The following is a 57,671-nucleotide window of genomic DNA, read 5'->3' as shown; positions in this document are numbered from 1 at the left end:
CACATCTCTTGGCAGACTTCCTCAATATCCGACTGCAGCCACACTTTTCCGCCGACTACCATCAGATCGGCAATCACGTTTACCAGCTCTGGTTGGACTACTCTGCGTTTCTGATGCCGCTTTTTGAACCACGGATCGGGAAACTGGATGCTGACACAACGCAATGCTGATGGATAGCTTTCTAACAGGGACCTTAGTGAGTTATTAGCATTGCAAAAGACAAAATGGAGATTGCCCTGACGGTCAAGATCGCGTCTGGTCAGTGCCTTCTCGACTAAGGGCGCTCTAATTTCTAGCCCCAAAAAATTCCAATCTGGTACTTTGTGCGCCATTTCTCTGACAAAATCTCCCTTAGCACAGCCAATATCTAGATGCAAAGGCAGCTGAGGGTTAGTAAAGACCTTGCTCCAATCTGGCGCAAGCGCAGGGGTAGCATATTTGTGGCTGAGCGGATTGACGTGCTGACGAACGCGGCGAATAGGAGGCATAGCCAAGCAAGAATTACGCTTAAGTTATTCTGTATTGTCTTCTAGAGCGGCTAATTTTCGGGCATTTAGCAAGTAGGGAATGTTATCTCCAGCTTTTGGCCAGCTGCGTTTGATAAATTGCCATAGTAAGGGCGTTGAGATAGCAATCAAAATAAGTCCTGTCCACCAGCTCTCTTGCAAGCTAGTGACAGTCACAGCTTCAGAGCGATCGCCACTTATCCACTTAGAAAGGCCATCGATGCCAACGGCAGCCAGATTGTTGAGGCTGTGACAGGCAATCGGGATCCACAGACTACGCGATCGCACATACAACAAGCCCATCAATAGGCCAAATAGCGTTAGCCCTACTGGATTATTCAAATGCAGAATCCCGAAGAGCAAAGAAGACACAATTAGACCGCTTCTTAGTCCCCACTTTGATGCCCAGCGCTGTAGCAAAAACCCACGAAATACTAACTCTTCTACTAGCGGCGCATACACCAATAATAGAAACAGCATCAGTACGTTATATAGCTGAGGGTACTGGCTGTTGAGCCCACCGCCTAATAGATCAGACTCTAGGATCTGTGTTGCATAGTTAGGAAAGCTTAGCGACAAGAAATAGAAGACAACTGAAAAGCTGCCAAGAGAAAAAATGAGCGCGCTGATCACCAGTACCGCCGCATACGTTAGAGAAAACTGTGGCATCTCCTCCCCGAATAGCGATCGCACTTGTAGTCCGTGGCGACGACTTTCTCGCCATACTACCGCTAGTAGTACCGTCCAAATCGCAATCGATAGCACCGGTACTGAGAGCGGATCGTCACGATCCCACGGCAATAGCTGCAACATCCCTAGATAGCTATATCCAAATCCAATGCCTAAACTCGCCACTACGTACGCACCTAGTACCAAATAGCGACTTCTCAAGGTCAAAAATGGATTAGTCAAGGGTTCAAACCTAGCCGTCGGCACATGCTCAATCCAACCATTATAGAAACCTTTGAGCACTGTTATCTGCTCTATTCCGTGCGGTTTTGGGCGCAGACAATGATCGCCGATAACCAAACTGCCACATCCTCATAAAAGGGCTGGCCAAAGTTGCTAAAGTAACTGAGTAGTCAGGTTTTGAGCGACTTTTGTGCCTCAAATCGATCCTCCAGATTCTCATTTAGAGCAACCCGAGAACCCAAGTGATGGCCGCTTACCGCGTCGATTCTCTTGGTTCTGGCTGGGTGCTTTCACAGGGTCGGTAATCGGCGCAGTTGGCCTAAGTCTAGCCATTTGGGGCTGGCTGTATATTCATAAAGACCTCTCTCCTTTGATTTCAAGGATCTTGACTAACTACCTAGAGCGTCCAGTCGCGCTAGGCGAAGTTGAACAAGTAGGCATTGGCAGCATTCGCGTGGGGCCTTCTACAGTCAGCGCTTCAGCCTTAGACCCTACGACACTAGATGCCGAGAGCGTCATTGTCGAATTCGACCTGCTCAAAACGCTGCTTACTTTTGAGCTGAGCCTAGATCTGATAGTGGTTGATGCAGAGGGCTACCTAGCTCAAGATCTCGAAAGAGGTTGGCTTAACTATGTTTTTCCTCAAAAAGAAGAGAGGCCAGAAAGTCGATTTAAAATTCGCCTCGATGAAGTCTATCTTGAAGAGTCTCAGCTGACCTTAGTACCGTTGCCTGTTCCGAATGAAGAACCTGAACCCATCTTTCTAGAAAACGTATCAGGGCAGCTAGCACTCGATGAAGTAGAGATTGCTGGCAAAGACGTTTTTGCCGTTCGATTTGAGGCAGACGGCGATCCTATTAAGGGTGGCAGCATCGGGCTTAAAGGGGAGGTCCAACCCATGATTGCTCCGGTGGTCATTGAAAGCCTCACGGACGAGGACGATCAGCTAGATGATAGCGATGATGAACCCAACGAGGAAGTGGTTGATGAGCTGCTCAGTGAGGATGCAACCGACCAGGCGGACGTTGTCGATTCAGCCGAGGACACAGCGCTCGCTTTTGCGACCAATTTAGTGGTGCAAGCGGACGAGGCTCCGCTCTCAGACATACTTAGCTTTACGCTCTCTACCTTAAAGCTGCAAACCAACACCGTGGGAATTAACGCGGGTGATGTGAGTGGCACTCTAGATCTAAACTTTCGACCGCAGGCGGACGTTGAGTATTCCGGTACAGTCAGTGTCAAAGAGGGCGAGCTGGCAACTAGCATTTTGCCGCTGCCAGTAGAGAACATCAACGGACAGACCCAGTTCAAAGACAATGTGTGGGTAATTGATCGAGTCTCGGCTGACTATGGCCTGATTGATGCGATCGCCGAAGGACAGATTAATTTCAATGAGGGCTATTACGACCTAGCAGCTCAGACAAAAGATGTGACGGTCGCAGAGTTTGTCGAGACTGTTGATTTAGATTTGCCCGTCCCTGCTGCGGGTGTGTTTGAGGCAGTTGCCAGAGTCGATGGCTCATTAGACAAGCCTGTATTTACAGGGCTAGCAACCTCAACTAGCCAAGTTATGGTCGATGAAGTTGTCTTTGACACGGCCTCTACTGGATTTCAGCTACAGGGTCAAGATCTTTATCTCAATGATATTTTCGCCACGCCGAGCGTCGGCGGCTCGTTACAAGGTACGGGTGAGGTCTTCTTAGGAAAAGGCTCACCCTTCTCCTTTCAATTTGCCGGGCGCAATTTACCCGCCAATGCGATCGCTTCTCTTTACGGTGTAGAGACCAATTTTCAGATCGGGCGAGTGTCAACTGATACCACCGTGGTAGGCCGCGATGGGGCAGTGGATACCACGGTAGAATGGGACGCACCGAATGCTGAATATGCTGGATCAGGCACGATCGACATTCGAGGGACAGATCTAGTTTTTCGCAATACGGTTTTTGCGGTAGGCGGCGGTACGCTCAGCGGCGCTGGCACCCTTACCAATGGTTTTTTTGAAAGTGATGTGGCCCTATCAGGTGTGCAGCTAGGATCGTTTTCACCCGATCTGCGTGGAGATGTCAGCGGACAGTTCACGCTCAGTGGATCAACAGACAACTTAGGATTAGATACCCTTACCGCTGAAGGGGACATTGCCTTTTCTCAAGGACTCGCTAGCTTCAGCCGTCAACTCAACGGCTTTAGTGAGCCGCTCACGGCCCAGGTCGCTTGGAACGGTGAGGAGATTCAGGTGATCGAAGCAAACTCGGATCGCGCTAGGGCTAGCGGCACCCTTACTCCCAACTTTGAGAATGGGTTTAGCATCGAGCGACTAGATCTGCAGGTGAACGCTAGAGACTATGCGATCGCCGAGCTGCCTTTCGAGCTACCCTCTATCCTCGCCGTCAAAGGTCGCACCGACTTCGACGGCACCATCACAGGCAGCCCTACCGATCCCACCGTTGAGGGCCGTGTGAGCCTTACCAACCTCGTCGTCAACAGTTTGCCCTTCGAATCTCCCCTTACAGGCCGAGTTGCTTATGCCTCCAGGACCGGCGTAGCCTTAGATGTCGTGGGTGGCGGCGAAAGCATCCTAGTCAATACAGGCCCACTGCTAGGCCAAGATAGTCCACCTAGCTTTGACTTTGCCGTTGCCTGGAAAGGGGCAACCGCTAGCGGCCAAACCCAAGGTGATGTGCTCACCCTAACAGCAAAAGATTTTCCATTGGCAACCCTCAACTTTCCCACTGATGGCATTGCTGAGATTGGTCAGCTCCGGGGGACGCTTTCAACTAACCAGCTAGCTTTCAATCTAGTCACTCAGTCGCTTGAAGGCGATATCAGAATCGATCAGCTAGGTCTTGGCTACATCTCCGGCGGCCAGCTAGTCGGACAAGTCAGCCATGCCAATAGCATAGCGACGATCACTAATGGCCAGCTCATCTTAAACAAAGGTGATAATAACCCGGAAAATAATACGACTTACCAGCTAGCTGGAGAGCTGAACTTAAATGGACCAGAGCCGGTCTACAGCGCTACGCTTACCACCCAAGCAGGCAGCATCAATAGTCTCTTGAGCGCCGCTTCGATTTATCGCTTAGAGGATTTTAATCGCGGTTTGACTTCACCTGATTGGCTCAGCGATCCGATTTCTGAGGCTGATTTGGGTCGCTTACTCAATACTGTCAGCGTTAATGATTCCGACGCTGCTCAACCGTTTGAACTCAACGATCAGCTCAATCGGCTAGCCGAAATTCAAGAGCTCCAGGCAGAAAGTGCGATCGCCAATGAAAGTAACCTACTGCCACCGCTAAGCGAACTAGAAGGTCCTTTTGCCGGAACTTTTCAGCTAGAGGGCATCGGTCGTGAATTTGATCTAGGGTTTGACCTAGTGGGTACAAACTGGCGGTGGGGAGATGACTACAGCGCTGATAATGTCGTTGCCGTAGGCAGCCTGACGCCAAATCTCTTAGTGCTACAGCCGGTTCGATTTACCTCGGTCGTTTCTGCTGAGAATCTAGCTGAGAGTCCGGATATCCTAAGTCCAGGTGACGAAGCCATTGTCAACCTAGTGGGACAAATTGTGTTCGGTCAGGACACCGAACTCAAATCCGATCTCCAAGCTACCGCCAACAACATCGATGCTGGCATATTGGATAGTCTTTTTGAGCTACCTTTTGATATCGAAGGGCTAGCGAGTGCTACTGCTACGCTTGGAGGTGATCTTTCAAACCCACAGCTTAGAGGTAGAGCAACTCTCTCATCTGCGCAGATCAATGGCACCCCTTTAGAGACCGCCTCAGCCGCTTTTGTTTACCAAAATGCCATCCTCAGTCTGCAAAGCACTTTGACCGCTTCTACACCAGAGCGGCCACTGCTACTAACGGGTCGAATTCCCTATGCATTCGACTTTATGAGTGTCGAGCCTTCAACTGATCAACTAGATATTGATATTAGTGTCGAAAACGAAGGGCTGGCGCTACTGAATATCTTCAATGATCAAGTCGCATTTGAATCAGGCAGTGGTGAGGTGAATCTGACGGTAGATGGCACCTTAGCCAAACCGGTGATTGCTGGGTCTGCCTCACTTTCAGAAGCGGTACTTAGCGCTCAGATCCTACCAGAACCGCTGATAGAGGTCACTGGCGAGGCTCGATTCTTAGGCGATCTGATCGTTGTAGATGCCCTGAAAGGTCAAATTGGACAAGGACAGGTGACAGCTGCCGGAACGCTGCCTTTGCGGAAGAACGGTGGATCGATCGCACCGCTACTAGAAGACTCGGCAGCTAGTAGTCGTCCGCTACGTGTGAACCTAGACGATATCCGCCTTTCTCTAGCAAACACTTATAACGGGGGCGTCGACGGCCAGCTTGTGATCGGAGGTAGCCTAGCGGGTGGTACAGAAATTGGTGGTCAAGTCTTGCTTAGCGATGGCCGGATTTTGCTTCCTAATGGTGACGAACCTGAAACAGTGGCAGAAGCAGATGCTGAAGCCGAGCTAGCCGAAGACCGCAGCGACTCTGAGTTTGAGCTGCCTACGCAAAGGCCGATTCCACGCACTCCGGGCACGGTCAGTTTAGCAAATAATCGCCGCTCACCGACTTTCCGCAATCTCCAGCTCACCCTTGGTGACTCTATTCAGATTACTCAGGGTACGCTGCTGAACTTTATTGCCGATGGCACCATAGTGCTAGACGGTGCGCTTACCGCACTGAGTCCTCAAGGGACAATCAGTCTTCGCTCAGGTCGAGTCAATTTATTTACTACACTGTTCCGGCTAAATGGAGACGATAATACCGCGACTTTTACGCCGGAAACAGGGCTGCAAAATCCAGATCTAGATGTTTCCTTACGAGCTTCTGTGTCTGAGGTAAACAGAACAGCCCCTATTGCCAGTTCACCGTTTGCCCGTTCCGAGATTGTAGATGATACCAATCCAGGTTTTGAAAGTACGGGTTCTTTACGAACGATTCGCGTGCGGGCAGACGTTGAGGGACCAGCAAATAGGATCTTTGAGAACCTAGAGCTAAGCAGTACGCCACCGCGATCGCAAACCGAACTTTTAGGACTCATTGGTAGTGGTGTAGTCACCGCTCTAGAGTCAACCGTCGGCTCGCTCTCGGGCGGTGGCGATAGCTTCAGTGGTCTGATCAATCTGGTTGGGGGTGCCTTGCTTAATAACGTGCAAGATTTCGTTGTTGGTCCCCTCAATCTCAGTGAGTTTCGGCTGTTTCCGGTCACCGCTGCTAGCCGTACCCTTTCTGAAGAAGACAACGACACCGGAATAGATCTAGCGGCTGAAGTTGGTTTTGATGTAACAGATGATTTCTCGCTAAGCATTGCAAAAATCTTGACCGATAGCACCAACCCTGAGTTTGGTCTCAACTATCGCCTTAGCGACTCATTTACAGTACGTTCAAACACGAACCTTGACGATATCAACCAAGTTTTCTTGGAATATCGGATAAGGTTTTAATGGTTTTTAACTTGGCTTCGCTATCAATTCTGACCGCAATCAACTGAACTCTATTGAACTCTATACTGAAGACACCTTATTCATTCTAGACTGGCTGTCGGTAGCAAAGTCTACACTAGGCCAAGACCCTTAGAGATTATGTATTGGCTAAACTAACTGGCCAGATACAATATAGTCACCTACCCTTAGCTTGCCACGCTATCAAAAGCTACAATCTCTATTTGATGAGGTTCTTTTAGAGCCAGCTAAATGGCTAGATCTAAACTAAGTGCTTAGCAATCTCTTGAAGTTAGTCCTCCAAAAGTTCTCTACTGAAGCAACCTGTGTTCAAACGATCTACTCTCTCGCTACTCCTGTTTCTAAGCGCTTTGACGAGTGTCTTAGGAAGTAGTTTAGGCGGCGCTAGACCAGCAAAGGCTCAGGCGCTGCTGCCCTATACGCTACCCCTAGACGAAGAACGTCTGCGTGCAGATGGTGAACTGTTGGCACAAGATGCCGTTCAGCTTGCCCAGTTTCAGCAATTCGATGAAGCACTTGCTAGAGCGCAGCTTGCTGCTCAGCTTCTGCCAAACGAACCAACCATATTAGCGCTGCTTGGCAACCTATACCTGCGCGCTAGTGAGCCAGAGCCTAGGAAGGCAATCGATAGTCTAGAGCGAGCGAAAGATCTCGAACCAAACGATCCTCTAATTCTGTTTAATCTGGGTACAGCTTACTTTAGTGAAGCTTACTATTGGCAGGCTGCCCGTTCAATCGAGGATGGACTGAAGCTATCGCCGGACAATCCTAGTGCGCTATTCGATCTAGGTAACGTTTATTACAAGCTCAATCGCTTTGACCAGGCGATCGCTCAATATGAAAAAGCGATTAGCAGTGATGCTGCTATGTGGCCAGCTGTGAACAACATTGGCCTGGTGATGTATGAGCGGGGTGATACCGACGGAGCGATTGCGAAGTGGCAAGAAGCATTGAGCTTGACAGGCAACGAGGAGACCGAACCAATACTCGCGATCGCCGTTGCTAAATACAGTCAGGGGAATCGAAGCTCAACTAATATAGAAAGTGCGATCGCTAGCCTAGAGCGCGATCCTCGCTACGCACAAATCGAATTTCTCGAAGAAAATCTTTGGGGTGATCAGCTGATTGCCGCGACTCAAGAGTTCTTCAGCACTCCACAACTACAAGCACTGCTAGAACAGCTCTAGATCTCTCAGCAAAAGCCTCATATCCAAGCTATGGCCTACTTATCTTTTCCGACAAGGCCCGGTAGCCAGGTTGTGCATAATATGCGAGATAAGAAGCAAGAAGCACCGATTCTAGCTGACCTGGCAAAGGTAATAGGGTATGAACAGACTCTACAGATGAAGCGATCGTATGTGAATGCGATATAATACAAACGAACTACATCTAAGGATGACTATATCCAGTATTTAGTGCTTATCACTCAGCAGGAATCCTAGCCGCAATCTCATCTATAAACTGCTGATGATCTACTACTGGTTTAGAGATGTAGCCATCTGCTCCGCTCTGGCTTAGAAAGGTCTCTCTATCTCCATCCATGGCATGGGCTGTTACTAAGATCACAGGGACATCTGAAGTTTGTGGATCACCCTTTAGTAATTGAGTAATCTCGATGCCATCGACTGGCTTACCTTGATACATGCTATGAGAGAGCGAAACATCCATCAAGATAACATCTGCCTCTTTGTTTTGAGCAGTGCTGATAACTTCATCCACATTCTCTGTGTGTTTTACGTTCAGCCCTCCTCGTTTTGTCAGAATCTTCGAGAAGACACGGGCGTTCACCATATCGTCTTCCACAATCAAAACGGTTCTCATAGCGTTATCTACCCCAGTGATGACGTCTCGCTAGACAACTTACAACCTTTCGGGTGGCGATGCTCTCTATCGAAACTATCAAGATAAGTTTTCATAAGACCACCATTTTCGCGCGACCAGTACTCTTTAGACATAGAACTATCTTCCAAAAACTAAATCTTCCAAAAACTAAGCCATGCTCTGTCTAAAATCATTCAGTGCCTGAGCGATTTGTTCACATATGGTAGCCATGATTACCCTTACCTTTAGCCTACCCTTTATCGAAAGACACAACCTGCGCTAAATTGCAGTACTAAATAGGGTTAACTGCTTAGAAGTCCGGCGGATGTATTCAGTAGATCCTCTTAGAGCTGGTATATTTCCTTATCTCCAAATCCTAAATGTGAAAGTTTCACTAAATGACTCAAAATAAGTGACTCAAACTAAGTAAGAAGCCTGAGTGCCTAGATCTAAAGTTGACTCCTAGATCTGGAGGCCCTAAGAAGTTCAGCTTTAGGTGTTGCGACTTTTCAACACTTCCGTGTAACGTACAGCATTGTTACACCTATTTCTCACTTGAACTATCGCTTGAACTACTCTGCTTCAAACCGGCCAACGTCGAGGAGCTAATTATCCCTCACATCGCCAGTTTTAGTCTCACATCGCTAGAGTTCGTATCTAGCTACGTGGTTAGCCTTCACCGCTAGCGATACTCACGTCCACCTAATGCTTGCTTAAGCACCTATTCATTCACAGGCCCCATTCATGGCGAAACAGTTAAAATCTTCCGAAGAGCAGATCGTGCCAATTTCCTTGCATACCGAGGTACAGCGATCATATTTGGAATACGCCATGAGTGTAATCGTTGGGCGAGCGCTGCCTGATGTTCGCGATGGCCTCAAGCCAGTGCATCGACGCATCATGTATGCTATGCACGAGCTAGGGTTGGTTCCCGATCGACCTTTTCGTAAGTGCGCCCGCGTTGTGGGAGACGTGCTAGGAAAATATCATCCCCATGGCGATCAGGCGGTATATGACGCGCTAGTGCGGATGGTTCAAGATTTTTCTAGTCGCTATCCGTTGTTAGCCGGCCACGGCAACTTTGGTTCAGTTGATAATGATCCGCCTGCGGCCATGCGCTATACCGAAACGCGCTTAGCAGAGATTGGTCATGCTGCACTACTCGGCGAAGTTAGCGAAGCAACTGTTGATTTTATTGATAACTTTGACAGCTCTCAGCAGGAGCCAATTGTGCTCCCTGCTCAGCTACCTAATCTGATTTTGAATGGCAGCTCAGGCATTGCAGTGGGTATGGCGACTAATATTCCACCGCACAACTTGGGCGAGGTAGTCGATGGGTTGATTGCACTAGTTGATCGTCCCAATCTTTCAAATGAATCGCTATTTAAGCTGATTCCGGGACCAGACTTTCCCACAGGCGCAGAGATTATTGATACGAAGGGCATTCATGATGCCTATCGGACCGGACGAGGCAGTATTCCAATTCGAGGAATTGCTAATTTTGAAGAGATCCGGCCAGGAAAGGGAAAGCGATCGCGTCAGGCGATTGTTGTCACAGAGCTACCCTATCAGGTTAATAAAGCAAGTTGGATCACCAAAATTGCTAGCCTAGTCAATCAAGGACGGATTGACGGTATTTCTGATATTCGCGACGAAAGTGATCGCGAGGGCATGCGAGTCGTCATTGAGCTAAAGCGAGAAGCTCAACCCCAGCTGATCTTAAACGATCTTTACAAGATGACGGCTTTGCAGACCAACTTCGGTGCGCTCATGCTAGCCATTGAAGACGGTCAGCCCAGGCAGCTTTCGCTTAAAGAGATCTTAGAAGCGTTTCTTAACTTCAGAGAGAGTACGCTGATTCGTCAGTACAGCCATGAGCTAGAACAAAAGCGTAACCGCTTTCACATCGTCGAAGGGCTTTTGATCGCCCTAGATAGCCTAGATGACATCATCGACATCTTACGTAACGCGCCCGATGGCACGACCGCAAAAGTAGAGATGATCGAAGCGTTTGACCTTAGCGATCGCCAAGCCGACAGCATCCTCGCCATGCCGCTACGGCGTTTGACTGGCCTTGAGCAGCAGAAGCTACGAGACGAGAGTGATGAACTTGACGAACGCATCAATCAGCTAGAGACATTGGTGAGCGATCGCAATGTGTTGATGAAATCGCTCAAAAAAGAGCTGCGCGCGCTCAAAAAGAAATTTGGCGATCGCCGCCGTACTCGCATCCAGACCGAAGCTGAACGGGTCAAAGAAGAACAAGTACTTGCCGAGATTGCCGCCGAAGAAAGCGAAGAAGAATTCATTTTAGAATTTACTCGAAAGGGCTACGTTCGCCGTGCCTCTCCTAAAACCCGCACTCGGCGTAAAGACGCTAGCGGGCCCACTAAAGCCCTAGAAGAGTTTGATGATGTTACTATCCAAACAGAGATAACGAATCCAACTGAGGAAGTACTTGTTCTGACCCAAGAGGGCAAAGCCTTTACGCTTAGCGTCAGCGATGTTCCGATTGCCCAAAGGCAAAGCAAAGGTGTTCCGCTCATTGGCCTATTGCCTGACGCGGTTGGAAGTACGCCTGATAGCGTCGTCACCCAGATTGTCCTGAGTGAAGCAAGGCTAGCTCAACAGCTTATTTTGGTGACTGCTAAAGGCCGAGTGAAACGCTTACCTGCTAGCGAAATGTCAAACCTAACCGGTCGTGGACTAACCGCCGTCAAACTTAAAGACGACGATCTGCTAAAGCATGCGTTCATTGCGCCTATGGGAAGCGATTTGGTACTCGCCTCATCTGGCGGCAGAGTGTTGCGCTTTAGAATCGATGCGGATCAGCTGCCGGAGATGAGCCGAACGGCTCAGGGTCCACAGGGTATTCGGCTACCCAAAAGCGAGCGCCTAGTCGGTTGCATTCCTGTCAGTCCAAAGGATACGTTGATTCTAGTTTCTAATAAGGGCTACGGAAAACGCATTCTAGTCAGCACCTTCAAGACTTCTAACCGCGGCGGTATTGGCTCTCAATCCTTTAAATTCAATCTCAAAAGCGATGCTCTAGTCTCCCTTAATGTTGCAGTACCAGAAGCGAATCTCACTGTGCTAACCGATCAGGGTCGCGCGGCTAAAATTGCGATAGATAGTGTTCCGCTTCAAGGGCGATCTCAACCCTGTGCTCGACTGGTGACGCCTGAACGCACTGAAACGATTGTCGAAACGCTAGTCACTGATATGCCTGAGAGTGAGAAGTGACTAGCAAAGGGTGCTAAAGGCACGATGGATGAAGTGATAAATAATGAAGTAGGGCTGCGCTGCTATGCATCGGCTTGATATCATCAATTTGCTTTGTGCTAATTTTCGTCCATAGTTTGTCTTTTAGCTTTCGATTTTCATCGCTCACCTTTCACCGTTTACCCTTTGGCTTCTGTTCTTCTTAAAAACATCACCAAGATCTTTCCACCAGAGGCTGCTACTAAGGCTGAAGCTCGCCCAAGAGATATTGATCGTCCTGTTCTAGAAAATATCAACTTAACGATTGCCGACGGTGAGTTCATGGTTCTAGTGGGACCCTCTGGCTGTGGAAAGAGTACGCTACTGCGGCTGATCTCAGGGCTTGAAACACTGACAGGCGGCGAGATTTGGGTAGGCGATCGCAACGTCGATGCGCTTCCCCCCAAGCAACGAGACATTGCCATGGTGTTTCAAAGCTACGCGCTCTATCCGCATCTCAGCGTTTACGACAATCTCGCCTTCGGGCTAAGACGGGCTCGGCCTACGACGACAGCTCAGCGCCCTAGCCTACTTTCTAGTGCCCTAGTTAGCCTCACTCGCAGACTTCCTAGCGCTCTACGCTATCAGTCCGCTGCCGAACAACAGATCTCAAAGAGAGTACACAGCGTCGCTAAAATGCTACAGATTGAAGCGTTACTCACTCGTCTCCCCAAACAGCTTTCTGGTGGACAAAAGCAAAGAGTTGCCCTGGGTAGAGCCATGGCCCGCGACCCACAAGTCTTTTTGATGGATGAGCCACTATCCAATCTAGATGCCAAGCTTCGCACAGAAACTAGAGCGCAGATTGTCAGTCTGCAAAAAGAGCTGGGAACGACCACTATCTACGTGACGCACGATCAAACTGAAGCAATGACAATGGGCGATCGCATTGCTGTGATGAACGCAGGCAAAATCCAGCAGGTCGATCCGCCACTAGCACTCTATCGTCAGCCAGCCAATCGTTTCGTTGCTGCCTTTATTGGTTCGCCGCCGATGAACTTTTTGCCAGTGACTGTCAAAGCGGGGCAGCTCGTTCACCCTAGTTTCACAGTCGCTGTCCCTGACGACTGGCCGCTACACACCTACAACAATCAGCAAATCACACTAGGCATTCGCCCGGAGCATATCGCAGTTGGTCAAACTCCCGGCGCGTTTCCAGCAACCGTCATACAGTTCGAAGCCTTGGGCAGTGAAACCTTCGCGGTAGTAACGCTAGCGCAGAGTGCAGGTAGTCGTAATGTGGACAGAGCCGCTAGTCAATCGCTGCAGGTAAGAATATCTGCCGATCTGCCAATTGAGCAGGGCAGCGTGCTACAGCTTAGCTTTCCGACTGAAAAAATTCATCTATTTGATGATGAGTCAGGTAGAGCTATCTTTTCAGAAACGAGGTCAGCATAAGAAGGCTCTATTTGCTTTTCAGTAAACAAGTATTAAACACTATTATGTAACCAACCTTCAAGCTGTCGGTGGAGATAATGCTTTGAAGTTCTCTCTATAGAGCGTCGTCAGAATTATGGATGTATACAGTCAAGGTCTGACTCTATCGGTGGAGAACAGGTTGCAGACTCTTTGGGCTAAAATCCGCCAAGGCAGATTTGAACTTTTGGAGTCAATGAAGTTCTCGAAGGAACGAGAGTACTAGTCACGCTGCTACCTGATGATGAAACTGAGTCTTAGCTGTATGAAGGTCAAATGTTGTTAGATGTTGTGTGAAACAACACTGAGGATATCTGTATGCCCAGCTACTCTAAGCATGATATTGTGCTGGTTCGCTAGCCATTTTCGGATCTGTTGAATTCCAAAGTAAGACCTGCGGTTATGGTGAGTTCTCCCCATCTTTACAAAGATATTCTGGTTACACCTTACCTATGAATCGTTATAACTTTCATCACTTGTCTTGCAAAAGGTCGTTATGAGACAGTAGTACACTGCGCAGTTACGAACTTATCTTGATAATGAGATAATGAGCAGTTGTTGCTGAGCATGCTCTATGGTTTGACTTTGAAGAACAGTCAGCCGCGATTGTGATTTGAATAGCTATAGTGTTTATGCAAACTCTTTGTCCAGGGGACTCTGTACACCATGTCCACCTTTGTTCAAGACATGAGTGTAAATCATCGTTGTTTTCACATCCTTGTGTCCAAGTAGTTCTTGTACCGTACGGATATCGTAGCCATCTTCGAGCAAGTGAGTTGCAAAGCTGTGCCGCAATGTATGACAGCCTCCGTTTTTAGTGATTTCAGCTTTCTGTATTGCTTTCTTTACAGCGCGTTGGACAGATTGCTCATACAAATGGTGCCTGCGAACGACTTTGGATCTTGGATCGAGTGACCGCTTCCCGGAAGGAAACACAAATTGCCATTTCCACTCCTTGTGCGCACTAGGATATTTTCGTGCCAACGCATAGGGCAGCTCTACAGTGCCGTATCCCACTGCCAAATCTTGTTCATGCAGATGCTTGGCTTTCTTGAGCTGGTGCTGAAGTGGCTGTATTACAGATTCTGGCAGCAGCGTATGGCGATCTTTTTTGCCCTTGCCATCTCGCACCGTAATGTGGCGGTACTCAAAGTCAATGTCCTTTACCCGCAATCGTAAGCCCTCCATCAGTCGCATGCCCGTACCGTATAGAAGACTAACAACCAGGTGATTGATTCCATCTAGATTGGCTAGGATTCGCATCACCTCAGAGCGAGTAAAGACAACTGGCAGACGCTGAGGCCGCTTCGCTCGTTCGATGTTGTCTATGTATGGCAGCTCTATCCCTAAAACCTGGCGATAGAGAAACAGTAAAGCGCTGAGAGCGACGGTTTGGGTCGAGGCTGCAACATGGCGGACGGTCGCTAAATGCGATAGATATGCTCTGATCTCAGAGGCTCCCATCTTCTTTGGATGCTGCTTGTTATGAAAAAGAATGTAGTCGCGGATGTAGTAGACGTACGACTTTTCCGTTGACAAGCTAAAGTGCTTCAGCCTGATTGCCTCCCTAACCTAGTCGAGTAGGCGCGGTGGTTGCTGGCATGGCATACTTTTTAGTGTGGTAATAAGCAAATATCTGGGCACTTGCACAGCAAACTTGCTGTATAAGCACCGCATACTCTACTTAAACCTTCAGATGTGATAAATAACACCCTACTTCTGTGATAAATAACACCCTACTTCTACGGACTTATCCAGCAGAATTGACAGATAACTTCTGTGGACAGGGTAGTTATCTGTCAACCTTGACATTTAAGATCCTAGATAAGGAGGTTATACAGCAAATCTGACACTGAATATATAGTTATGCGGCTTGAGGCTACCTGTCGGGGACACATGTTGGAATTTGTTGGCGAGGTGAACTTGCTGGAATTTGGTAATTTTTTATGCAGTTGCTTAGCCAAAAGTTTATAATAGTACAAGTAAACTATGAGGCTGGGGAATTCCTCATAGCTTCTGCTGCAAGAACTGTATAAACTGGGTATGTAAGCCTATGAGTCTTTCCAGGGCTTTGTAATTAAGGGGGTGAGCTTAGTGATGTCCTGCTTTGACATAGCAGACTATTTTATTTGGCTAGCGAACGAAACTGGCTCCTTCATTAGTAACTTAAAGCTTCAAAAGCTTGTTTACTATGCTCAGGCTTGGCATATCGCACTCTATGACGATCCTCTCTTTGCAGAAGATTTTCAGGCTTGGGTGCATGGACCGGTCATCCCATCTTTATATCAAAAGTATAAGACCTTTGGATGGCAACCAATTCTGGAAGACGCTGATCCTAAGCTTCCTGAAGATGTTTTTCAATTCCTTGACGAAGTTGCGGAAGAGTACTTTGCTTGTGATGCCTATGAGCTAGAGCAAATGACTCATGCTGAAGCTCCCTGGGACTGGGCTAGAGGAGATTTACCCTCAGATGCGTCTTCCAATGAAGTCATCAAGAAAGAGTGGATGAAGGAGTACTACGGGGCACGTGTCGAAGAAGATTAAGAAGACTAAAATCCCGAAGAATAGTACATCTGGGATTGAATCAACAAAGCTGAAGCCGCAAGGCATCAGCTTTTCGTTTAAGTATTATCAAGACGGACACGATAAGTTTTATTGTAATGACAGAATAACTATATACTGGCTAACGCTAATTGATCGCCTAAAGGCTTTATCAGGTTTGTCTAATCGAGAACTATTAGTGAATCGTAGCAGTTCTCTTCGATGCCATCCAATCAAATGGGAAGATACAAGCGAAAATGGGTTTGGATTACCGAACGAGGAACAGTTGGTAGACACTCCTTACCAGTTTTCCCTCTCTTCAAACGAGCACGGTAGAGTTCATGGATTTCTTATTGATGAAGTCTTTTATATTGTTTGGTTAGATCCCGAACATTTACTTTATCCAGCAAAAGGTTAGTAGAGATCGCCGCATAACAACCCCAATGCACCCGACCGTTGATAGGTTATCTGTTCGAATTCAAGATTATCTGCGGCGGGTGATTGGGAACGTTAGCCGAGTTAAGTTCTTCGATTCTGAAATGACAAAATGACAGAGAAGCATAGTCCTGCTATTCAAGCCAACACTATTGGGCAGCGGATCTTAATTACTGGCAATAGCTGCTCTGGTAAGAGCACTTTAGGTAGTCAGCTGGCTGCTTCATTGAATGTGTCTTTTGTTGAATTAGATGCATTAAATTGGGAGCCGAATTGGGTTAGCTTAAACGACACTAATCCCGACAAGTTTATTCGACGCATACAAAAAGCTACAGTGGGTGATAGTTGGGTAGTCGCAGGTTCTTATACCAAGTTTTCTCAACAAGTCTTTTGGCCTCGACTTGAAACAATCGTATGGCTTGACCTACCTCTTTATCAGTTAGTTTGGCGTGTGCTCAAGCGCTCATGGCATCGCTGGCGAACAAATGAATTGCTGTGGGGAACTAACTATGAAAAGTTCTGGCCGCAGTTGATGGTTTGGCGTAAAGAAGATTCCTTGTTGTGGTGGATTCTCACTCAATACCAGCCCAAACGCCAAAGAATGCTTGCATACCACTTAGATCCACGATGGGACCATATCCGGTTTATTCGCCTGTGCTCAAGCGCTGAAATCAAAGAGTTTGCCCACTTGGTAGCGCAAACCGTACCCATGAAATCAGTAGAAACCATCGTCTAACAAAAGCATTCAGCGAAAATCAAGAAGCCCCGTTACTCTCGCTACTGATTTTTGCTTTCGCTGATACAGGGCGTTAGCTTTCATATACGGTTTAGGGAGTAGTTCGAGGATCTGTACTTCCCAGTAAAGTCTACGAGTTTGAGCGCTATTATTGAGGTGCAAGGCTTCGTAAGTAGGTGCTGCAACTGCGAAAGGTCAGGTTGAACATGAGCAAGACATATTTAACGGATTTTAGTTCGTGGATTAACCAAACAGCTCAACTGTTACGTGAGCGTCGTTGGCATGAAATCGATGTACCAAATTTGATTGAAGAGGTTGAAGATTTGGGAAAAAGTGAACGGCGAGGGATTGCTAGCCAGCTAACTCGTCTTTTACTGCATCTGCTCAAGTGGCAATATCAACCTCAGCGCCGCTCAGATAGTTGGCTTGACTCTATCACTGATGCGCGTACTCAGATCGAATTGACGATTGAAGATAGTCCTAGCCTAAGGAGCTATACGGTAGAGCAACTTGAAGGGAGTTATCAACGTGCCCGTCGTCAAGCTGCCAAGCAAACGGGAATGGAAATTTCGACATTTCCAGAAGTGTGCCCATACTCTCTAGAAGTCGTCTTGGCAGAAAACTGGCTACCAGAGAGCTAACAATTCAAATGCAGCGGATGGATGAAATCTACTGATGCCGTTTCGGGATTGTCTGCCGCCGCTGATTTGAGCCGTTAGCCTGCAATTCTAGGCACTCTTTCGATTAGGAGCATTGATTCGTTCCTATTGAGACTAAAACTTTGAGCTTGTCTATGGAGGATGGAGTATGAGCGGTTGGTAATCTGCTGGTAACAAACTAGAAGCGAAGGTCACAAAGCGTGGACAACTCATGATCTGTGGAGCTGGTAAATATCCATCGAATGATGACTATCCTCACTTCATTGTGAGCTTCGATAGTCAATGCAATATCGTCGATTATCATTCATCCGATTCTCGTCATGGAAGTCGATTTGGATAGAATGAAGTTGTAGCGACTGCTCTGGCATTTCTACGTGGAAAGGGAATGCTGTAGTAAATGATGATGTAGATATAGGCAGGGGCTTTGCCCCCTTCCCTTTAGGTTTCAGGTGGGCAAACTTCATTCATACTAGAGGAAAAGCAACTACTGAGATACACTCTATGCCATCCTTACTTGAAAGAATTACTATTAACCCCAAGCAATGCGGTGGTCGCCCCTGTATTCGAGGGATGAGGATCCGAGTGTCAGATGTGTTGGATCTGTTCGCAGCAGGTCTTAGTGCAGGAGAGATTTTAGAGGAAATGCCCGATCTTGAAGCAGATGATTTGAAGGCGTCACTTTCGTATGCTTCGCGGAAACTTAACCATCCAGTTTTAGTGGCATGACTATTTGGGTGGATGCACACCTGTCTCCAGCAATAGCGACTTGGATCACCGGCACGTTTGGGTTTAAAGCAATAGCCTTGCGCGATCTTGAGCTAAGAGATGCTGAAGACCCTGAAATCTTTGAGGCTGCAAAAGACCAAAAAGCTATTGTGATGACAAAAGACAGCGACTTTGTGGATCTGGTCGAGCGGTTGGGTTCGCCGCCACAAATTATTTGGTTGACTTGTGGCAATACCTCCAATGCGAAGTTACGCGAAATTCTGAGCGAGACGTTACCTAAAGCTTTGAAAATTTTAGCTACTGGCGAGACATTAGTAGAAATCAGTGGAGACTAGCCATGCAGGCTAACAACCCTGGTGCAGCGGATCGACCCAAGCCTCTTGTGGCGTTGCAAAAATCTTGGCAACCGTTGACCAGGAACGTTAAGTAGGAACGTGTCTTACAATCTCTTAGGCTTTTCGAGAAATCGATTCTGAGACATATTTTGAGACATACTTTCAACAGAGTATCGAAGGGCATGAATTTTGAGAGTGTGTGGAAAGCGTTCGCTAATGATGTCCAGACTATTCTGAAATCAGAATATGAGAGCCATCGTTGTCTTTGTACACGTCTATACGGGTCTGGAAGGCCTCGCGAAAGTGCGGCATGTGGGTGATGGTAAGAATGCAGGCAAAGTCAGGTGCGATCGCCTCTATCGCGGCAATTAGTCGCTCACATCCGGCTTTATCTTGAGTGCCAAAACCTTCATCGACAATCAACATCTGTAGGGCTGTGCCAGACCGCAGGGCCAGTAGTCTAGCGATCGCTAAACGAATCGCAAAGTTTACCCTAAACGCCTCACCGCCTGAGTAAGTTTCATAGGGCCGGGTGCCTTTGGCATCAGCAATTAAAATGTCTAGCGTGTCGATCAGTTTTTTCTTGTCCCGCCCGGTCCGCTGCGTCACAAACCGCACATGTAGCTGGTAGTGGCTCAACCTACCCAGAATCTGATTGGTTGTAGCTTCTAACTGGGGTAGTAGATTCTCGATCATCAGCGCTTGAATACCATTGCGGCCAAAGGCATCCGCTAGCGATTTATAGACCAGATACCGGTGCTGAAAATCAGCTAGTTTCTTCTGTTGTGCTTGATGCTGTTCTTGGACAACGTCTAGCTGAGAAAGCTTTTGATCAAGCCGACCTAGCGTAGAAAGTTGCTGATCGCGGCTTTCTCGGTAGCTATCTAGCCATGCCTGTAGTGCCTCAATATCTCCTGTGACATCTCGTAGCTCAAAGACCTGCTGAGTACAAGTAGTCACTTTTTCTATAACCGCCTTCAGCTTTGTGGTTTGGGTAGCGTAGTCTGTGCTTAGCAGGTTAACTTTGCGCGCAGCTTCGATATGTTGCATCTGTGCCTGCTGCAATCGCTGATATTTACTTTCCCACTGTCTAGCTTGCTTCAGTTCATCTCTAATCTGGTTGTGTTTGCTCAGACTATAGCGAGTGGCTGCTAGCTGCTGGTCTAATTCTTTTAGCTCCTTTGCAGTAGGGTGATGGTCCGCTGCTTCTATAGCAGCGTGGACTGATTGAGCTTCTACCTCTAGCTGCGATCGCTGGGCTTGAATCTGTATCAACCGACGCTCGGCTTGCTTGAGCTCACTATGCTTGAGTTCACTCCAGCGAAGTCTTTCGACTTGTGATCGCACTAAAGCATGATCGCGATCATCGTAGCTAATCTCCGCTAGCTGCTTTTCGATCCGTTGAAGCTCACCCTGCAGTTCTTCAGCGTAGTCGTTTTCCTGTAGGCACCGCTCTAGCTGAGCCCGCTCTGCGCCCATCTCTTGTAGCTGCCCTTGCCAAGTATCTACAGAAGCAAGCTTTTCCTTTAGCTGTCCTTTTTCTTCTAGAAAAGAAGAGTAGCTCGCTAATTCTGCTTCCAAAGCACGATATTCCTGACGCAGCACTTGAATTTCGCTCTCTGAAACCGCTAGCTGTTCACGAATAGCCCAGATTTGGTTCTGGACGTCCTCTCTTTGTTCTCGGACGCGATCGCCTAGCTTTTGCCAGTTTGCGCCTTCCAAGGCCTGGGCACACAGTGGACAGTGGGACTCGTCTGGATCTTCTAGTAACGCTAGGGTCTGATCGAGTTTGCCAAGTTCTACCTCACAGTTTCGCTGGCTCTCGCGTAGCCTTTCCATAAAACTGCGCCGCTCTACTCCCTTCTCTCGTACCGCCTCCTGATATTTCTTTCTTTGTTCTAGATACGCTAGTCGATGAGAAATTTCCGTCGCGCTTTCTGCCAGCTGGGGCGCTTGCACCTGCTGAGTCAAGATTTGTTCCCGGCGACTTCCTAACTCTTCTATGCGAGTAGCCAAACGAGTTCTAGCCTGAGCAATTTGACCTTGAAGTTGTTGGAAGCGCTGTCGCAGCGGCGCGCTTTTAGCCTGTGTTATATCAAACTGTCTGAGCTGCGCTTTAGCTACTTTGAGTGCTTCTAAGCGACGCGATATTTCTGCTTTTTGCTCTAACGATTGTTGGAGCGAATTTTCTTGCTGCGTCAGTTCGCTGAACTGAGTCTCTATCTGAGCTAGGCGGAGTTGACGCGTTTGCACCCTCTGAGTGTGCTGCTGCTGATAGCGTAGTCGCTTAGATTGAATACGCTGATAGCGTTGAAACTGCTTTGACTGTTCTTCCTCTAGCCTACGTAGTTCCTCAAGCTGCTCATATTGCTGCTGAATGGTGGGCGCATTCTTCAGTATCTGCTCAATGCTAGATAGCTGAGTCTGCGCTTGTTCGAGGGCGTTGCCTACCGTACTTAGAACATCCTGTTGATGGCGTTGTTCTTGGTCTAGTAGCGCTAGCTGCTGCTGAAGGTGAAGCCGCTTTTCTTGATGCTTTCTCAGCTGATTAAGCGCTTTTATTTTGAGACTTTGTGCTGCCTTTCCTGCGTCGATCTGAGCTTGTAGCTGACGATAGTCTTGCTCGATCGCAGCACGGGTCTCTAGCTGGCTCGAGAGCTGATCTACCAAAAGTGCTATCGGCTGAATTTGGGCCTTATAGTCTTTGGCCTGGGCTTTAGCCTGTTCAGAAAGCTGATCGTAACGGCCTAGCCCTAATAAATCAGCTAGTACCTGCTTTCTCTCAGCAGGGCGCTTCAGCATAAATTCGTCAGCGCGACCCTGACGTAGATAGGCAGCGTTGACAAAGGTTTCGTAGTCTATCTTTAGCTGCTGAGAAATGTATTGTTGAGTAGCACGGACGCCTTTTTGAGTCAGGCTTCGAAAGCCTGCTGCCGTTTCTATCTGAAACTCTAAGGTGCTATTTTGACAACGGCGGCGAGTCCGAATAATTCGATAGCTTTGTCCGCCTTGCTCGAAGCAAAAGCTGACCTGAGCTTCTAGACTACCCTGACGGACAATATCGTCCTCGGCGCTAACGCGGCTCTGTCCCCAGATACACCAGGCGATCGCCTCTAACAGCGATGATTTTCCCGCTCCGTTTGGCCCACACACACAAGCCACATGCAGTCCGGCAAAATCTAGCACTACCTCCTGGTAGCTCAAGAAATTTTGGAGCTTTAGCTGTTTTGGAACCATGCGGTGCGATCGCACATAATCAGGTTCCTATCATACCAATACAAACGATCTGGCGTACGCCTGCACTTGTTTGATCGTGTATTTAAATAAGTGCGATCGCAATCGATCCGGCTAACTTATAGGCCGGATCGCGATCTACTTAAGAAAGTCGGCTAGCCCGCTGGCTACTCTGGCCATGGATGCTCACCATGAACGGTACACAATACGTCAGTAGGGCGGCAAACCAGCGGCTAGGGCTCATTTCATCTTGCACTAAAGCCTGACCGTGATTGATGGTAAAGAGAACTGTCCCTACAATTAACGCAACCCGCATGGCGACGGTACGACACCGCTGCTGAGCCAGCGTCAATTGCATACGTTTGACAGTTCTTTTTGGCCTCACCATGTCTTCTAGGAAATCAAATGTGTGTTTTTATTAAAAAAGGCAGAGCCTAAGACTCTACCTTTAAAAATTGTAACAAATGATAATCGCTTCTGGGATTGACTAAAGCCGTGTGACAAAAAGCTCTATCTATCCCTATTCATCATCCTCTTCATCGTCTTTGGAAGGATACTCAAAGCTGTTAGATTGATCGGTCAGTACAGACTTACCTAGAGAGAGCGCTCGCTGCGCTTGGATAGCTGCTTTGCGGTTCCAGGTAGCTCTACGACTGTCCCGCTTGGATTTGGAAGTTTTCTTCTTTGGAACCGCCATAAGCGTAATAATTTGTGGAATTGAACAACTTTGCTAGTGTAGTACACTATTGCACTTAAGTTCAAAGAGGCAGTTCAAAGAGGCCAAATGAGGCTAAGAGGCCAAATCGAGCAAACCACATTGAGAGAGACCTAACTAAGGATCAAGTTTAGAAGTGCTCAAAGCCTTGATGAGAAAGGGGGGTGCGCTTCTCTTGACCATATGATGCAGAACATAGGTAGACGGTGCCGGTATCTGTTGTAGTACCAATGGCGATGCCAAGAGAGGTCTGGGTGAATACCTTGGCTAGAGACGGTGGCAAGCATAGCACGAGCTCAAAGTCTTCTCCTCCATAGAGAGCCCAGTCTAAGGCAGTTTTAGCGCCGACGATAGCAGTCAGCCCAGCTGCAAGCGGGATTTGTGATTGCCCAATATTCATCCCAATTCCGCTGCTGCTACTCAGCTGCAATAGCGCATTGGCCAAGCCATCACTGCTGTCCATCCCCGCAACTACTGGATAAGTATCAGAGGTAGCTAGCATTTGATCTTTAATAATTTGGTGAAGAGTAGCGATCGCATCAAATCGAGGCACTGGCTCCTGGTGCGCCTTGATCCAGGTGGCTACGAACGCGGCTATCTCTCCGTTAGGTGCTATTGGTTCATCTAAGGTCAGCTCACCTAGCAAAACCGCTAGTCCAGCCCGAGAGGCTCCATGGGCACCTGTAACTACGACTGTCATTCCTGGTATTGCCGTATTTCGACAAATCACCTGTGATGGCTGGACTTCTCCTAACGCTGTAACCGATACTGTCTGGCAGCTTGCGCGACAAAGATCGCCGCCCACAATCTCACCACCATACGTGCTTAAGCAGTCCGACATGCCCTGGTAAAGTGCTTCCACCCAGCTCAGCGGTGTATCACTAGGCAAACCTAGTCCAACCGTCACTGCTAGTGGCTCTGCGCCCATAGCGGCTAAATCAGATAGGTTAGCCGCTACCGCTCGCCACCCAACTGAATAAGGCGGGGTTGTGCGATCGCTAAAGTGAACGGCCTCGACTAACATATCAGTCGTAGTCACTAGCTTGTGGTTTGGCCGAATGTTTAAAGTCGCAGCATCGTCACCGATGGCCCCAGTTGCACAATATGGCTTTAGCCGTTCGATGAGAGCTAGCTCACCAATATCTGCGACCGTAGGGGCAAGTGCTTCAGCTTGAGATTCGATGTCAGAAGAATCGCAACTTTGGTCTGTAGCTGCCAATTGAACTAACCTGGCTGTTCAAGGTTTTCAAGTCCGTCAATCACGCTAGCAGAGATAATTTTGTCGTCTTGGCTGAGCGATCGCAAGACCTCTTTGCCATCGATTGTATAGCCAAAGACTGCATAGCGTCCGTCTAGCATATTGCGACCTGCAGGGGTTAGCTCCGCTTCAAACAAGAAGAAGAAAAACTGCGAAGACCCACCGTTGTTGTCGTTGCTAGGTCTAGCAAGAGCCAAGCTGCCATAGGAGTTGAACGGTAGAACCGGCTCGTCCATATACTGACCAATTTCCTCTAGCGTGAAGCCATAGATCGGTTCATCATCGCCTTTAACCAGAATTTCCATGGGGATCGCCCGATACTCGCCCGTTTCTGGATCGATATAGCCCGCATCTGGTCCTTCTGGATCGCCTGTTTGCAAGACATAAAAGTCTTCAGCGCGGATAAATGGCATGTCGTCATAGAATTTCTTATTGACTAGATCAACAAAGTTACCAGCAGTAACCGGGGCGCTGTAGCCATCTGCAACAACAGTCACATCGCCTTTAGTCGTCTCGAACTTAACCGTCGCTCTACCTTTAAGCTGGGGCAAATTATCATATTCAGCCGGCACTTCAAACGGAAAGCCGTCTACCATCAGCTCTTCTAGCTCGCCGACTTGATCTAGCAGCTGCTTACGCTCAGTCCAAACGCCTTCTTTGTCTTCGGCCTCGATTGCTTCACGAATAGGCTCTAGTCCGCCTGCTAAACTATCGAGAATCTGATTGGCCTGCGCTTGGCGATCTTCTGGCACGCTAGCTAGAATCGCGTCTCGCTTTCTATTGAGTACTCGTTCTACTTTATTAACGTCTTTCTTCATGGGTCCCCAGCGCTTACTGCGCAGCCATTCAGAAATCTCTTCTAAGTCGCCTTGAATCGACCGGATCTCCTTATTGTCAATCGGTAAAGCGTAGCGTAGTAGAGCCGCACCGTCTGTGATTGCATTTCCTGGCGGCAGCCCAGCTAGGACAGGCGCTAGAACCGGATTAAGCGCGATCGCCTGTGCAGGCATCACGGATGTCAATAGACACATCGCGGATAGCAACAGACTAAAACAAGCGGCTTTGATCAGACTTTTAAGCTTTCGCAAATTCATGGCTTGATTGGGAGACTTTTGGCGTTCAGCTTTGATCTTGCCATAGTCTGGGTCCCTCACCCCCAGTCACCCGCCGATGCTGTAACCCTTGTTATCAATTAGTACGCTCACACTATCTGCCATCAGCTAGCTAACTTTATCAGCAGGTCTAGCCCGTAGTGAGGCTGTTAATTTATGGAGCATAATTAGCAGGCAACTAACCGCCGAGCTGTACAATGATTGCCGATTGCCTTAGCACCTTTTAGCTATCATCATGATCTCTAGCAATGATTTCCGCACCGGTACCAGTATCGAAATCGATGGCTCCGTGTGGCGCGTCGTTGAGTTTTTGCACGTCAAACCTGGCAAAGGCTCTGCTTTTGTGCGTACTAAGCTGAAAAATGCGCAGACAGGCAACACGCTCGAACGGACTTTTAGGGCGGGCGAGATGGTGCCTCAGGCAATACTTGAAAAGAGAAACAAGCAATACACCTATAGAGACGGCGATCAATACGTCTTTATGGATATGGAAACTTACGAGGAAAGTCGGCTCAACGCTGATCAAATTGGTGATGCTGTGAAGTATCTCAAAGAAGAAATGGAAGTAACCGTTTTGACTTGGGATGAGCGAGTTCTAGAAGTAGAACTGCCCAACACTGTCGTTTTAGAGATCACTCAGACTGATCCAGGAGTCAAGGGTGATACGGCTACTGGAGGAACCAAACCTGCCACCGTTGAAACGGGCGCTCAGGTGATGGTACCGCTGTTCATTTCTCAGGGTGAAAGAATCAAAATCGACACTCGTAACGATACCTATCTAGGTCGTGAAACCTAAGGTTGTATGATTTGCGCACTAGCTATGAACATTTTTAATATGGGATTTTACAGGTGAACTTTAAAGAACTCTGCGAGTTGGTAACGGCTATAGACCAGACTGACATCGCTGAGCTAACCCTAAAAAACGATGAATTTGAACTGACGCTTCGTAAACCTTCTGCGCTCCAGCCAGAAGTTGTTCTTAGCGCAGCTCCAAGTACTACGCCCGCCGCGCCCATTGAGCCAGCAGCACCAATCTCGCCGCCGGCTCCTATTAGTACGCCAGCAGAGCCTACTACTCCGTCTACACCAGCGATTGATGCGTCTTTAGTCGAGATCACCTCGCCAATGGTCGGTACGTTCTATCGATCGCCCGCGCCGGATGAGTCTGCCTTCGTAGAAGTAGGCGATCGCATCCAGTCGGGTCAAACAGTATGCATCATCGAGGCAATGAAGCTAATGAACGAGCTAGAAGCCGAAGTGTCTGGCGAAATTGTAGCCATTCTGGTAGAAAATGCTGAACCGATCGAATTTGGACAGCCACTGATGCGAGTAAAACTTGCTAAGTAAGTTTTTCCAGCCTATTCTTTCAACCCACTTAAGCCCACTTAGTAGTAGGCTGCTCAAATTCACTTTTGTCAAAAACTGTAGAAAAGCTATATCTAACCAAAGCTAATACTCACTAAACTAAAGCGATCAATTAAAGCGACCAATTAAGTAGGGATTTGCTATGTTGTAGTGATATTGCATGCCACTTGCCTACAGAAGGCATCTACTAGGCGCAATCAGTTAGGGGTGATCAGTCGTAGATGCGCGGTTCTCTACAGTCGGATAATCCTTGTGAATTAAGATGACTCATCTTTAGTTGGCACGGTATGCTGTGCCAAAGCATCACCTGAACTGACGGAACAAACATCTTTGTATCCTAATAACTAGCAGAACTAACGAAATCTAAACACTAAGCTAGTAAGTCGAATGAAGTAGGACACAGAAGCAAGCAGCATATTAAGAGGAGGAAGATTATGACAGAAGGCATGATGAAGAACACCGCCCGTCAGGAGCAGTCTACTAGCACTCGACCTGCCGCCGCCGCCACTTCAAATTCTTCGAGCCGACTGTACCGCCGATTAGAAGAAGCCCTCCACGCCGGTAGCGAAGTTTGGTTTCGTATGCCAGGGACACGCTTAGTGGGCATACCTATCTATCTAGACGCAGAATATGTCGAGGTGGTCGATGTTGATGTGGCTGAGGGATTCGAGGACGAGGAATTACCTGACGACCCCTACCAGCGCACTGTTTGGCTAATTCGTTTAGAGGAAATTAGCGCTATTTCCTATGCTACCGATCGCTGGAGTAAAGAGCGTTTTGAACGCCTGCTAGAGCAATCTCAAAAAGATGATGGTCCTGCGGATAAACCTCGCTAGATGCTTACCTTACGCGCTCAGCGATCACGTCGTAGATATACATAGTATCCACCCAATCTAGGAATAGCCCAGTAGTCAGAACAGATACTACTGGGCTTTCACTTGTAGACCGCACGGTAGCTGAAAGTTTTGCTTTCCTATTCTTTTTTCTTTAGTTCTATGAGCCCGCAAACGCAAACGACACGCTAGGAAAGAGTTAATAGCGATCGCCAGTGGGCATAATTACCTAGCTTTAGTAGTTAGCTTTACCGTTTGTCGCTGCATCTTATGACTTTATGTAGGTTAAACCCTAGGAGGCAAATGTCCATATAACCTTGAGTGATTGAAATTTGACTTAAATTAAGTCTTTTAGCTATTAACTCAAGCAAAAATTCAAGGGAACAGCGTCGATAAACAGACCTCAGCCAACCTGCTTATATTGCCCCCCATCCATCTATCTGGTGACTTATGCAATCCAAAGAGATCAACACACCACAAGTACGTTCCACTATCCGAGTGGAAGATGATCGTACTGGTCTAACGCCAGAAACACTAAAACGGGCGTTTCTAGACAACTTGTTCTATGTACAGGGGAAATCGCCGGAGATTGCCTCTATACAGGACTACTATATGGCATTGGCCTATACGGTGCGCGATCGCATGCTGCACCACTGGCTCAGCTCGGCAAGCACCTACCGGGCTCAAAAGTCGCGGACAGCGGTCTATTTATCAGCAGAGTTTTTGATGGGGCCGTATCTAGGAAACAACCTGATCAACCTAGGTCTATACGATGTAGTAGACGAAGCCATGGCTGATCTGGGCCTAAGTTTGCCCGAAATTATGGCGCAAGAGCAAGAGCCTGGTCTAGGCAACGGTGGTTTGGGTCGACTAGCGGCCTGCTATCTAGATTCGATGGCAACGCTACAAATTCCCTCTCTAGGCTATGGTATTCGCTACGAGTTCGGCATCTTTAAGCAAGAACTTCAAGATGGCTGGCAGATTGAGCGCACCGACAAGTGGCTAGCTAATGGTAATCCTTGGGAAATTGTTCGGCCGCTGTGGGCTCAAGAAGTTAAGCTAGGTGGCTATACCAAAGCATATACCGATAACAAAGGCAGCTACCGGGTAGAATGGGTGTGCGATCGCGTCGTTAAGGGCGTCCCTTACGACACAGCTATTCTTGGCTATAAAGTCAACACAGCCACTACGCTCCGTCTGTGGAAAGCTGAATCGCCTGATGCTTTCGACTTTGAAGCTTTTAACCACGGCGACTACTCCGGTGCGGTCAATTCCAAGGTAGTCTCTGAAAACATCTCCAAAGTGCTCTATCCCAATGATGAGCACCTAGAAGGTAAGCAGCTACGCCTAGAGCAGCAGTACTTCTTTGTCTCTTGCTCTTTGCAAGACATGATTCGAATCATGCTGCGCGATGGCATTCCCCTAGAACAATTCCCAGAAAAATATACGCTGCAAATGAACGATACGCACCCTGCGATCGCCGTCGCAGAACTCATGCGTCTACTCATCGACGTTCACGAATTTGAATGGGATAAAGCCTGGGAAATCACCCAAAAATCCCTTGCCTATACCAACCACACCCTTCTGCCCGAAGCCTTAGAACGCTGGCCTATTGGCTTGTTTGGCAACTTACTTCCCCGCCATCTTGAGATTATTTTCGAAATCAACCGTCACTTCCTAGAAGATGTCAGACTCAAATTTGGCCAGGACAACGAGCGCATATCCCGCATGTCTTTGATTGACGAGAGCGGTGGTCGCTATGTTCGCATGGCTAATCTTGCTTGTGTGGGTAGTCATGCCATTAACGGTGTTGCGGCCCTTCACACAGAGCTACTCAAAGAAACTGTACTTAATGACTTCTATCAGCTCTTCCCAGAGAAATTTATCAACGAAACCAACGGTGTCACGCCTCGTCGCTGGATGGTACTCAGCAATCCTAAACTTACTCGGTTGATCAATCAGCGCATTGGCGACGAGTGGCCCACCGACCTGTTTCAACTCAAGCAGTTAGAATCGTTTGCCGATGATCCGGGCTTTCGCACTGAATGGCGACAGATCAAGCAAGCAAACAAAGAAGCCTTAGCCGTACGCATTGAAAGGGCAACTGGCGTCAAAGTTAGCCCTACCTCGATGTTTGACGTACAGATCAAGCGTATTCATGAGTACAAGCGTCAGCAGCTCAACGCACTGCACATCATTTCGCTCTACCACCAGCTCAAGAGCAATCCGGATCTAAACATTACGCCACGCACCTTTATCTTTGCGGGTAAGGCAGCGCCGGGCTACTTTATGGCTAAGCTCATCATCAAGCTCATCACCTCTGTGGGCCGTGTAGTCAACCGCGACCCAGACATTCGCGATCAGCTTAAAGTCGTTTTCTATCCGAACTACAACGTTACGAACGCACAACCTATTTACCCTGCCTCTGATCTTTCAGAGCAAATTTCGACCGCAGGTTTTGAAGCATCCGGTACAGGCAATATGAAATTTGCTATGAACGGCGCACTGACTATTGGAACTTTAGACGGTGCCAACGTTGAGATTCGCGAAGAAGTTGGCGATGATAATTTCTTCTTGTTCGGACTTCAGGCACACGAAGTTGCTGAGCTCAAAGCCACGGGCTACAGTCCCCGTAAGTATTATGAGGAAAATGAAGGGCTCCGTACCGTCATCGACCTGATTGGCTCTGGTGTCTTCTCCAGCGGAGATACAAAGATGTTCAAACCGTTAATTGATAATCTCTTGAATCAAGATAGATTTATGGTCCTAGCTGATTATCAAGCCTATGTCGATTGTCAAAAACAGGTAGACGCCGCTTATAAAGACCAAGATAACTGGGTTCGCATGTCAATTTTGAACGCGGCTCGTATGGGTAAGTTCTCTTCTGATCGAGCTATTCAAGAATACTGCGATCAGATCTGGAACATTAAGCCTGTTCCTGTGGAGCTACAGGAGTACACCAAAACTCTATCGATGATGACAGATAACAGCACTCGCCTACCCGTATAGCAGAGTCTCTCAGCTTAGAAGAGACTGCCTTAAGCGAAAGTTGATATTTCAGGAGATGTGAACAAAGGCCTTCGGTTTCTCGATCGAAGGCCTTTGGGTTAAATAAAGAAATGAAGCCGGAAGAGTTTAAACCGCTCATTGAAAACGTCTACAGCATTATTTCTCCCTACGTTCGAGAAACTCCAGTTATTAGGTCAAAAACAGGTAGCTTTGGTCTAGATGCTGATCTTGTTCTAAAGTTAGAGCTGTTTCAGCACGCGGGCTCTTTCAAAACAAGAGGTGCCTTCTCCAAACTTTTGAATAGCGCTGTGCCATTAGCTGGGGTGATTGCGGCATCAGGAGGCAACCATGGTGCGGCAGTTGCCTACGCAGCAAAAAAACTGGGCTATCCAGCTGAAATCTTTGTGCCAACCGTTTCTTCTACAACTAAGGTAGATCGGATTAGGAACTACGGTGCGTTCCTTTCTATAGGTGGCTGTGACTACTTCGAAGCCTTGGACAAAAGCTATGTTCGAGCCGCACAAACGAATGCCTTAGTCATCCATGCTTTTGATCAGTGGGAAGTCATTGCTGGGCAGGGGACAGTAGGGCTGGAGTTCGAGAAACAGTCTCCTGATCTCGATACTATTTTGGTATCGGTAGGCGGGGGTGGTTTGATTGGAGGGATCGCCGCCTGGTATCAAGGTCACTGTAAGGTCGTAAGCATAGAGCCAGAAAGAGCGCCAACTCTACATGATTCTATGGCAATAGGTGAGCGAGCGATTGTAGAAGTCGGCGGTATTGCAGCAGACGCTTTAGGCGCTAGGCAAGTTGGTCAGATGATGTTTCCAATCGCCCAGCAATACGTAGGTGAATGTGTCCTAGTTGATGAAGATTCGATAGTAAAGGCTCAACAGCTACTATGGGATCAGTGGCGGATCGTAGCAGAGCCTGCGGGAGTTGTACCGATTGCTGCTTTGATCTCAAAGCGGTACGTGCCGCAACCAGGAGAAAAGATTGGCGTGCTGATTTGTGGAGGGAATGTAAATCTATCTAGCTTTCTAGAAGCACTGGGTGCCAACGTCAGCCGCAATAGCTATTAATTGGTTGTTTATTGTAGTGATGACCCATCTAAAAGTTCGGCTAAAGGGTGTCTAAGCGAGCTTTTAGATGGATCGAGTAGCAAAGTTTAGCCTTGGTTAATAGGCAGAGTAGTCAGTAAGCAGAATAGTAAGCCATTGCAACAATTTGATTACCCGCGCTGGCTACTAATCCAGAAAGTATCTGTAGCGCAAAGATAGCGATGATGGCAGAAAGATCCAGGCCACCGATTGGCGGTATGATGCCGCGAAATATGTTCAAATATGGGTCCGTAAGCTGCGAAAGCGTAGAAAATACAGAATTAGACCAGTCAATATTGGGAAACCAACTGAGTAAGATACGAATAAAGATTAGTACAAGGTAGATACTAAGGAATGTAGACACTCCTTGAATGATAGGAGCGATAATCTGTGCGGGCATAGGTCTATAGGATAAGCGTCAAAGTGTGTAAGTAGTCTTAGCGTCTAAAAGAAGCGTAAGGTCCAAATAATGACTTGTATTTTAACTGATCGGCTCGCAATCGGGGGGTAACCCCTAATTCACTACAGAATTGAATCATTTCGCGCTTGGACAGATTGATCTTGTAGGCTGGTCCTAAGTCCAGAAGATGCTTGAGCGTTGGGAGCATCATCGTTGACTCTTCCCATTTGCAAGCGAGCATCTTCAATAGCCATGTTTAGCTGGGAGATTTTATCTTCTAGGCCGCGTCTGGCAATTTCCATTTTTTCTTCAGCGCTAGCTCCTTCAAAGTGGCGCCGGTTCTCATCCGAGATTTGGGCAAAAGTATCGGTTTCGTCAAGGCGTAGGCGATTGCTAGCGAGCACACCAACAATGCCGCCAATGATTCCTCCTACAAAAGCTCCGGCGACAAATCCACCCGCAAAGTTATTCTGACTCATGACTCTCCTTAATTCTGACTTCCTCTCTTTATGTCTGTAGATATCAATAGCGTTTTTGAGACGGGCTTCATAAATTTATAAATGGACTCTTAACAAGCTGGCAATGACATAGCTGAGAGATGACGCTTGTATTTAAGGCATCAAACCAAAAAACGATGTGTCGAGAGATTATGTGCCAAAAGTGCGATCGCCTGCGTCGCCCAACCCTGGCACAATAAATCCATTCTCATCTAATCCCTCATCGATAATCGCTGTATACACCCCCACCGTTGGATACGACTCAGCAATCTTTTGCAAGGCAGGTGGGGCAACGACTACCGAAATGATTCTCACCAGTGCTGGGTCTGCGCCCCGCTGGGTCAATTCAGCCATTGTCGCCATCATCGTGCCGCCTGTTGCCATCATGGGCTCACTGATCACCACTCTAGTGTTTGGCTCGAACCTTTCTGGCAGCCTGTTGAGATACCAGAAAGGTTCGAGTGTTTCCTCATTCCTAGCCAACCCAATATGATAAGTATAGCTATTCGGTAACGCGCTCTGAATGCCCTCTACTAGCGCTAAACCCGCACGCAAAATAGGAATTACAACGACTGGTACATCTGGGTCAACAAAAGTCGCCGGACATGTTGTCAGAGGTGTTTCTATTGTCATATCCGTAGTTGGTAGCCAGTCGCGCACTGCTTCGTAGGCTAGCCAGCGTCCTAACTCTGTCATTCCGCTGCGAAAGACGCCTGTTGGTGTAGTGGCGCTACGGACAACGCCTAACCAATGCTTGATCAAGGGATGAGGTGGAACGTGAATACGCAGTTGCGGAGCCATAAAGCTAGGACGAGAAAGGGTTCCAAACCATCATACTGCTGGGAAGAGAAGTATAGCGATTTGCTGTAGGCTTAGCCCTTTCGCAGCTGTATAGATCTAGCCGTATAGATTGAGTAGACCGATAAGCGATCATTTCACTTTGATAAGGAAATAAGGATTGCAGATTCCGTGCTGTAGTCTCTGATGAGAGTGCGGGTCTAGATGACTGATGAGTTGGAGAGCCCATGGCCCTAGCCTACGTTTTGGGGTGGTTTTTGGACCTTAGTTCTTTTGTGGTTTCACTTTAGAAGTACTCACTGTTCTGTATCTTAACCACGATTTTACTTCTCAATAATCTTTAGACTACTAAAGCTTAAATCATCGTATAAGTCTCTGTGATTGAGTGTTGAGGACGTTGCGATGCAAATGTTTTGGTTTCTGTCAAAAACGAAAGTGTAGATACTTCTAAGTCTGACTTTGCACCACCGACCCTGTCAGCGGTAGCAGTGTCTCGCCTTAGTAAAAGCTTCCGTAATATTCCAGCGTTGTGCGGTGTTGATTTGACTATTAAAGTCGGAGAGATGGTGGCGCTAGTGGGCGCATCTGGCTCCGGGAAGTCTACGCTGCTTAGAACGATGAACGGTTTGCAGCTTGCAGATAGTGGTGAGATAAAGATATTTGATACGCCGTTGCAGGCAGATGGAAAACTCCATTCAAAAGCGCGACGATTGCGTAGTCAAGTTGGCTTTATTTTTCAGCAGTTTAATCTCGTCAATCGTCTCAGCGTTTTAGAGAATGTACTGATTGGCAACTTGTCTCAGGTTTCACCTTTACGCTCAGCTTTTCGTCTTTTCAGCAAGACGGAAAAAATAAGGGCTTTATCAGCGTTAGATAGAGTTGGAATTTTGAACCAAGCCTATAAAAGAGCTGCGCTGCTTTCAGGCGGACAGCAGCAGCGGGTGGCGATCGCCCGCTGCTTGATGCAAGGGGCAAAGATAATCTTAGCCGACGAACCTATCGCTTCGCTCGATCCAGAATCGGCAAGACGGGTGATGGAGCTGCTAGTCGAACTCAACCGGACAGGCGGGTTGACAGTGATTACCTCTTTGCACCAGGTGCAGATGGTTCGATTCTATTGTGATCGCGCGATCGCCCTACGAGACGGAACCGTTCAATACGACGGACCTATTGTTGATCTTCTAGACGATCGCCTCAGCAATATATATGGCGCTGCTGCTGAAGAGCTCGTTCACCGTGGTCACGCCGAAATTCTAACCAGATAGCCTTTGCTTAGCGTTTTACTAGTATTTTTCCTACTGCCTAAATTTTTTATTTGAACCTACAGGAATCCTCGATAACTCCCATGCGAAACCCTATCAAAAACACCACGTTCACGAAATGTGCAACGTTCTGCTCTGCTGTGCTCTTTAGCACTACCGTACTGGCTAGCTGTAGCGGTAGTGCCACTGTAGATGAACAAACCTCTGCGGATCCTGTCGCCACCGGTGGCGCTTGCGCACCTGAACTAACCGAACTCGAGTTCGGAATCATCTCTACTGAGTCTCAAGCAAACCAAAAGCCAAAGTGGGAACCCTTCGTCGCTGCACTTTCTGATGCACTTGGTCGTGACGTAAATGCGTCTTATGCGACGGACTACGCAGGCGTCATCGAAGCGATGGGCGCAGGCAAAGTTCAGATGGCTTGGTTCGGCGGTAAATCTTACATTGAAGCCGCTGAGCGCTCTGATGCAGAAGCGTTTGCTCAGACCGTTGGCTCTGACGGCAGTAAAGGCTACTACGCTTATCTAATCACGAACAAAGAGAATCCTATCCTGGCTGATATCGATGTAGAAGCTGGCAACGGCGACGAGTACGTTGTTGAAAACGCAGGAAATCTAACCTTCGCTTTTAACGACCCTAACTCTACCTCCGGTTTCTTGGTGCCTAGCTACTATGTATTCGCTCAGAACGATGTGAATCCTGAAGAAGCGTTTAGCGAGTTGGTGTTCGCAGGTAGCCACGAAGCGACTGCCCTAGCAGTTGCCAACGATCAAGTAGACGTTGCTACCAACAACAGTGAATCGCTCGTAGAAGTTGAAAAGAACGATCCCGAAGCGTTCGAAAATATTCAAGTCGTTTGGACTTCTCCTGAGATTCCTAGCGATCCTATCGCGTACCGTAGTGATTTACCAGATTGCTTGAAAGGAGAGATTCAAGACTTCTTCTATAGCTACAACGACGAGACAGTCCTTGGCCCCTTGGAATGGAGTGGCTTTGACGAAGCTGACGACACGACTTGGAACACCGTACGCGAACTAGAGATCGGAAAGACTATTCTAGAAGTTCAAAACGACGACAGTTTGGATACAGCTGCTAAAGAAGCTCGTTTAGAAGCGCTAAATCAAGCGTTAGAAGCAGTCAAATAAGCGCTAGCTACCTACAAACAAACCGACTTAGACCTCTTGTGAAAAGAAAAGCTAGGTCGGTTTATGTCATTAAAGAACGTTTTGTTATATGTCTCTTTTTACTGATAAGAAATCTTCTCTGAATGACTCAGACAAAAACTTTACTGAACAGTATGAGCTATCAGTATCGCCTGCTGTTTTGGAGATGCAAAAGCGTGATCGCCTAACCTCAGCTCAAGTTGTTAGACGGCTAGCAGGCATCACCACAACTATCGCCATGCTCTGGTACGCCGGTGTCGTTAGTGAGATTGACCTCGCGGAGCTACTCGAGGGTGGCGGTACGATGGGAGAGTATGTCGGCCGCTACTTTCCACCAGATTTTTCCGACTGGTCATCCTATCTTGCTGACATCATCGAAACTATCGGTATGGGTATATGGGGAACGCTACTTGCCGTATTTGTGGCCGCGCCGCTCTCTATCCTAGCCTCTAGTAATCTCTGTCCCTTTTGGATTGTGCAGCCCACAAGAAGACTATTGGACGCGATGAGAGCCATCAATGAGATTGTGTTTGCGTTGGTATTCGTTGTAGCTGTTGGCTTAGGCCCTTTTGCAGGCGTACTTGCTATCTTCGTTCATACTGCTGGTATTTTAGGAAAGCTCTTTTCTGAAGCGATTGAGAATATAGATGTTGGACAAATCGAAGGCGTACGCGCTACAGGTGCTAGCAAACTTCAAGAGATTCTCTTTGGTGTGGTTCCTCAGGTAATTCCACTCTGGATTTCCTTTGTGCTCTATCGGTTTGAGTCTAATGTACGCTCGGCTACCGTGCTTGGCATTGTCGGTGCAGGGGGTATTGGCGTCTCTCTCTATCAAAGCTTTCGCTCTTTTGACTACACGAAAGTGTGTGCAATTTTACTGATTCTTATTGTGGCAGTCGGTTTGATTGATGCAGCGTCTGCGTGGCTGCGACGACAGTTTATCTAGTGCAGAGAGTTTTTGCTAGCAGAGTCGCGAGCATAGGACTTCGATCAAAACGTGCCAGCCTCTGTGCCATCGGTCTAACCATTGTAGATATTGGTCAATTTTTTCCTAGCATCCTCCATTTCGATTATTATGAAAATATGGAAGTAAGTGCTATGGACGAGTCATCGCTTGAGGATCTAGCAGATGCATTTGCCGCTTTAGGTCAGCCGTCACGGCTGAGAATTGTGCGTCTGCTGCTGTCTGCTTATCCTGAAGGCTTGCCTGTTGGGGAAATTCAGAAGGAGCTAGGGATTGCAGGCGCAACGCTATCCCACCATCTTGATAAGCTGCGTCAGGTAGGCATTGTGACCTCTAAAAAGGATCGGCAGTGGATTTGGTACCGCGCTGAAGAAAAGTCGCTAACTCGCTTAATTGACTTTTTGTTTGAGGAGTGCTGCACGCGCAACCACGTCGTGAGCATCGAGCATGTTGGTCAGACCATTGCTAACAGCGCATCGAATCCTGGCTGCTGTGACTGACTTCTATTTAGCGAGATGGCGTTAGCAAGATAGCACCTTCTTATTCTTATTTCGATATTTCTAGAAATGTCTAAGGAGAAATAATGGCAACCTACAAAACCCATATTGCATTGAAAGTTTTTGATGTAGAGCGTTCTGTTGCGTTCTATCAAGCTCTATTTGAGACTCCACCTACTAAGCACAAGGTAGGCTATGCCAAGCTTGATATTGAGAATCCATCTTTAAATTTAACGCTGAACGCTACTGGTACGCCTCTGCAGACCGGGAAGCTATCCCATTTTGGGATTCAGGTGGATAGTGCAGACTCAGTGGTTAGCGCGATCGCCCGACTAAAAGCCGCCGGACTCAACCCCTCAGAAGAGTTCAACACAGACTGCTGCTATGCCCTACAAGACAAAGCCTGGATTAGTGATCCGGATGGTAATTTCTGGGAAATTTTCGTAGTCCACGTTGCAGATACTGCACCTGAACTGAATATCGATACGGCTTTTAGCCAACCTGAAACCGCTGAGAAAGATTACTGCGCTCCCACTTGCTGCAGGTAAACCGTCGATTTTTCCAAGGTCGTCTTTCAGCTACAAACCAGTACTTATCTAAGTGTACTTACTTAACTCAGGAGATAACTTATGGCTGTTAGTGTGCTCACTCGATTGAACCGCAGCGTGCGGCGACTAGATAGCGTGTTTTTAGCAATGGCATTGATCGTCTTAGCGCTCACGTTTATTGATCCTGCGCAAGCTAACGTCAGCCTTACTGCTACCCTTTGGCATCTTGTCGAGGTCACGCCTTTTCTACTGCTCTCTATTGGGATTGCTGCTTCTGCCCAGGCTAGCGGCGCCGATAATCTGATTGGAAAAGCATTTCAAGGCCGCGTTGCTGTCATGATTCCAATCGCGTCACTATTTGGTGCACTCTCTCCTTTTTGCTCTTGCGGCGTTATTCCGCTAATTGCTGCGCTGTTGACGATAGGGGTTCCGGTGGCGGGCGTTATGGCTTTTTGGTTATCATCACCGCTGATGGATCCTTCTATGTTTGTGCTGACGTTAGGCACATTGGGGTTAAAGTTTGCGATCGCTAAGGCTGTCGCAACTGTCGCCATTGGGCTGCTCGGCGGTTTTGGCACACTATTGCTCATTCGCCTAGGCGTTGCAAAAGCGTCTTTCTTCGATCCGCTCAAAGAAGGTGCAAATGATGGCGGCTGTGCTGGCAGCAGCGTTCGGAATCCAAAGCCTGTCGTCTGGTGGTTCTGGCTAGAGAAGAAGCGTTGGCAGAAGTTTTGGAAGGGAGCGCGCAAGAGCGCCTGGTTTTTGGGCAAGTGGCTAGCTCTCGCTTTTCTGCTAGAGACTCTGATGCTGGCGTATGTGCCTGATGGTTGGATCGGCGCAGTGGGTGGGGATGATAGCTTATTTTCAATCGTTGTGGCTGCTTTTATCGGTGCGCCTGCCTATCTCAATGGATATGCGGCCCTACCGCTGGTCGATGGACTCATCTCTCAGAGAATGAATCCTGGTGCAGGTATGGCTTTCTTGCTAGCAGGTGGGGCGACTAGCATCCCGGCGATGATTGCAGTGTTTGCATTAGCACGTCGTCCTGTTTTTTTCGCGTATCTCGGCTTTGCCTTTATAGGCTCTGTTCTAGCGGGTCTTGTCTTTAGCGCTGTTATCTAATCTTGGCTTTTGTCCAATCTTCCGTTGTCCTTAGTCGTGGGTTGCCTTGCTCGCTTTTGCGACGTTATCAAACACCATTTCCATGCGATCGCCCCTTAGTCTAGCGACGCCGTATTCAATCAGTCGTCCTTGCTGGTCTGCGTTCACCGACTCTGCCAGTAAGATAGCTTGATTGAGTGGCAGCTCTAGCATTTTGGCATCGCGCGGCTGTACAAGCCTTGCGGATACTGACGTGCTTAGGCGGATATGGTCTATTGCGTAGCGATCACGTAGCCACCGAGAAATCGAGCCAACTTCTACCAAATACGATATGCTCTCTTCGCTCAATAGATCGGGGAATCGTGCCAGCGGGAAGTAGCCACTGCCGACGCTGATCGGTTCGTCGTCTGCCGTTCCTAAGCGCTCTACATGAGCAACAGGCGCGCCTTGCTCGATACTCAATTTCTTCGCTACCGAGACATCAGCTGAGACTTCAACTGCTCTGATAAGAGTAAAAGCGGCACTATGTCCCTGCGCTTTGAGCGCTTCGTTGTAACGCACTCGCTGACCGATGGCGTAGCGGATGGGCGCGGCCACAAAGGTGCCGCTACCGCGTTGGGAGCGCAGCAGTCCTTCTTGCTTGAGCAGTGATATGGCCTGTCGGATGGTGTTGCGGTTGACACTGAACTGCTGTGATAGCTGTGATTCTGGAGGAAGGCGATCGCCCACTTTGTACACACCCGCCTGAATGTTGTTGCGGAGCTGCTGTGCAATCTGCACGTATAGCGGTGCGGCGGAGTGAATCATCAATTTAGTCAAAATGTATTTGAGTCGAGATGTATTCGACAACACTTAGTGCCGAGAAAGTCTTGCAGAATTTGAAAGCATACGGCATACTCTAATCCTAATCCAAATTGTCTATACATCTAGGCTAATTAGTCTAGCCGGTTACAACTAGAGTATCTATGACTATGAATAGAGCAGACAGACAGGCATGGATGGCTGTATTAGCGAAAGCGCCTTTGGACCTATTAGAGCAGTGTGTGAGAAATTTGGGTGATTTACCTAAGTATCGTTTTTTGAGATCGCCCGAAGTCGGCCTGACGATGGTACGCGGCAGGGCAGGCGGCGGGGGTGAGGCCTTTAATTTAGGAGAGATGACAGTGACCCGATGTGTCGTTCAGCTCACAACATCTGTAGGCACAAAATCAGATGAAGAATCATCTGGGTTTGGATATGTGGCGGGCCGCTCTCAAATCCACGCTGAGCTTGCCGCTGTCTGTGACGCACTACTACAGCAGCATCGGTGGCATTACCAGATAAAGTCCACTGTCATAGCGCCGCTGCAAGCAGCCTATCAGCGTCACAGTCGGGAAACTCAGCAGCAGACAGCCGCTACGCAAGTCGAGTTCTTCACCTTGCTTAGAGGAGAGTAGTCATGAGCGCAGCGATACTGCCTGGCTTCCAAGACACAGTCCATGACGCTCAATGTACCTTCAAAAATCTGTTAGAAGCGCTCTCTCATCCCGGGCGTCCTTACCGCCTTCGAGTAGATATCACTGCACCTGATGGTCTTACCCCTATTTGCGCCGCGGCTTGCCTTTCACTTGTTGATATAGAAACCGCTGTTTGGTTGCAGCCTAGCTTACCAACGTCGGTGCGAAACTGGCTGCGTTTTCATACGGGATGCCGATTTACAACAGACCCCAGTGAGGCCGATTTCGCCGTTGTTGCAAACTTTTCTTCAGAAATTGATTTGAGCGCTTTCAATTGGGGAAGTGCTGAATGTCCTGAACGCTCCACGACGCTACTTGTTCAGGTCAAAGGACTTGATGGTGGTGAATCTAAGCAACTTAATGGTCCTGGCATTTTGGGAAGTCTTTCTTTTTCGCCTAGATTGCCTGCTGCCTTTTGGAAGCAGTGGCCCGAAAACAATACTCTCTATCCTCGTGGCCTGGACTGCTTTATGTTTGCTCATGATTCTGTTGCTGGTCTGCCTCGTACTACTCACGTTCACAGTTAAGCCTATGTCCTACGTATCTGTAAAAGGGGGCGAAAAGGCAATTCGGAATGCGGAAGCTTTGCTAAAGGCCCGTCGCAGGGGCGAACATACCCTTCCTGAACTCAGCCTTTCCCAAATAAAACAACAGATGAGTCTGGCTGTAGATCGAGTCATGTGCGAAGGCAGCCTCTACGACCCAGACTTAGCCGCTCTAGCTATCAAACAATCCTGGGGCGACCTTGTTGAAGCTATCTTTTTACTGCGAGCCTACCGCACCACACTTCCCCGCTTCTACTACAGTCAGCCGATAGACACCAATGCAATGTCTATCCAACGCCGGATCTCTTCTATCTTCAAAGATATTCCAGGTGGTCAGATGCTTGGTCCTACCTTTGACTACATTCACCGACTGCTAGATTTTAAGCTTGCGGCCGAAGATAATATGCCGACTTTCCCCAGAAAAGAGTCGTCATCTACAGAAACACCTAGAGCATTAGATGTGCTTGGGCATGAAGGACTCATCCAGTCAGAGCCACCACTAGATGAGAACTCGGTGCCAGAACCCTTCGATCTGACCCGTCAGCCTTTGCACATTCCAGCTTCTCGTGATGCTTGCCTGCAAAATCTTACCCGCGCTGACGAGGGGTTTCTGCTCAGTCTGGCCTACTCCTCGCAACGTGGCTATGGCAACAGTCATCCGTTCGCGGGCGAGATTCGGATGGGTGAAGTGGAGGTTGTGATTTGCCCAGAAGAGCTAGGATTTGAAGTTTGCCTTGGTACAGTAGCCGTGACCGAGGTGCAAATGGTGAATCAGTTTAAAGGATCGAAGCAGCTAGCGCCCCAGTTCACACGGGGGTATGGTCTAACCTTTGGCTACAACGAACGCAAGGCAATGGCAATGGCGATAGTCGATCGCTCGCTGAGAGCAAAGGAATTTGGAGAGGAGATTAAAGGACCAGCCCAGCAGCAGGAGTTCGTTCTTTCTCATAGTGATAGCGTCGAGGCGCAGGGGTTTGTTCAACACCTGAAGCTGCCGCACTATATTGACTTCCAAGCGGAGCTGAATCTGGTTCGCAAGATGAGAGAAGAGTACGAAGCTGATAAGTCGTCATCTCAGCAGATAGATTCTCAGCAGATTGGCGTATCGGATGGAGGTATTAGTCATGATAACAAAGTTGCCTGACGCGACAAGCAGCGTAGAGCCAGGTTTTAACTTTGCTTACTTGGATGAGCAAACAAAACGATCTATTCGCCGTAGTCTGCTTAAAGCTATTGCTATTCCCGGCCATCAAATCCCGTTTAGCTCGCGTGAGATGCCGATGTCTTATGGGTGGGGAACTGGGGGTATTCAGGTCACCGCTTCTGTGATTGGCGCAAACGATACGCTCAAAGTGATTGACCAAGGTGCGGACGATACGACCAATGCGGTGAATATTCGACGCTTTTTTGTGAAAGTGTGCGGCATAGAAACGACTGAAAAAACAACAGAAGCGACCGTGATTCAAACTCGCCATCGCATTCCCGAGACGCCGCTAAAAGAAGGACAAACGATAGTTTATCAGGTTCCAATTCCAGAGCCGCTGCGGTGGATTGAACCCTCGGAAGTAGAAACGCGCAAAATGCATTCTTTGAGTGAATACGGTGCAATGCACGTGAAGCTCTACGAAGATATCACGCGCTTTGGGCATATCGCCACTGCCTATGACTATCCGGTGATAGTAAATGATCGCTATATGATGCGGCCTAGCCCAATTCCTCGCTTTGATAATCCCAAGCTAGATATGAATCCGGCGCTGCAGCTTTTTGGGGCGGGTAGGGAGAAGAGGCTGTATGCAGTGCCACCCTACACCTCTGTAAAAAGCTTGGGCTTTGAGGACCATCCGTTCAGCGTAGAGCGGTGGGACAAGCCCTGTGAGTTTTGCGGTTCTACAGCAAGCTATCTGGACGAGGTCGTCGTTGATAACGATGGTGGGCGTTTGTGGATTTGTTCTGATACGGACTATTGCAACCGTATGCAGACTGCGATTAAACAGGCAGGTGAGAAATGAAACCGCTTTTAGAAGTGAGCAACATCAGTAAAACATATGGCTCGGTGCGGGCGTGCGATCGCATTTCCTTTTCTCTCTATCCAGGACAAATTCTCGGCATTATTGGTGAATCCGGTTCGGGTAAGTCCACTCTGTTAAGTGTGATCGCTCGTCATATTCCTGCGGATAGCGGCCAAGTCACCTACCGCAGCCCTCGGAACGGCAGCGACAAAGCGCTCGATATCTTCAGCATTTCTGAATCCGACCGCCGCTGGCTAATGCGAAACGAATGGGGGTTTGTGCGCCAACACGCTTCCGACGGACTGCGAATGAAAGTGACCGCAGGTGCGAACATTGGCGAACGCTTAATGGATGTGGGGCATCGGCACTATGGCAACATCCGCACCGAAGCGAGACGCTGGCTCGAACAGGTGGAGATTCCAACCAGTCGAATGGACGATTTGCCTGGTACGTTTTCTGGTGGGATGCAGCAGCGCCTTCAGCTTGCCCGCGTTCTGGTCACTCAGCCTCGTCTTGTACTGATGGACGAACCGACAGGGGGGCTAGACGTATCGGTGCAGGCCAGACTGTTGGATCTAATGCGTCAGCTTGTGCGCAGCCTCAATCTTAGCGTCATTCTAGTTACCCACGATATCGGCGTTATTCGCTTGCTCGCCCATCGTCTGCTCGTGATGAATCGCGGCAAAGTCGTAGAACAAGGGCTTACCGATCAAGTCCTCGACGACCCGCACCATCCGTATACTCAATCGCTTATCAGCGCTACGCTCGTCCCATAGGTCTTTACAGCATGTCCGATCCAGCTCAGCTACTCGAACGCTTACCTATATCTTCTCCTGTGCCGCCGCTGCTCCCTGATGAAGCACTGCTTTGCGCCCGCAGCCTATACAAAGGATTCACGCTTCATAATCAAGGCGGTATCCACTTTCCGGTGTTGGAAGGGGTTTCGCTGACCGTGAAGCCGGGTGATTGCGTTGCGCTAGAAGGGGCATCAGGATCGGGAAAGTCGACTTTTATGCGATCGCTCTACGCTAACTACCAAGTAGACAGGGGCGAAGTTTGGATCAAGCACAGAGGCCAGTGGCACGACGTTGTGACCGCTCAGACACATGAACTGATGGATATTCGGCGCTATTCTCTCGGGTATGTGAGTCAATTTCTAAGAGTAATTCCTCGCGTATCGGCAATAGATGTCGCCGCAGAGCCCCTGGTAGATTCTGGTATTTCACCTGCGATGGCAAAGGAGAAGGTGCGATCTCTTTTCTCTCGTCTCAATCTGCCCGAACGACTGTGGAGCGTTTCTCCAACAACATTCTCCGGCGGTGAGAAGCAGCGCGTCAACGTTGCTAGAGCCTTTGCAGACGACTATCCCATCCTGCTTTTAGATGAACCCACCTCGGCCTTAGATGCTGATAATCGTAGGGTCATTGTCCAGCTCATAGAAGAAAAGAAGCAACAAGGCTGTGCGCTGATTGGAATCTTCCACGATGAGTCCGTGAGAAATCAGGTTTGCAACCAATCCTTAACCTTCGCACTGCATGATTGAGACTTCCTGATTGCGCTAGCCGAATAGCTAAATCTAGATAGAACCGTACCAGCTACCAACTATGAAAGAAAGTATCTACACGAACTATCGCCTTCAGCTCCCCACCGAAGAAGTTCTAGGAACGCTGGTTGTTCGAGATGGTCTGATTGCCGATATTCAGCCTGACTTATTGCCCTCTTCTAATAGTAGTCACCTCAACAACAGCCACATCATCGATGGAGAGGGGGACTATCTCCTACCAGGCCTGATAGAGCTGCATACCGATAATCTAGAGCGCTGTATCACTCCGCGCCCTGGCATTCGCTGGCCGCTCGAAGCGGCGGTTACCTATCACGATAGAGATCTTGCTGCTGCAGGTATTACGACAGTTTGTGATGCGATCGCCATCGGTGATGTCACCCCTGGCGAATCGGTTCGCAAAACAGACTACGACAATATGATTCAAGCGGTGCGCGATCGCCAAGCGGCCGAGGAACTCTTAATTGACCATCGCCTGCACCTGCGCTGCGAACTTGCCTACGAGATGGTTGCTGATATTGTCAGTGACTATGTAGACTATCCTGCGCTTTCGCTCATCTCGCTGATGGACCACACGCCAGGTCAACGTCAGTTTGCTAAGCTTGACAAGTTCAGAGAATACTATATGGGCAAGCACGGCCTTCGCGCTGACCAAGTTGATGAGTTCATTAAAGAGAGAATCGAAGCGCAGAAGATATACGCGGACAAAAGCCGAAAAGGTCTCATTTCTCTAGCTAGCAAACATCAGCTCTCTATCGCTAGCCACGACGATGCCACCGTAGAACATGTTGAGCAAGCCGTTAGCGAAGGGGTAAATATCTCTGAGTTTCCGACTACACTCACCGCCGCCAAAGCAGCTAGATCTCATAATCTTCAGGTTCTGATGGGTGCGCCAAACCTGGTCTTAGGCGGTTCTCATTCTGGGAACGTGTCGGCAATGGAGCTAGTGAAGCGAGATCTTGTCGATCTAATTTCATCGGACTATGTGCCGCATAGTTTGCTGCAATCTGTTTTTGTGATGGCTGAAGTGACGGGTAAACCTATCTACGAGACTATGAAGCCAGTAACGATTAACGGTGCGATCGCCATTCAGCTAGAGAGTGATCGCGGCAGCCTCGAAACGGACAAACTCGCCGACCTTCTCTGTGTGGGATATAGCCCGGCGCACAAAGCGCCTGTCCCTCGCCTTACTCGAGTCATAAAAAGCGGCCATCGGATCGCGTAAAGCCTGCCCTTTTTATCCAGCAGCCCTATGCTAAAGATGCCGTCAAACTCCGTATCTGGGTCGACTTAGCCAAAGATCTAACTCACCGTACGTACGTTCATTTTGTCCCTACACTTGCCCGCTGCCTACATAAATAGCCTCTGTAGAGGCTTCTATAAAGTTGGCTAGGTATCCAAGCGCTAAAAAGCGCTAAATAGGGACAGCTAGCTGAGCCAGAACAGACCGCCTAGGGTCAAGGCGATACCGAGTAGGGCAATCCAGACAAATTGATTATCGGCAGTGTTTACCTCGCTTAGATCAAGCGGTTCTGGTTCGGACTTAGGCTTACGACGGCGAGGCCTCTTAGGCCTTTGGGCGTAGCGAATCTGGGTATCGTCATCCATATTTGCCAAATCTGGGATCTTCGTCACCCACTCTGGCTTTAGCTCTAGCTCAGGAGCTTCTAGAATGTAGAGGATACGTTTGCTCTGCTGTTTGGTATCTAGATCAGGGTGCATAATTAGCTTGCGGCAAAGGGCTAGTCCTTCTTCCTCCCTACCGCTAGCGATATAGGCGTTGACTAGCCATAGCTGGATTTCACCCCCTCGGCTACCTACCGGGTTAGAAAGGGATAGGGCAGTCTGAAAATGCGTGATCGCTTGTTTGTAGCGTCCTCTTTCAAAGAGAAACTGTCCGCTAGCCATTTCAGCATCCGCCTGGGCTTTCTTTTCGGCATTGTTCAATCGGTTGAGCGCTGAGCGGGTAGTGTCCGGCTTGTCATCTGAAGTAGTTAGACTGCTTATGTCATTCTCTCTACCGTCTCTTTCACCATCATTCAATCGGACATCATCAGAAGTCGAAGTATCAGGCTGGGGGATTTGCCCTGGCTCCAAGGTCATGGATAATCATCAAAATAGCTATCATCCTGTATTGTACCGCGGTGTAATCTAGCGCTAGTGCAAAGCGGTTCAAAGGAGTCGGTATCGATGTTGACGGTCATTTCCCCTGCCAAAACTTTAAACTACACAGGAGCTAACTATCCTCACTTCACTCAGCCTGTCGTTCTAGACCAAAGCGAACAGCTTGTCAAAGAACTCCGCAGCTACGATCAAGCGCAGCTCTCAGAGCTAATGAAGATTAGCGATAAGCTGGCCCAGTTAAACTACCAGCGCTACCAAGACTTCCAAACGCCCTTTACCCTAGAGAATGCTAAACAGGCTCTGCTAGTTTTTGATGGAGATGTTTATAAAGGCATCCATATAGAGGACTATGACGAAGACGATCTCACGTTTGCCCAAGATCATCTAAGAATCTTATCAGGTCTCTACGGCGTTCTGCGTCCACTCGATCTAATGCAGCCCTATCGCTTAGAGATGGGTACCAAGCTAGCAACCAAGAAAGGTAAGAATCTCTACGAATTTTGGGGTGAACGAATCTCTGATCTGATCAATGCTGAGCTAGTAAAAGAAAGCGAACCCTGTCTATTGAATCTGGCCTCGAACGAATATTTCAAGGCAATTCAACAAAAGTCTATCAAGGCGAAAATCCTAAATATTGAGTTCAAGGAAAACAAAGCGGGCATCTATAAAACTATCGCTATCCACGCTAAGCGAGCTAGAGGACTGATGGTAGATTTTGTAATTCGCAATCGCATCGATAACCCCACACTTATCAAAGGATTCGATAGCGATGGCTACACTTTCAACAAATCGCTTTCAACAACGGATAGCTGGGTCTTCTGCCGTGATTAGAAAGATGATGGAGGTAAGAGGTATAGCATCTGTATGCATGCTTACTTCGCGAAAGGTTTCTGTTATTCGCTCTGATCACGGTAGTCGGCTACCAACACGTTCGTTTCACTTCCACTAGGACAGAAATAGCTCAGTTAGTTTGACCAACCTAAGACGGTTCGAATCTGGTCGGCTAGTTCTAGCGGGCGAAAGGGCTTGATAAACACAGTGGTAACATCGTTTGGATCAATACCCGTTTGAGAAATTGGCTGAACTTTAGCTGTTACTAAGATCACCGGCAGGGCCTGGGAGTCATACTTTTCTCTAATTTTTTTCAGCGTGGCGCGGCCGTCCATATCTGGCATCATCATATCGAGCAAGATTAGATCCGGCTTTTGCTCTAGGATAATTTCCAAGGCCTGGTGTCCGCTGCTAGCCTGGAGCAATATCCAGTCAGTTTTCATCTGTAGGGCTAGCACGGCGATCGCTAGGGCATCCGCTTCATCATCTACAATCAACACGGTTTTAGACATCAGCTGCCCTTTCTCCTAAATCGTTTCTATCTTCTTTAGACAATATTCTCTAGACAGGTGAGCCTGTAGGCAGACAAACGTGAAAAGTACTGCCTTGACCTAGTGTGCTTTCTGCCCAAATTCGACCTCCATGCTGCTGGAGAATCTGGCGACAGATGGCGAGCCCTAGTCCAGTTCCGCCTTTTCTGCGAGAGTCGGACGCATCCACTTGCTGAAATCTTTCAAAAATAGTTTCTAATTGCTCAAAGGGAATTCCTCTACCTTGATCGCTTAGGGTGATATGAAGCTGAGGAACTGTTTGAAGCGTGTTGCTCGAAGCAGGTTCTTCTAGAGTAGGTTTATCCAACTCAACTGTTAGCAGTACTGTGCCACCAGCGGGAGAGAATTTGATGGCATTGCTCAGCAGATTAGTCAGGGTTTGGAGAATGCGATCGCAATCTACAGTCACAGGTACGGACATCGACTGTACCTGCAGTTGCACTTGAGCATTATCTGCCATGGCTTGCATTGACTCTACCGCCTGCGTGACTAAATTGGCGATATTGCAATTAGAGCGATTGACGCTCATTTTGCCGGACTTTAGCCGCTCTAAATCGAGGATGTCATTAACTAGGCGAATCAGTCGCTCTGCGTTCGTAGTCGCTACTGAGAGAATTTGCTGGCCCTGCTCTGTTAGCACGCCTAGCTCGCCAGTGCTCAGCAGATCTAATGCGCCTGCAAGCGAGTGCATAGGGGTACGTAGCTCGTGGCTAACGACAGAAATAAACTCGTTCTCCAATCGTTTACGCTCGGTGATGTCGTTGATAATGGTCAAAGCGCAGGGTTCGCCATCAAGTACGATTTTCTTGATCGAGGCCAGCACAATTCTTAAGTCTCCTTGTCTGGTCTTATACTCTAGTTCTTCGTTGTCAAAAGAATCGTTCAAAGAGACTTGAGAAATCGCTGCTTGATAATGGGATTGGTCTTGCCACATCGCTAGTTCAGCAGTTGTTTTCCCCATTATCTCAGGCTGCGAGTATCCGCTCAAACGCAAAAAGCTAGGATTAACAGCGATGAAAGTGTCATCACTGAGTCTGGTAACCGCAATCGGACTAGGGCTAGCGTTAAAAGACTTTTTGAAGGTTTCTTCAGCGCGCCGACGGTTGTCTATCTCTTGCTGTAAGCGTAGCGTATGAGCCTGTTGCTGCTGCTGTAGACGGTGCAGAGTGAGATGGGTTTGAATGCGAGCGAGGACTTCATCTACATGGAAAGGCTTGGTGATAAAATCAACACCACCGACGTTGAAGGCGTTGACTTTATCTAGAACGTCGCCTAGAGCGCTGATAAAGATGACGGGAATATCACAAGTGGTTTCATGGGCCTTTAGCTGCTCACAAACCTCATAGCCATTCATTTCAGGCATGTTGATATCTAGCAAAATTAAGTCGGGCGGCGCGGCGATCGCCCCTCTTAATCCTGTTGATCCCTTCGTCACACTACGCACCTTATACTGCCGTTCGCTGAGCATGGTGGAGAGTAGGTGTAGGTTTTCAGGGGTGTCATCAATGACAAGAATGTCGGCTTTGATTGGCCTGACCTCTGTTGAGTGCCTCTGGCTTAGGTGGGTAGTCTTGACAGCTGTCGGATTGACAGGAAGCGATGAAGGATCAAGCATAGGTCTTAGGTCAATTCAATAAGCTCATCGAAGCAAAAGTTTTGAGTCATTTGGGTAAGCGAGGCGGCTAGCTGATCGTTGCTCTCTGGAATTTGGCTGATGAGTTGATAGAGTTGTTCGGCATCGACTGCTATGGCCGCCTTCTGGAACTTGGCTCGCCAGGCAGCGGGCATGACAGTCATATCTTCTGGCTGCAGCGGTTTGGCTGGACGGGAAAATGAAGCCGACTGGTCGTTTGGCTCATGTGCGGCTAAGCTTGGAGCGCTCAGGTTTTGAGGTAGTGTAGGAATATCACTGCTTGAGCTATATCTAGCCAGGTCATAGCTATACAGGTATTGCACGCCTAGCTGCTCAGTCATTTTTTCAAAGATGGTCTGAGTATCAAATGGCTTACGCACGAGATCATCGCATCCGCAGGCCAAAGCCTGAGCGCGTTCTTCTTCAAAGGCGCTAGCTGTGACGGCAATAATCTTGGTAGAAATATCTTGGTTGGCAGCGATCGCTCGAATCTGTTTAGTCGCCTCGTAGCCGTCCATAATGGGCATCCGCATATCCATCCAGATTAGATCAGGGCACCAGGACTTGAAAGCTGCGATCGCCTCTTCACCATTGGTCACTGCCTGCACCTCAAACCCTATCGGGGATAGCAGCGCCAGCATCAGACTTCGAGCTGAATCCACATCTTCTACCACCAAAATTCGATAGGTCCGCTGACCAGGCGCTAGTGACACCACCGTGCCGATAGGAGCGGTCGGCAGCTCGTCTAGCTCTGCGGGCTGCGCTTGAATAGAGAAGGAGAACGTCGAGCCTTGATCAACGATGCTCTCGACGTTGATCTCACCGCCCATCATCTGTACAAAGCGCTGACTGATCGCTAGACCTAAACCAGTTCCCTGATGAGCCGTTCGGGTTCTAGACGCCTGAAAAAAGGGATCGAAAAGGCATGAGAGATCTTCAGCAGAGATACCGACGCCTGTATCTACAATGCTGAAATTAAGTCGGTATAATGAAGGGATATTTTCACAGGAAACCGATAGCGTTACGCTGCCTGTGGGCGTAAACTTAATTGCGTTGCCTACTAGATTTACCAGCACCTGTCGAAGCTTAGCCTCGTCGGTCTTAACAAATTGAGGAACTGCTTGATCAACCTGCACAGATAACGTAATCGCTTTAGCTTCTGCTCGCATAGAAAGCATTTCTTCAAGTGTGCGTAGCAGATAGCGTAAATCGAAACAGGTAGGATCAAGTGTTAGCCGCCCTGCTTCAATTTTGGACATCGAGAGTACGTCGTTGATCAGTGTCAATAAATGACCACCACTACGACTGATGATCCCAAGATAGTTGTTGTAGTCAGAAGAGCGCTCCTTTTGAAAATAGGTTGTGTTAGCGTGATCGCTTTGCATGAGCTGAGTAAATCCAAGAATCGCATTCAACGGGGTTCTTAGTTCATGGCTCATATTTGCTAAAAACTCACTTTTTGCCTTGTTGGCCGTATTTGCAGCTAGCGCCGTTTTTTCTAACTGCTGGCTATAGCTTTCAATCTGCAGACGAGAACGGCTAAGCTGACGCACTAATCGGTTCACACCAAGCAGTAGAATAGCCGCTGATCCTAAGCCAACTATCGTCAAAGTAATCGCCAAACGACGGGCAGGTAAAAATGCTTCTTGCTGACTCATCTCTGCTAGCAAAGCGAGGTCTTGACCGGATAGCCAACGATAGACCCCAATTACAGGCTTACCTAGATAATTGTCATAGAGCCCTTCTCCATTCTGTCGCTCGAAGGCAGCAGCAATTCCTTCACTCTGAGGAGACTGGGCAAGGGGGTTGTCGGTGCCCTCGCGTGAGATGAAAGCTGTTTTATTGGCTAGCAGACCAACCAGATAAGTTTCCCCTGTATCGGAAAGGCCAGTTCGCTCCGAGATGATATCGTCGATCCGCTTTAGGTTGAGATTAGCTAAAATCATCCCTTGGCGATTGCCTTCTGTATCCAATACTTTGGTCGCGTAGGTAATGGCGGGTTTTCCAGTTTTAGGAGAAACATAGAAGATAGGTGCAAATGTCTCTCCTGCCTCTACTTCTTCTACCTCAGTTAGATTCGTTGAAATCTCATACTTTCCTTCTAGCTCGGGATTTGTTGATAGTACGATTTGATTCGCCCGATTTTGAATAGAAATGTCTGTAAACTTTGGCTTTTGATTTTGAATTTCTTCTAGATAGGCTGATAGTCGCTGATAGGCCCGCTGATAGGCTGCCGATTCTGCTGGATTAGTGAGCAGCGTCTGCAATTCTGTTTCTACAGTTGGAAACGAAGCAATCAGTAGGAAGTCTTCTTCACAAGCGACTAGCCAGCGGGTGATTTCTTTTTCTTTGAGGGTGGCAGTAACGCTCAACCTATTGTAGGCAGCCTCTTCAAGCGCCCGGCGCCCCCGAACATAGGCTACTGTGCCGACCATTCCTACAGCGATCAGCGCTAGTAGCAGAAAAGAGCGAGCAATCCGAGCTGCAAAGCCAGATTGACCAGGCTGAGTATGATGCGGTTGAGAGTGAATAGCTTTGGGTGTCATAGGCGATCGCGAAAGATTGCTTCGATCGCCTCAATGGCTTCTTCAGCTGCTTGCTGAGCTGAAAGTTTGTCAACCGCCATCTTATGAATTATTTGCCCCCAAATATTTCTTTCCATCACCGTGCCATAGTCAGGATTTAATGCATTATAAGAAGGCAGCGTTCGACCTTCAGTGATTGTTTTGATCACGGTTGAGACGTGCGGATCATTAGAATCATGCCAGTAATCATCAGCCTCTATTTGACTTAGACCGGGGGGAACGTATCGCCCATAAGATGTTTTCAAAAAGGTGTTGAGTACTTCAGGCTGAACTAAATAAGATAGAAAGTCTTTTGCCGCTTGTTGATGAGGCGCGTCGTTGAATACAACCGCTTGACGAATGCTCACAAAATGGGGTGAAGGCAGACCACGCACAGTGTTTGGAAATTCAATCGACCCTAATTTCTTAAAATAAATATCCTCATCATTGCGAACCGCCGCTGGAATTGACATCGTTGGATTAGGTGTCATTACCACGTCACGATCTAACAGATTTCGATTGTTTTCAGGATCTAGCCAGTTGACCGCACTCTCAGGCACATAGCCTTCTCGATAAAACTGAAGATACCAGTCTAAACACTGGGCAATTCTAGACTTGATTTTAGGATCGTCTAGACGGAGATTCCCGCTATCATCTAAGAGCTTTACATCGTAAGCGGCTAGCACCTGTTCGAAGGCATGATAGGTATCGGTCGCATCGGCAGAATAAGGCAAGCCGATGCTGCGTAAGTTAGGGTGATTGTCGCTAAGGTTAGTCTGCACCTGCTGCCAAAACCGCCAAAAGCCATCCCAGTCTGTTGGAATATCTTCTGGTGTGTAGCCTGCCTCCTGCAGCAGATCTTTCCAGTAGTAGATATGGATAGTTGATTGATTGAGCGGTACTGCGTAGTAGCGATCGCCTTTTTGACTGCCAGACTTTTCGCTGCCGTAAACTTTAGCCGCTTGCAAAGCATCTGCGGTGTAGCTGTCTGCCAGTGGAGCTACGACATCCGTCACATCAGCCAGCCTGCCTTCCCACTCAGAAACAGGATAGACCGACTTTGCAGCAAATAGGATATCTGGAGAAGCCCCTGACCGACTAGCTCTTAGCGTTTTTGGTGCGGTTTCCCCCGAATTAAAAAAAGATAGTTTGACCGGCAGTCCACCATTCGCTACCCAATCTTCTACCACTTGCCGAATGGCTTCGTCCTCTTCGATGACATAGCCTTTATCCCAAAGGACTACCAAAGCCTCTGAATTAACTTCACTAGCAGGTCGTTCAGATATCAGCACTGACTGAGAGCAGGCAACAACGCTCAGCAAGGCTAGTAGAGCCAATAAACCATAGCCTGTTTTTTTGAGTCGATAGTTTAGGCAGTTCACCATGACAGTCAGACAGATTTCAAGGTCTCTTTAAAATATAGTCAACTATCTATTGTGATATCGATCAAGCTTTTTTCTCACTGTATGGCAATGTATCTTTAACTAGCTGTGTATACTTCAATCTGTCTGCTGAAGCAATCCTGTAGGTTATTAAGTTTTCTGCTACTAAAGAGCGCGATTGTGTAGCTACCTTTTCTCTACAAAAACAGTACCTATAAGGGTACTATTTTCCTTAGTTTGTTTCACATAGAATTTAGGTATGGAAGCTGGCTGGTTAACTTTAGGAGCTTAGATACTAGGAGCTTAGATACACGAAGATCTTGAATACACATCACAAGGAGACGCATAAATAGAATTCAACTGTTCTTGCTCTATCTTTGCAGTCTCTGTCGCCCTAATCTATGTTCCTTAGTTTCAGGATATTTTCGAAGATTATACCAAGATCAGCAGACAACTTTTGCCTTATTTTATTTGTATTACTACAGTGGAATTTTAGAAGAATAAGTAGATTTTTTGCGGAATAAATAGATTGTTGATCAAAAAAAGTTATTCTCCAGCGATGGGGTGTGCTTACCTACTTCAACAGAGTCCATAGAAAGCGATCGCTTTTCTAGTTCAGATGTGTTCAAACTCTCTTAACCGCTCTTTCTCAGTTACTTAGTCCATTGGTACTGACCTATTGCTGTATCAAAGCATCACCTAATGGTGTCGCTCATTGCTACGCTCATTGCTACGCTCATCGCTTAGGTAGCAGAGTGACTAATAGGAATGAGTTTGTCTCGGCAATTTTTACAACAGAATCGACTTAATAAGTTGACTTCAATAACCTTATATCCTGAGAACTCATTATGTCATTAGACTCACAAATATCCGCTCCATTTACATACGACGAAGCTGTGGATGGTGACTTACCTAGCGGTGGTAATTCACCGGACTTTGCTTTTGGCGTAGGCACAAATATTGTAATTGGCGAAACCTCATTCTCAAACAATGATGCGCCTGTGCCTATTGACACTGACTTTGATGCCTTTTCCTTCCACGTTCCGGCCGGTACTGTCTTGGAGTCAGTTTCTTTAGATATTGGGCTGTTGCCTGTAGGTGCAGGGACTTTCTCCCAAACAAGCATTTTCCTTATCGGTGCTGCGTCTGTAGGGGGAAATCCGAAGGCACAAGTGGATATTCCTTCTAAAAGTCTCAACTTATTTAATGAATTTTTGCCGTTGGCATCTGGTCGCTATAAAGTCAGCCAAGGCTCTTTAGCAGGTGTATTAGATGCCGGAGAATTTCGAACTGCTAAATACACCTTCTCTATAAAAGTTAGCGAGTCTCCGCTTTCTCCTATCAACGGCACTAACGCAGACGATAAGCTTTTAGGCTCTAGTCGGATCGATATCATTAATGGATTTTTGGGCAAAGATCAGCTGGTTGGCAAAGCTGGTAATGACCTGCTTAATGGTGACGGAGGTAATGATAGGCTCTTCGGCAACGGTGGCAATGACAAGCTTTTTGGAGGGAATGGTCGAGATAAACTCGATGGTGGAGGAGGTGATGACCTACTCAACGGGGGTATTGGCAATGACAAACTGTTTGGAAAAGGCGGCAATGATAATCTTATCGGAGGTAGGGGCCGAGACTTCCTAAACGGTGGGGTAGGAAATGATCTACTAGATGGAGGGGTTGGAAACGACCATCTATTTGGTGGTGGAGGCGCTGATAGGTTTGTACTGCGAGCCGGTGATGGGCTTGATACGATCACTGCTTTTCGAGTCGGAGTAGATGAGTTTATTCTAGATGGAATAAACTCTGTTGATATTTTAATAACTCAAGGTTTAGGCGGCACTTTGATTAGTCTTACTGACACTAACGAGCAGTTGGCCTTTGTTGAAGATATACAGGCTAACGAGCTTGTAGGTACCCTATAGGTTCTTGTAGCACGGGTATCTTTAATTACAGGTATCTTGGAACAGATCTTCCCATGATCATTTGAACCGGAGAATCTTCTATCTCTTCGGCCCAATTACTTTTCTAAAGAAAGCAACAGCTTGCGTAGCAGGTCGGATAGAGTTTTTCGGTCTGCTTCATCTAACCCACCCAATACGCGATGCTCGTTGTCAACATGCGCGGTGACAGCAGATTCGATTAGATCGAAACCTTTGTCTGTTAGATGAATCAGCGTACCTCTGCGATCGCGTTTATCCGGCACCCGTTCGACTAGCCCTGCCTTTTCTAGTCGATCAATCCGGTTGGTCATTGTGCCAGAAGAGACCATCATCGATCTAAATAGCTCTGTAGGCGAAAGCTGATAAGGTGCGCCTGAACGACGGAGCGTTGCTAGCACATCAAACTCACCGAGCTGTAGGCCAAATTCTGCAAACGTTGCACCAATTGCTTTACGGAAGTGGTGAGCAAGCCTAGTAGTTCTGCCGATTAGCCCCATCGGCGATACGTCGAGGTCAGGCCGCTCTTTTGCCCACTGCGCCAGTATGGTATCAACGGGATCTTTAGGAGTTGAATCATTATTGACAGTGCCTGAAGCCATTAGAGCAAGATGTCTGAAGCTATATGAGAGCAATTCTACCACTCAGGTAAATCTAACTATCATGATTGAAAGTATCTCGATGCTAAGATAAATATGCTAATATCTTGATATAAAGTATCTTATCGTCGAGATTAAATGAATTCTACGTCTTCTCGCCCAGCAGATATTCTGCTGACAGCTTTAGCTCCACTCTTTTGGGGCACAACTTATGTAGTGGCGACTGAGCTCTTGCCATCAGGTCATCCTCTGCTAGTTGCTTCAATGCGATCACTACCCATTGGCCTTTTGCTCACTATTGGTCTGCGTAAGCTGCCAAAAGGTATTTGGTGGTGGCGAATGCTGGTTTTGGGCGGCTTAAACATTGGCGTTTTTCAAGCCCTACTGTTTGTCGCAGCCTATCGTTTGCCGGGAGGTGTAGCTGCGACCACAGGAGCTATTCAGCCTTTGCTAGTAGGACTATTTGCCTGGACAATATTAAATCAAAAACCTTCTAGTCTTTCTGTGATAGCTGCGTTCATGGGCTTTATCGGCGTTGGCTTACTTGTTCTTGGACCGGGCGCTCAGCTGGATACGATTGGCATCATCGCAGCGTTGGCAGGCGCAGGTGCGATGGGTTTAGGCACAGTATTAGTCAAGCGCTGGCATCCCCCGGTTTCTCTAATTGTTTTCACTGCTTGGCAGCTTGCAATTGGAGGGCTGATGCTGCTTCCTATTGCACTAGTTGTAGAAGGGCCTTTTGCTGAAATCACTAGAATGAACCTGTGGGGATTTATTTATCTAGGGCTAGTCGGAACTGCACTCGCCTACGCGCTTTGGTTTCGCGGCATCGATAGACTCAATCCTACCGCCGCTTCCTATCTCGGATTACTAAGTCCGGTTGTAGCCACGCTGATTGGATATGTCTTTTTACAAGAAACTTTCTCAGTTGGCCAGACATTTGGCATTGCGATTGTGCTACTTAGCGTTGCTATTGGCCAAGAGAGTCAGTCGCAACATAAGCTGATGCGCAGGTTAAAAACAAATCAGAGATAACAAAAAACGGAAGAATACAACGAAGAGGATAGATCTGATGACTCAGGAAATTCAACGAATCAACCCTTCAGATCTTGGCGATCCTTCTAGTTATGGATTCACGAATGTTGTAGTCGTTCCTACGGGGAAAACTCTAATCTTTTTGTCGGGACAGGGCGGTAGAGACCAGCAGGGACGAATGGGTAGTTTTGAGACGCAGCTCAAGCAGGCTTTTGAAAACTTGCGAACAGGTTTAGCTGCTGCAGGTGCTGTTCCAGAAGATGTTGTCAAGATCACCGTGCTCTCGGTTGATCATAATGCTGATAAACAGAAACTCATCTCGGCTGAACGGAACGCTTTGTGGCCAGACAAGCTAGTCAAACCCGCTAGCACACTCATTCCGGTTCCCCGGCTAGCGGGCGATGATATGCTCTTTGAAATTGATGCGATCACTGCCATCTCACCTGCTTAGAACAGTCCTACCAAAGATAGTCCCCCTGTCTACCGTTGCTTTTTTAGTTGCTAAGTTCTGTTAGCCTATTAATCGTTCGTCTTTATCAACAACGTTCGTCTTTTCAACAACACCACTTCTTATGAGTAAACCTATCCTTTCTCCAGATCAAATTATTCAAACGCTCAACTGGCGCTATGCGACCAAAGCGTTCAATCCGGACAAAAAAATTCCAGACGATGTTTGGCACGCGTTAGAACAGAGTTTAGTGCTAGCACCGTCTTCTTTTGGAAT

The 57,671-nt window shown here is 47.9% G+C and carries 51 protein-coding genes (1 of these 51 only partly in view); 32 read left to right on the top strand and 19 right to left on the bottom strand.

What is annotated here, in order from left to right; translation table 11 throughout:
• A protein-coding gene (trmB, locus tag S7335_RS16020; protein ID WP_038016376.1) for a tRNA (guanosine(46)-N7)-methyltransferase TrmB crosses the window boundary here: on the bottom strand, positions 1-488 show its 5' portion. 178 nt of this gene lie to the left of the window's left edge; 488 of the gene's 666 nt are visible here — the first part of the coding sequence; its start codon is at positions 486-488; its stop codon lies off the left edge, out of view.
• A 24-nt stretch (positions 489-512) separates the two neighbouring features.
• The gene (locus S7335_RS16015; protein WP_006455343.1) at positions 513-1,478 is read right to left on the bottom strand and encodes a CPBP family intramembrane glutamic endopeptidase; all 966 of its coding nucleotides are present in this window, start codon (positions 1,476-1,478) and stop codon (positions 513-515) included.
• Positions 1,479-1,608: 130 nt separating this feature from the next.
• On the opposite strand from S7335_RS16015, the gene S7335_RS16010 reads away from it, so the two are divergent.
• From S7335_RS16010 to S7335_RS28475, 3 genes are all read left to right on the top strand, one after another.
• The gene (locus tag S7335_RS16010) at positions 1,609-6,876 is read left to right on the top strand and encodes a translocation/assembly module TamB domain-containing protein (protein WP_006456477.1); all 5,268 of its coding nucleotides are present in this window, start codon (positions 1,609-1,611) and stop codon (positions 6,874-6,876) included.
• A gap of 323 nt (positions 6,877-7,199) precedes the next feature.
• Positions 7,200-8,081 carry a tetratricopeptide repeat protein gene (locus S7335_RS16005; RefSeq protein ID WP_006454299.1) on the top strand — a complete coding sequence of 294 codons (882 nt, stop codon included), beginning with the start codon at positions 7,200-7,202 and terminating at the stop codon, positions 8,079-8,081.
• A 30-nt stretch (positions 8,082-8,111) separates the two neighbouring features.
• Complete coding sequence (locus S7335_RS28475; RefSeq protein WP_006453647.1) at positions 8,112-8,267, top strand: hypothetical protein; 156 nt, start codon at positions 8,112-8,114, stop codon at positions 8,265-8,267.
• 49 nt (positions 8,268-8,316) lie between these two features.
• On the opposite strand, the gene S7335_RS16000 is transcribed toward S7335_RS28475, so the two are convergent.
• Positions 8,317-8,715: a response regulator gene (locus S7335_RS16000; RefSeq protein ID WP_006454969.1), complete on the bottom strand. Its 399-nt coding sequence runs from the start codon at positions 8,713-8,715 to the stop codon at positions 8,317-8,319.
• Between the two features lie 744 nt (positions 8,716-9,459).
• Here S7335_RS16000 and gyrA point away from each other — a divergent pair.
• Together gyrA and S7335_RS15990 are read left to right on the top strand one after the other, a co-directional pair.
• Positions 9,460-11,958: a DNA gyrase subunit A gene (gyrA, locus tag S7335_RS15995; RefSeq protein ID WP_038016373.1), complete on the top strand. Its 2,499-nt coding sequence runs from the start codon at positions 9,460-9,462 to the stop codon at positions 11,956-11,958.
• A gap of 165 nt (positions 11,959-12,123) precedes the next feature.
• Positions 12,124-13,374 carry an ABC transporter ATP-binding protein gene (locus tag S7335_RS15990; RefSeq protein ID WP_006455228.1) on the top strand — a complete coding sequence of 417 codons (1,251 nt, stop codon included), beginning with the start codon at positions 12,124-12,126 and terminating at the stop codon, positions 13,372-13,374.
• Between the two features lie 648 nt (positions 13,375-14,022).
• Here S7335_RS15990 and S7335_RS15985 read toward each other — a convergent pair.
• Positions 14,023-14,952, bottom strand: coding sequence for an integron integrase (locus S7335_RS15985; RefSeq protein WP_255346479.1), 930 nt, complete (start codon positions 14,950-14,952; stop codon positions 14,023-14,025).
• 537 nt (positions 14,953-15,489) lie between these two features.
• Here S7335_RS15985 and S7335_RS15980 point away from each other — a divergent pair.
• From S7335_RS15980 to S7335_RS15955, 5 genes are all read left to right on the top strand, one after another.
• Positions 15,490-15,936, top strand: coding sequence for a Panacea domain-containing protein (locus tag S7335_RS15980; RefSeq protein ID WP_006456519.1), 447 nt, complete (start codon positions 15,490-15,492; stop codon positions 15,934-15,936).
• A gap of 544 nt (positions 15,937-16,480) precedes the next feature.
• A complete protein-coding gene (locus tag S7335_RS15970; protein WP_006455839.1) occupies positions 16,481-17,104 on the top strand; it encodes a hypothetical protein in 624 nt (207 codons plus the stop codon).
• Positions 17,105-17,310: 206 nt separating this feature from the next.
• Positions 17,311-17,745, top strand: coding sequence for a DUF29 domain-containing protein (locus S7335_RS15965; RefSeq protein WP_038016367.1), 435 nt, complete (start codon positions 17,311-17,313; stop codon positions 17,743-17,745).
• 519 nt (positions 17,746-18,264) lie between these two features.
• Positions 18,265-18,489 carry a DUF433 domain-containing protein gene (locus S7335_RS15960; protein ID WP_038016364.1) on the top strand — a complete coding sequence of 75 codons (225 nt, stop codon included), beginning with the start codon at positions 18,265-18,267 and terminating at the stop codon, positions 18,487-18,489.
• Positions 18,486-18,824, top strand: coding sequence for a DUF5615 family PIN-like protein (locus tag S7335_RS15955; RefSeq protein WP_038016363.1), 339 nt, complete (start codon positions 18,486-18,488; stop codon positions 18,822-18,824). The genes S7335_RS15960 and S7335_RS15955 overlap by 4 nt, the downstream gene beginning before the upstream one ends.
• Before the next feature lie 228 nt (positions 18,825-19,052).
• Here the strand turns inward: S7335_RS15955 and S7335_RS15950 are convergent, their stop codons facing one another.
• From S7335_RS15950 to S7335_RS15930, 5 genes are all read right to left on the bottom strand, one after another.
• On the bottom strand, positions 19,053-22,061 hold the full coding sequence (locus tag S7335_RS15950; protein ID WP_038016362.1) for an AAA family ATPase: 3,009 nt from the start codon (positions 22,059-22,061) through the stop codon (positions 19,053-19,055).
• 139 nt (positions 22,062-22,200) lie between these two features.
• Positions 22,201-22,416 carry a nitrate/nitrite transporter NrtS gene (gene nrtS / locus S7335_RS15945; protein WP_006456750.1) on the bottom strand — a complete coding sequence of 72 codons (216 nt, stop codon included), beginning with the start codon at positions 22,414-22,416 and terminating at the stop codon, positions 22,201-22,203.
• 162 nt (positions 22,417-22,578) lie between these two features.
• The gene (gene rpmF, locus S7335_RS15940; protein ID WP_006453940.1) at positions 22,579-22,755 is read right to left on the bottom strand and encodes a 50S ribosomal protein L32; all 177 of its coding nucleotides are present in this window, start codon (positions 22,753-22,755) and stop codon (positions 22,579-22,581) included.
• A 148-nt stretch (positions 22,756-22,903) separates the two neighbouring features.
• A complete protein-coding gene (gene thiL, locus S7335_RS15935; protein ID WP_006455068.1) occupies positions 22,904-23,992 on the bottom strand; it encodes a thiamine-phosphate kinase in 1,089 nt (362 codons plus the stop codon).
• Positions 23,993-23,997: 5 nt separating this feature from the next.
• On the bottom strand, positions 23,998-25,125 hold the full coding sequence (locus S7335_RS15930; RefSeq protein WP_050765999.1) for a peptidylprolyl isomerase: 1,128 nt from the start codon (positions 25,123-25,125) through the stop codon (positions 23,998-24,000).
• Positions 25,126-25,378: 253 nt separating this feature from the next.
• Here S7335_RS15930 and efp point away from each other — a divergent pair, with 253 nt between their 5' ends.
• The 5 genes from efp to S7335_RS15905 all read left to right on the top strand — a co-directional run bounded on the left by efp (position 25,379) and on the right by S7335_RS15905 (position 31,432).
• Positions 25,379-25,939, top strand: a complete 561-nt coding sequence (efp, locus tag S7335_RS15925; RefSeq protein ID WP_006457682.1) for an elongation factor P — start codon at positions 25,379-25,381, stop codon at positions 25,937-25,939.
• Positions 25,940-25,992: 53 nt separating this feature from the next.
• Positions 25,993-26,490, top strand: a complete 498-nt coding sequence (accB, locus tag S7335_RS15920) for an acetyl-CoA carboxylase biotin carboxyl carrier protein (protein ID WP_369791682.1) — start codon at positions 25,993-25,995, stop codon at positions 26,488-26,490.
• Between the two features lie 452 nt (positions 26,491-26,942).
• A complete protein-coding gene (locus S7335_RS15915) occupies positions 26,943-27,344 on the top strand; it encodes a hypothetical protein (RefSeq protein WP_006456425.1) in 402 nt (133 codons plus the stop codon).
• A 447-nt stretch (positions 27,345-27,791) separates the two neighbouring features.
• The gene (locus S7335_RS15910) at positions 27,792-30,350 is read left to right on the top strand and encodes a glycogen/starch/alpha-glucan phosphorylase (protein ID WP_006456779.1); all 2,559 of its coding nucleotides are present in this window, start codon (positions 27,792-27,794) and stop codon (positions 30,348-30,350) included.
• Between the two features lie 110 nt (positions 30,351-30,460).
• Positions 30,461-31,432, top strand: a complete 972-nt coding sequence (locus S7335_RS15905; RefSeq protein WP_006454276.1) for a threonine/serine dehydratase — start codon at positions 30,461-30,463, stop codon at positions 31,430-31,432.
• A 112-nt stretch (positions 31,433-31,544) separates the two neighbouring features.
• Here S7335_RS15905 and S7335_RS15900 read toward each other — a convergent pair whose 3' ends face one another.
• The 3 genes from S7335_RS15900 to upp all read right to left on the bottom strand — a co-directional run bounded on the left by S7335_RS15900 (position 31,545) and on the right by upp (position 33,148).
• Positions 31,545-31,850, bottom strand: a complete 306-nt coding sequence (locus tag S7335_RS15900; RefSeq protein ID WP_006454770.1) for a YggT family protein — start codon at positions 31,848-31,850, stop codon at positions 31,545-31,547.
• 122 nt (positions 31,851-31,972) lie between these two features.
• A complete protein-coding gene (locus S7335_RS15895) occupies positions 31,973-32,329 on the bottom strand; it encodes a hypothetical protein (RefSeq protein ID WP_006455520.1) in 357 nt (118 codons plus the stop codon).
• Positions 32,330-32,497: 168 nt separating this feature from the next.
• Complete coding sequence (gene upp, locus S7335_RS15890) at positions 32,498-33,148, bottom strand: uracil phosphoribosyltransferase (RefSeq protein WP_006455340.1); 651 nt, start codon at positions 33,146-33,148, stop codon at positions 32,498-32,500.
• Positions 33,149-33,558: 410 nt separating this feature from the next.
• On the opposite strand from upp, the gene phnC reads away from it, so the two are divergent.
• The 6 genes from phnC to S7335_RS15860 all read left to right on the top strand — a co-directional run bounded on the left by phnC (position 33,559) and on the right by S7335_RS15860 (position 38,701).
• Positions 33,559-34,410 carry a phosphonate ABC transporter ATP-binding protein gene (gene phnC, locus S7335_RS15885; protein ID WP_006456994.1) on the top strand — a complete coding sequence of 284 codons (852 nt, stop codon included), beginning with the start codon at positions 33,559-33,561 and terminating at the stop codon, positions 34,408-34,410.
• Between the two features lie 80 nt (positions 34,411-34,490).
• Positions 34,491-35,552, top strand: a complete 1,062-nt coding sequence (phnD, locus tag S7335_RS15880; RefSeq protein ID WP_083785094.1) for a phosphonate ABC transporter substrate-binding protein — start codon at positions 34,491-34,493, stop codon at positions 35,550-35,552.
• An 88-nt stretch (positions 35,553-35,640) separates the two neighbouring features.
• Positions 35,641-36,516 carry a phosphonate ABC transporter, permease protein PhnE gene (gene phnE / locus S7335_RS15875; protein WP_006455859.1) on the top strand — a complete coding sequence of 292 codons (876 nt, stop codon included), beginning with the start codon at positions 35,641-35,643 and terminating at the stop codon, positions 36,514-36,516.
• 152 nt (positions 36,517-36,668) lie between these two features.
• A complete protein-coding gene (locus tag S7335_RS15870; RefSeq protein ID WP_006454188.1) occupies positions 36,669-37,034 on the top strand; it encodes a helix-turn-helix transcriptional regulator in 366 nt (121 codons plus the stop codon).
• 83 nt (positions 37,035-37,117) lie between these two features.
• Positions 37,118-37,579 (top strand): ArsI/CadI family heavy metal resistance metalloenzyme, encoded by a 462-nt coding sequence (locus tag S7335_RS15865; RefSeq protein WP_006454626.1) that lies wholly within the window; start codon positions 37,118-37,120, stop codon positions 37,577-37,579.
• An 81-nt stretch (positions 37,580-37,660) separates the two neighbouring features.
• Complete coding sequence (locus tag S7335_RS15860) at positions 37,661-38,701, top strand: permease (RefSeq protein ID WP_006454949.1); 1,041 nt, start codon at positions 37,661-37,663, stop codon at positions 38,699-38,701.
• Positions 38,702-38,731: 30 nt separating this feature from the next.
• Here S7335_RS15860 and phnF read toward each other — a convergent pair whose 3' ends face one another.
• A complete protein-coding gene (phnF, locus tag S7335_RS15855) occupies positions 38,732-39,487 on the bottom strand; it encodes a phosphonate metabolism transcriptional regulator PhnF (RefSeq protein WP_006457119.1) in 756 nt (251 codons plus the stop codon).
• Between the two features lie 158 nt (positions 39,488-39,645).
• On the opposite strand from phnF, the gene phnG reads away from it, so the two are divergent.
• From phnG to S7335_RS15820, 7 genes are all read left to right on the top strand, one after another.
• Positions 39,646-40,116, top strand: coding sequence for a phosphonate C-P lyase system protein PhnG (gene phnG / locus S7335_RS15850; RefSeq protein ID WP_006457061.1), 471 nt, complete (start codon positions 39,646-39,648; stop codon positions 40,114-40,116).
• A 2-nt stretch (positions 40,117-40,118) separates the two neighbouring features.
• A complete protein-coding gene (phnH, locus tag S7335_RS15845) occupies positions 40,119-40,703 on the top strand; it encodes a phosphonate C-P lyase system protein PhnH (protein ID WP_006457041.1) in 585 nt (194 codons plus the stop codon).
• Positions 40,704-40,707: 4 nt separating this feature from the next.
• Positions 40,708-41,865 (top strand): carbon-phosphorus lyase complex subunit PhnI, encoded by a 1,158-nt coding sequence (locus S7335_RS15840; protein WP_006454951.1) that lies wholly within the window; start codon positions 40,708-40,710, stop codon positions 41,863-41,865.
• Complete coding sequence (locus tag S7335_RS15835; RefSeq protein WP_006456742.1) at positions 41,846-42,730, top strand: alpha-D-ribose 1-methylphosphonate 5-phosphate C-P-lyase PhnJ; 885 nt, start codon at positions 41,846-41,848, stop codon at positions 42,728-42,730. The genes S7335_RS15840 and S7335_RS15835 overlap by 20 nt, the downstream gene beginning before the upstream one ends.
• Positions 42,727-43,506, top strand: coding sequence for a phosphonate C-P lyase system protein PhnK (gene phnK / locus S7335_RS15830; protein WP_006453809.1), 780 nt, complete (start codon positions 42,727-42,729; stop codon positions 43,504-43,506). The genes S7335_RS15835 and phnK overlap by 4 nt, the downstream gene beginning before the upstream one ends.
• An 11-nt stretch (positions 43,507-43,517) precedes the next feature.
• Positions 43,518-44,273, top strand: coding sequence for a phosphonate C-P lyase system protein PhnL (gene phnL / locus S7335_RS15825; protein ID WP_006456804.1), 756 nt, complete (start codon positions 43,518-43,520; stop codon positions 44,271-44,273).
• 61 nt (positions 44,274-44,334) lie between these two features.
• Positions 44,335-45,516 (top strand): alpha-D-ribose 1-methylphosphonate 5-triphosphate diphosphatase, encoded by a 1,182-nt coding sequence (locus tag S7335_RS15820; protein WP_006455306.1) that lies wholly within the window; start codon positions 44,335-44,337, stop codon positions 45,514-45,516.
• Positions 45,517-45,719: 203 nt separating this feature from the next.
• On the opposite strand, the gene S7335_RS15815 is transcribed toward S7335_RS15820, so the two are convergent.
• A complete protein-coding gene (locus S7335_RS15815; protein ID WP_006453398.1) occupies positions 45,720-46,394 on the bottom strand; it encodes a tetratricopeptide repeat protein in 675 nt (224 codons plus the stop codon).
• A gap of 87 nt (positions 46,395-46,481) precedes the next feature.
• On the opposite strand from S7335_RS15815, the gene yaaA reads away from it, so the two are divergent.
• Positions 46,482-47,246 carry a peroxide stress protein YaaA gene (yaaA, locus tag S7335_RS15810; protein ID WP_006456685.1) on the top strand — a complete coding sequence of 255 codons (765 nt, stop codon included), beginning with the start codon at positions 46,482-46,484 and terminating at the stop codon, positions 47,244-47,246.
• A 134-nt stretch (positions 47,247-47,380) separates the two neighbouring features.
• On the opposite strand, the gene S7335_RS15805 is transcribed toward yaaA, so the two are convergent.
• From S7335_RS15805 to S7335_RS15790, 4 genes are read right to left on the bottom strand one after another with little or no spacing between them, the layout of a single operon-like run.
• Positions 47,381-47,758 (bottom strand): response regulator, encoded by a 378-nt coding sequence (locus tag S7335_RS15805; RefSeq protein WP_006454428.1) that lies wholly within the window; start codon positions 47,756-47,758, stop codon positions 47,381-47,383.
• A gap of 49 nt (positions 47,759-47,807) precedes the next feature.
• Positions 47,808-49,412 (bottom strand): ATP-binding protein, encoded by a 1,605-nt coding sequence (locus tag S7335_RS15800; protein ID WP_006456335.1) that lies wholly within the window; start codon positions 49,410-49,412, stop codon positions 47,808-47,810.
• Between the two features lie 5 nt (positions 49,413-49,417).
• A complete protein-coding gene (locus S7335_RS15795) occupies positions 49,418-51,976 on the bottom strand; it encodes a hybrid sensor histidine kinase/response regulator (RefSeq protein WP_006455419.1) in 2,559 nt (852 codons plus the stop codon).
• Positions 51,973-53,379, bottom strand: a complete 1,407-nt coding sequence (locus S7335_RS15790) for an ABC transporter substrate-binding protein (protein ID WP_006455852.1) — start codon at positions 53,377-53,379, stop codon at positions 51,973-51,975. Before S7335_RS15790 ends, S7335_RS15795 begins: the two co-directional genes overlap by 4 nt.
• An 845-nt stretch (positions 53,380-54,224) precedes the next feature.
• Between S7335_RS15790 and S7335_RS27900 the strand changes: the two genes are divergently transcribed.
• Positions 54,225-55,298 carry a calcium-binding protein gene (locus S7335_RS27900; protein WP_006453846.1) on the top strand — a complete coding sequence of 358 codons (1,074 nt, stop codon included), beginning with the start codon at positions 54,225-54,227 and terminating at the stop codon, positions 55,296-55,298.
• 95 nt (positions 55,299-55,393) lie between these two features.
• On the opposite strand, the gene S7335_RS15780 is transcribed toward S7335_RS27900, so the two are convergent.
• A complete protein-coding gene (locus S7335_RS15780) occupies positions 55,394-55,915 on the bottom strand; it encodes a MarR family winged helix-turn-helix transcriptional regulator (RefSeq protein ID WP_006457480.1) in 522 nt (173 codons plus the stop codon).
• A gap of 135 nt (positions 55,916-56,050) precedes the next feature.
• Between S7335_RS15780 and S7335_RS15775 the strand changes: the two genes are divergently transcribed.
• Together S7335_RS15775 and S7335_RS15770 are read left to right on the top strand one after the other, a co-directional pair.
• Positions 56,051-56,947: an EamA family transporter gene (locus S7335_RS15775; RefSeq protein ID WP_006455818.1), complete on the top strand. Its 897-nt coding sequence runs from the start codon at positions 56,051-56,053 to the stop codon at positions 56,945-56,947.
• Between the two features lie 37 nt (positions 56,948-56,984).
• Positions 56,985-57,398, top strand: coding sequence for a RidA family protein (locus tag S7335_RS15770; protein ID WP_006455534.1), 414 nt, complete (start codon positions 56,985-56,987; stop codon positions 57,396-57,398).
• The last annotated feature ends 273 nt before the right edge of the window (positions 57,399-57,671 follow it).

The sequence above is a fragment of the Synechococcus sp. PCC 7335 genome, assembly GCF_000155595.1.
In the GTDB taxonomy this organism is placed as follows: domain Bacteria; phylum Cyanobacteriota; class Cyanobacteriia; order Phormidesmidales; family Phormidesmidaceae; genus Phormidesmis.
Note: the sequence above shows the minus strand (reverse complement) of the source record. Positions and strands in the feature narration are given on the sequence as shown.

Coding starts and splice junctions, on each gene's coding strand:
- S7335_RS15840 (WP_006454951.1), top strand. CDS start 40,708: ATGTCCTACGTATCTGTAAAAGGGGGCGAAAAGGCAATTCGGAATGCG.
- S7335_RS15960 (WP_038016364.1), top strand. CDS start 18,265: ATGCCATCCTTACTTGAAAGAATTACTATTAACCCCAAGCAATGCGGT.
- S7335_RS15815 (WP_006453398.1), bottom strand. CDS start 46,394: ATGACCTTGGAGCCAGGGCAAATCCCCCAGCCTGATACTTCGACTTCT.
- yaaA (WP_006456685.1), top strand. CDS start 46,482: ATGTTGACGGTCATTTCCCCTGCCAAAACTTTAAACTACACAGGAGCT.
- S7335_RS15820 (WP_006455306.1), top strand. CDS start 44,335: ATGAAAGAAAGTATCTACACGAACTATCGCCTTCAGCTCCCCACCGAA.
- S7335_RS15930 (WP_050765999.1), bottom strand. CDS start 25,125: ATGAATTTGCGAAAGCTTAAAAGTCTGATCAAAGCCGCTTGTTTTAGT.
- S7335_RS15915 (WP_006456425.1), top strand. CDS start 26,943: ATGACAGAAGGCATGATGAAGAACACCGCCCGTCAGGAGCAGTCTACT.
- rpmF (WP_006453940.1), bottom strand. CDS start 22,755: ATGGCGGTTCCAAAGAAGAAAACTTCCAAATCCAAGCGGGACAGTCGT.
- S7335_RS15905 (WP_006454276.1), top strand. CDS start 30,461: ATGAAGCCGGAAGAGTTTAAACCGCTCATTGAAAACGTCTACAGCATT.
- phnF (WP_006457119.1), bottom strand. CDS start 39,487: ATGATTCACTCCGCCGCACCGCTATACGTGCAGATTGCACAGCAGCTC.
- S7335_RS15800 (WP_006456335.1), bottom strand. CDS start 49,412: ATGCTTGATCCTTCATCGCTTCCTGTCAATCCGACAGCTGTCAAGACT.
- S7335_RS15970 (WP_006455839.1), top strand. CDS start 16,481: ATGACAGAGAAGCATAGTCCTGCTATTCAAGCCAACACTATTGGGCAG.
- S7335_RS15805 (WP_006454428.1), bottom strand. CDS start 47,758: ATGTCTAAAACCGTGTTGATTGTAGATGATGAAGCGGATGCCCTAGCG.
- S7335_RS15965 (WP_038016367.1), top strand. CDS start 17,311: ATGAGCAAGACATATTTAACGGATTTTAGTTCGTGGATTAACCAAACA.
- nrtS (WP_006456750.1), bottom strand. CDS start 22,416: ATGCAATTGACGCTGGCTCAGCAGCGGTGTCGTACCGTCGCCATGCGG.
- phnL (WP_006456804.1), top strand. CDS start 43,518: ATGTCCGATCCAGCTCAGCTACTCGAACGCTTACCTATATCTTCTCCT.
- phnD (WP_083785094.1), top strand. CDS start 34,491: ATGCGAAACCCTATCAAAAACACCACGTTCACGAAATGTGCAACGTTC.
- S7335_RS15770 (WP_006455534.1), top strand. CDS start 56,985: ATGACTCAGGAAATTCAACGAATCAACCCTTCAGATCTTGGCGATCCT.
- S7335_RS28475 (WP_006453647.1), top strand. CDS start 8,112: ATGGCCTACTTATCTTTTCCGACAAGGCCCGGTAGCCAGGTTGTGCAT.
- S7335_RS15835 (WP_006456742.1), top strand. CDS start 41,846: ATGATAACAAAGTTGCCTGACGCGACAAGCAGCGTAGAGCCAGGTTTT.
- S7335_RS15775 (WP_006455818.1), top strand. CDS start 56,051: ATGAATTCTACGTCTTCTCGCCCAGCAGATATTCTGCTGACAGCTTTA.
- phnE (WP_006455859.1), top strand. CDS start 35,641: ATGTCTCTTTTTACTGATAAGAAATCTTCTCTGAATGACTCAGACAAA.
- S7335_RS27900 (WP_006453846.1), top strand. CDS start 54,225: ATGTCATTAGACTCACAAATATCCGCTCCATTTACATACGACGAAGCT.
- gyrA (WP_038016373.1), top strand. CDS start 9,460: ATGGCGAAACAGTTAAAATCTTCCGAAGAGCAGATCGTGCCAATTTCC.
- efp (WP_006457682.1), top strand. CDS start 25,379: ATGATCTCTAGCAATGATTTCCGCACCGGTACCAGTATCGAAATCGAT.
- phnK (WP_006453809.1), top strand. CDS start 42,727: ATGAAACCGCTTTTAGAAGTGAGCAACATCAGTAAAACATATGGCTCG.
- S7335_RS15900 (WP_006454770.1), bottom strand. CDS start 31,850: ATGCCCGCACAGATTATCGCTCCTATCATTCAAGGAGTGTCTACATTC.
- S7335_RS15780 (WP_006457480.1), bottom strand. CDS start 55,915: ATGGCTTCAGGCACTGTCAATAATGATTCAACTCCTAAAGATCCCGTT.
- S7335_RS15790 (WP_006455852.1), bottom strand. CDS start 53,379: ATGGTGAACTGCCTAAACTATCGACTCAAAAAAACAGGCTATGGTTTA.
- upp (WP_006455340.1), bottom strand. CDS start 33,148: ATGGCTCCGCAACTGCGTATTCACGTTCCACCTCATCCCTTGATCAAG.
- S7335_RS15860 (WP_006454949.1), top strand. CDS start 37,661: ATGGCTGTTAGTGTGCTCACTCGATTGAACCGCAGCGTGCGGCGACTA.
- S7335_RS15955 (WP_038016363.1), top strand. CDS start 18,486: ATGACTATTTGGGTGGATGCACACCTGTCTCCAGCAATAGCGACTTGG.
- phnH (WP_006457041.1), top strand. CDS start 40,119: ATGAGCGCAGCGATACTGCCTGGCTTCCAAGACACAGTCCATGACGCT.
- S7335_RS15910 (WP_006456779.1), top strand. CDS start 27,792: ATGCAATCCAAAGAGATCAACACACCACAAGTACGTTCCACTATCCGA.
- S7335_RS15895 (WP_006455520.1), bottom strand. CDS start 32,329: ATGAGTCAGAATAACTTTGCGGGTGGATTTGTCGCCGGAGCTTTTGTA.
- S7335_RS16000 (WP_006454969.1), bottom strand. CDS start 8,715: ATGAGAACCGTTTTGATTGTGGAAGACGATATGGTGAACGCCCGTGTC.
- S7335_RS15870 (WP_006454188.1), top strand. CDS start 36,669: ATGGACGAGTCATCGCTTGAGGATCTAGCAGATGCATTTGCCGCTTTA.
- phnG (WP_006457061.1), top strand. CDS start 39,646: ATGACTATGAATAGAGCAGACAGACAGGCATGGATGGCTGTATTAGCG.
- S7335_RS15950 (WP_038016362.1), bottom strand. CDS start 22,061: ATGGTTCCAAAACAGCTAAAGCTCCAAAATTTCTTGAGCTACCAGGAG.
- S7335_RS15865 (WP_006454626.1), top strand. CDS start 37,118: ATGGCAACCTACAAAACCCATATTGCATTGAAAGTTTTTGATGTAGAG.
- S7335_RS15980 (WP_006456519.1), top strand. CDS start 15,490: ATGTCCTGCTTTGACATAGCAGACTATTTTATTTGGCTAGCGAACGAA.
- S7335_RS15795 (WP_006455419.1), bottom strand. CDS start 51,976: ATGACACCCAAAGCTATTCACTCTCAACCGCATCATACTCAGCCTGGT.